Origin of the sequence: Streptomyces reniochalinae (genome assembly GCF_003323735.1) — a bacterium.
GTDB lineage: Bacteria > Actinomycetota > Actinomycetes > Streptomycetales > Streptomycetaceae > Streptomyces > Streptomyces reniochalinae.
Genome location: NZ_QOIM01000023.1, coordinates 114,881 through 172,551 on the forward strand (window position 1 = coordinate 114,881; position 57,671 = coordinate 172,551).

Annotated in this window: 46 protein-coding genes, 1 tRNA gene and 1 pseudogene (2 of these 48 running past the window's edge); 22 read left to right on the forward strand and 26 right to left on the reverse strand. The window is 72.6% G+C overall.

Annotated elements, in window-relative coordinates:
• The 3 genes from DQ392_RS04945 to DQ392_RS04955 all read right to left on the reverse strand — a co-directional run.
• On the reverse strand, positions 1–787 hold the 5' portion of the coding sequence (locus DQ392_RS04945; RefSeq protein ID WP_114014231.1) for a nucleoside triphosphate pyrophosphohydrolase. The gene continues 194 nt to the left of window position 1, outside the view; only the first 787 of its 981 coding nucleotides appear in the window; it begins with the start codon at positions 785–787; the stop codon falls past the left edge of the window.
• Between the two features lie 258 nt (positions 788–1,045).
• Positions 1,046–1,705, reverse strand: a complete 660-nt coding sequence (locus tag DQ392_RS04950) for a SurA N-terminal domain-containing protein (RefSeq protein WP_114014232.1) — start codon at positions 1,703–1,705, stop codon at positions 1,046–1,048.
• A 315-nt stretch (positions 1,706–2,020) separates the two neighbouring features.
• Complete coding sequence (locus DQ392_RS04955) at positions 2,021–2,791, reverse strand: HNH endonuclease family protein (protein WP_245981195.1); 771 nt, start codon at positions 2,789–2,791, stop codon at positions 2,021–2,023.
• A 280-nt stretch (positions 2,792–3,071) separates the two neighbouring features.
• Here DQ392_RS04955 and DQ392_RS04960 point away from each other — a divergent pair, with 280 nt between their 5' ends.
• The gene (locus DQ392_RS04960; protein WP_114014233.1) at positions 3,072–4,337 is read left to right on the forward strand and encodes an FUSC family protein; all 1,266 of its coding nucleotides are present in this window, start codon (positions 3,072–3,074) and stop codon (positions 4,335–4,337) included.
• Between the two features lie 318 nt (positions 4,338–4,655).
• Here DQ392_RS04960 and mfd read toward each other — a convergent pair whose 3' ends face one another.
• The 5 genes from mfd to DQ392_RS04985 form a co-directional block, all read right to left on the reverse strand.
• Positions 4,656–8,216 carry a transcription-repair coupling factor gene (gene mfd / locus DQ392_RS04965; protein WP_114014234.1) on the reverse strand — a complete coding sequence of 1,187 codons (3,561 nt, stop codon included), beginning with the start codon at positions 8,214–8,216 and terminating at the stop codon, positions 4,656–4,658.
• A gap of 354 nt (positions 8,217–8,570) precedes the next feature.
• Entirely contained in the window at positions 8,571–9,503 is a 933-nt protein-coding gene (locus tag DQ392_RS04970) for a coiled-coil domain-containing protein (RefSeq protein ID WP_114014235.1), read from the reverse strand.
• Between the two features lie 78 nt (positions 9,504–9,581).
• A complete protein-coding gene (locus tag DQ392_RS04975) occupies positions 9,582–10,592 on the reverse strand; it encodes an LCP family protein (RefSeq protein WP_114014236.1) in 1,011 nt (336 codons plus the stop codon).
• A gap of 99 nt (positions 10,593–10,691) precedes the next feature.
• Positions 10,692–13,427 (reverse strand): SUKH-4 family immunity protein, encoded by a 2,736-nt coding sequence (locus DQ392_RS04980; protein ID WP_114014237.1) that lies wholly within the window; start codon positions 13,425–13,427, stop codon positions 10,692–10,694.
• Between the two features lie 7 nt (positions 13,428–13,434).
• Positions 13,435–14,415: an SMI1/KNR4 family protein gene (locus DQ392_RS04985; protein WP_114014238.1), complete on the reverse strand. Its 981-nt coding sequence runs from the start codon at positions 14,413–14,415 to the stop codon at positions 13,435–13,437.
• Between the two features lie 283 nt (positions 14,416–14,698).
• Between DQ392_RS04985 and DQ392_RS04990 the strand changes: the two genes are divergently transcribed.
• Entirely contained in the window at positions 14,699–15,355 is a 657-nt protein-coding gene (locus DQ392_RS04990) for a YwqJ-related putative deaminase (RefSeq protein WP_114014239.1), read from the forward strand.
• Positions 15,352–15,834, forward strand: a pseudogene (locus DQ392_RS04995) (SUKH-3 domain-containing protein); the annotation flags it as partial. The gene DQ392_RS04990 and the pseudogene DQ392_RS04995, both read left to right, overlap by 4 nt.
• A 268-nt stretch (positions 15,835–16,102) precedes the next feature.
• Here the strand turns inward: DQ392_RS04995 and DQ392_RS05000 are convergent.
• Entirely contained in the window at positions 16,103–17,938 is a 1,836-nt protein-coding gene (locus DQ392_RS05000; RefSeq protein WP_114014240.1) for a sensor histidine kinase, read from the reverse strand.
• A gap of 180 nt (positions 17,939–18,118) precedes the next feature.
• Here DQ392_RS05000 and DQ392_RS05005 point away from each other — a divergent pair, with 180 nt between their 5' ends.
• The 6 genes from DQ392_RS05005 to pth all read left to right on the forward strand — a co-directional run bounded on the left by DQ392_RS05005 (position 18,119) and on the right by pth (position 23,656).
• On the forward strand, positions 18,119–18,991 hold the full coding sequence (locus DQ392_RS05005; RefSeq protein WP_114014241.1) for a hypothetical protein: 873 nt from the start codon (positions 18,119–18,121) through the stop codon (positions 18,989–18,991).
• Positions 18,992–18,998: 7 nt separating this feature from the next.
• A tRNA-Gln gene (locus DQ392_RS34295) sits at positions 18,999–19,071 on the forward strand.
• A 122-nt stretch (positions 19,072–19,193) separates the two neighbouring features.
• Complete coding sequence (gene glmU, locus DQ392_RS05010; protein WP_114014242.1) at positions 19,194–20,744, forward strand: bifunctional UDP-N-acetylglucosamine diphosphorylase/glucosamine-1-phosphate N-acetyltransferase GlmU; 1,551 nt, start codon at positions 19,194–19,196, stop codon at positions 20,742–20,744.
• A gap of 153 nt (positions 20,745–20,897) precedes the next feature.
• Complete coding sequence (locus DQ392_RS05015) at positions 20,898–21,875, forward strand: ribose-phosphate diphosphokinase (RefSeq protein WP_114014243.1); 978 nt, start codon at positions 20,898–20,900, stop codon at positions 21,873–21,875.
• 396 nt (positions 21,876–22,271) lie between these two features.
• The gene (locus DQ392_RS05020) at positions 22,272–22,883 is read left to right on the forward strand and encodes a 50S ribosomal protein L25/general stress protein Ctc (RefSeq protein WP_114014244.1); all 612 of its coding nucleotides are present in this window, start codon (positions 22,272–22,274) and stop codon (positions 22,881–22,883) included.
• A gap of 179 nt (positions 22,884–23,062) precedes the next feature.
• On the forward strand, positions 23,063–23,656 hold the full coding sequence (pth, locus tag DQ392_RS05025) for an aminoacyl-tRNA hydrolase (RefSeq protein WP_114014245.1): 594 nt from the start codon (positions 23,063–23,065) through the stop codon (positions 23,654–23,656).
• Between the two features lie 8 nt (positions 23,657–23,664).
• On the opposite strand, the gene DQ392_RS05030 is transcribed toward pth, so the two are convergent.
• Positions 23,665–23,928: a DUF421 domain-containing protein gene (locus DQ392_RS05030; RefSeq protein ID WP_114014246.1), complete on the reverse strand. Its 264-nt coding sequence runs from the start codon at positions 23,926–23,928 to the stop codon at positions 23,665–23,667.
• A 308-nt stretch (positions 23,929–24,236) separates the two neighbouring features.
• Here DQ392_RS05030 and DQ392_RS05035 point away from each other — a divergent pair, with 308 nt between their 5' ends.
• Positions 24,237–24,752: a hypothetical protein gene (locus tag DQ392_RS05035; protein ID WP_114014247.1), complete on the forward strand. Its 516-nt coding sequence runs from the start codon at positions 24,237–24,239 to the stop codon at positions 24,750–24,752.
• 70 nt (positions 24,753–24,822) lie between these two features.
• Here the strand turns inward: DQ392_RS05035 and ppc are convergent, their stop codons facing one another.
• Complete coding sequence (ppc, locus tag DQ392_RS05040) at positions 24,823–27,675, reverse strand: phosphoenolpyruvate carboxylase (protein WP_114014248.1); 2,853 nt, start codon at positions 27,673–27,675, stop codon at positions 24,823–24,825.
• 250 nt (positions 27,676–27,925) lie between these two features.
• Here ppc and DQ392_RS05045 point away from each other — a divergent pair, with 250 nt between their 5' ends.
• The 3 genes from DQ392_RS05045 (at position 27,926) to DQ392_RS05055 (ending at position 30,940) form a co-directional block, all read left to right on the forward strand.
• Entirely contained in the window at positions 27,926–29,044 is a 1,119-nt protein-coding gene (locus tag DQ392_RS05045; protein WP_114014249.1) for an acyl-CoA desaturase, read from the forward strand.
• Between the two features lie 213 nt (positions 29,045–29,257).
• A complete protein-coding gene (locus DQ392_RS05050; RefSeq protein WP_114014328.1) occupies positions 29,258–29,932 on the forward strand; it encodes a TetR/AcrR family transcriptional regulator in 675 nt (224 codons plus the stop codon).
• A gap of 405 nt (positions 29,933–30,337) precedes the next feature.
• The gene (locus DQ392_RS05055; protein ID WP_114014250.1) at positions 30,338–30,940 is read left to right on the forward strand and encodes a GNAT family N-acetyltransferase; all 603 of its coding nucleotides are present in this window, start codon (positions 30,338–30,340) and stop codon (positions 30,938–30,940) included.
• A gap of 252 nt (positions 30,941–31,192) precedes the next feature.
• Here DQ392_RS05055 and DQ392_RS05060 read toward each other — a convergent pair whose 3' ends face one another.
• The gene (locus tag DQ392_RS05060; protein ID WP_114014251.1) at positions 31,193–31,984 is read right to left on the reverse strand and encodes a trans-aconitate 2-methyltransferase; all 792 of its coding nucleotides are present in this window, start codon (positions 31,982–31,984) and stop codon (positions 31,193–31,195) included.
• A 71-nt stretch (positions 31,985–32,055) separates the two neighbouring features.
• Between DQ392_RS05060 and DQ392_RS05065 the strand changes: the two genes are divergently transcribed.
• Together DQ392_RS05065 and DQ392_RS05070 are read left to right on the forward strand one after the other, a co-directional pair.
• Positions 32,056–32,553: a MarR family winged helix-turn-helix transcriptional regulator gene (locus DQ392_RS05065; RefSeq protein ID WP_114014252.1), complete on the forward strand. Its 498-nt coding sequence runs from the start codon at positions 32,056–32,058 to the stop codon at positions 32,551–32,553.
• 130 nt (positions 32,554–32,683) lie between these two features.
• Entirely contained in the window at positions 32,684–33,445 is a 762-nt protein-coding gene (locus DQ392_RS05070) for an SDR family NAD(P)-dependent oxidoreductase (RefSeq protein WP_245981188.1), read from the forward strand.
• A gap of 77 nt (positions 33,446–33,522) precedes the next feature.
• Here DQ392_RS05070 and DQ392_RS05075 read toward each other — a convergent pair whose 3' ends face one another.
• The 5 genes from DQ392_RS05075 to galT form a co-directional block, all read right to left on the reverse strand.
• Positions 33,523–33,954, reverse strand: a complete 432-nt coding sequence (locus DQ392_RS05075; RefSeq protein WP_114014253.1) for a PPOX class F420-dependent oxidoreductase — start codon at positions 33,952–33,954, stop codon at positions 33,523–33,525.
• Positions 33,955–34,026: 72 nt separating this feature from the next.
• The gene (locus DQ392_RS05080) at positions 34,027–34,953 is read right to left on the reverse strand and encodes a response regulator transcription factor (RefSeq protein ID WP_114014254.1); all 927 of its coding nucleotides are present in this window, start codon (positions 34,951–34,953) and stop codon (positions 34,027–34,029) included.
• A gap of 288 nt (positions 34,954–35,241) precedes the next feature.
• Complete coding sequence (gene galK / locus DQ392_RS05085) at positions 35,242–36,447, reverse strand: galactokinase (RefSeq protein ID WP_114014255.1); 1,206 nt, start codon at positions 36,445–36,447, stop codon at positions 35,242–35,244.
• Positions 36,444–37,427 (reverse strand): UDP-glucose 4-epimerase GalE, encoded by a 984-nt coding sequence (galE, locus tag DQ392_RS05090; RefSeq protein WP_114014256.1) that lies wholly within the window; start codon positions 37,425–37,427, stop codon positions 36,444–36,446. Before galE ends, galK begins: the two co-directional genes overlap by 4 nt.
• Complete coding sequence (gene galT, locus DQ392_RS05095) at positions 37,424–38,629, reverse strand: galactose-1-phosphate uridylyltransferase (protein WP_114014257.1); 1,206 nt, start codon at positions 38,627–38,629, stop codon at positions 37,424–37,426. Before galT ends, galE begins: the two co-directional genes overlap by 4 nt.
• Positions 38,630–38,909: 280 nt before the next feature.
• Between galT and DQ392_RS05100 the strand changes: the two genes are divergently transcribed.
• Together DQ392_RS05100 and DQ392_RS05105 are read left to right on the forward strand one after the other, a co-directional pair.
• Positions 38,910–40,580: a sodium:solute symporter family protein gene (locus tag DQ392_RS05100; RefSeq protein WP_114014258.1), complete on the forward strand. Its 1,671-nt coding sequence runs from the start codon at positions 38,910–38,912 to the stop codon at positions 40,578–40,580.
• Positions 40,581–40,608: 28 nt separating this feature from the next.
• Entirely contained in the window at positions 40,609–40,983 is a 375-nt protein-coding gene (locus DQ392_RS05105; RefSeq protein ID WP_114014259.1) for a hypothetical protein, read from the forward strand.
• A 152-nt stretch (positions 40,984–41,135) separates the two neighbouring features.
• On the opposite strand, the gene DQ392_RS05110 is transcribed toward DQ392_RS05105, so the two are convergent.
• From DQ392_RS05110 to DQ392_RS05145, 8 genes are all read right to left on the reverse strand, one after another.
• Positions 41,136–41,813: a LuxR C-terminal-related transcriptional regulator gene (locus DQ392_RS05110; protein ID WP_114014260.1), complete on the reverse strand. Its 678-nt coding sequence runs from the start codon at positions 41,811–41,813 to the stop codon at positions 41,136–41,138.
• Between the two features lie 268 nt (positions 41,814–42,081).
• Entirely contained in the window at positions 42,082–43,938 is a 1,857-nt protein-coding gene (locus DQ392_RS05115; protein ID WP_114014261.1) for an outer membrane protein assembly factor BamB family protein, read from the reverse strand.
• Positions 43,939–44,503: 565 nt separating this feature from the next.
• A complete protein-coding gene (locus tag DQ392_RS05120) occupies positions 44,504–46,342 on the reverse strand; it encodes an ABC-F family ATP-binding cassette domain-containing protein (RefSeq protein WP_114014262.1) in 1,839 nt (612 codons plus the stop codon).
• A gap of 51 nt (positions 46,343–46,393) precedes the next feature.
• Positions 46,394–47,257 (reverse strand): DMT family transporter, encoded by an 864-nt coding sequence (locus DQ392_RS05125; protein ID WP_114014263.1) that lies wholly within the window; start codon positions 47,255–47,257, stop codon positions 46,394–46,396.
• Positions 47,254–47,742 carry a YbaK/EbsC family protein gene (locus DQ392_RS05130; protein WP_114014264.1) on the reverse strand — a complete coding sequence of 163 codons (489 nt, stop codon included), beginning with the start codon at positions 47,740–47,742 and terminating at the stop codon, positions 47,254–47,256. The genes DQ392_RS05125 and DQ392_RS05130 overlap by 4 nt, the downstream gene beginning before the upstream one ends.
• A gap of 140 nt (positions 47,743–47,882) precedes the next feature.
• Positions 47,883–49,529, reverse strand: coding sequence for a penicillin-binding transpeptidase domain-containing protein (locus DQ392_RS05135; RefSeq protein ID WP_181856281.1), 1,647 nt, complete (start codon positions 49,527–49,529; stop codon positions 47,883–47,885).
• Between the two features lie 312 nt (positions 49,530–49,841).
• Entirely contained in the window at positions 49,842–50,276 is a 435-nt protein-coding gene (locus DQ392_RS05140) for a TIGR03668 family PPOX class F420-dependent oxidoreductase (protein WP_114014265.1), read from the reverse strand.
• Positions 50,277–50,300: 24 nt separating this feature from the next.
• Entirely contained in the window at positions 50,301–52,097 is a 1,797-nt protein-coding gene (locus DQ392_RS05145) for a dolichyl-phosphate-mannose--protein mannosyltransferase (protein WP_114014266.1), read from the reverse strand.
• A 59-nt stretch (positions 52,098–52,156) separates the two neighbouring features.
• Between DQ392_RS05145 and rsmI the strand changes: the two genes are divergently transcribed.
• The 5 genes from rsmI (at position 52,157) to DQ392_RS05170 (ending at position 56,476) form a co-directional block, all read left to right on the forward strand.
• Entirely contained in the window at positions 52,157–53,005 is an 849-nt protein-coding gene (gene rsmI, locus DQ392_RS05150; RefSeq protein ID WP_114014267.1) for a 16S rRNA (cytidine(1402)-2'-O)-methyltransferase, read from the forward strand.
• 249 nt (positions 53,006–53,254) lie between these two features.
• Positions 53,255–53,554: a hypothetical protein gene (locus DQ392_RS05155; RefSeq protein ID WP_114014268.1), complete on the forward strand. Its 300-nt coding sequence runs from the start codon at positions 53,255–53,257 to the stop codon at positions 53,552–53,554.
• A gap of 26 nt (positions 53,555–53,580) precedes the next feature.
• The gene (locus tag DQ392_RS05160) at positions 53,581–54,459 is read left to right on the forward strand and encodes a TatD family hydrolase (protein ID WP_114014269.1); all 879 of its coding nucleotides are present in this window, start codon (positions 53,581–53,583) and stop codon (positions 54,457–54,459) included.
• 175 nt (positions 54,460–54,634) lie between these two features.
• Entirely contained in the window at positions 54,635–55,522 is an 888-nt protein-coding gene (gene rsmA, locus DQ392_RS05165) for a 16S rRNA (adenine(1518)-N(6)/adenine(1519)-N(6))-dimethyltransferase RsmA (RefSeq protein ID WP_114014331.1), read from the forward strand.
• 12 nt (positions 55,523–55,534) lie between these two features.
• Positions 55,535–56,476 (forward strand): 4-(cytidine 5'-diphospho)-2-C-methyl-D-erythritol kinase, encoded by a 942-nt coding sequence (locus tag DQ392_RS05170; protein ID WP_114014270.1) that lies wholly within the window; start codon positions 55,535–55,537, stop codon positions 56,474–56,476.
• Between the two features lie 58 nt (positions 56,477–56,534).
• Here the strand turns inward: DQ392_RS05170 and DQ392_RS05175 are convergent, their stop codons facing one another.
• Positions 56,535–57,671, reverse strand: partial view of a serine hydrolase domain-containing protein gene (locus DQ392_RS05175; RefSeq protein ID WP_245981198.1) — the 3' portion only. Its footprint extends 108 nt past the window's final position; the window shows 1,137 of its 1,245 coding nt (coding positions 109–1,245); its start codon lies beyond the right edge, outside the window; the stop codon is at positions 56,535–56,537.

Genomic DNA, 57,671 nt, shown 5'->3' on the forward strand with positions numbered 1-57,671 from the left:
CCAGGGAGAGCGCAGGCTGGCCCAGCGGCACACCCTCGGTCACCGAGACCCGCTCGTTCTTCTCCTGCGCCTTGCGCCGCTGCCAGTGCGCCTCGACCTCCTCCCCGGACTCGGCGACGTCGTCACCGAAGACGTGCGGGTGGCGGTGGATCAGCTTCGCCACCAGCGTCCCCGCCACGTCGTCGATACCGAACGCCTCGTCCGGGTGGTCCTGGGCGATGCGGGCGTGGAAGACGACCTGGAGCAGCACGTCGCCGAGTTCCTCGCGCAGTTCGCCGCGGTCGCCGCGCTCGATGGCGTCGATGAGTTCGTAGATCTCCTCGACGCCGTACTTGAGCAGGTCCTCGTGGGTGCGCAGCGCGCTCCAGGGACACTCGCGGCGGATACGGTCCATGACCTGGACGGCGTCCAGCAGCCGGGCTCCTGGCAGGTCGTAGGAGCCCGGCAGCAGTTCGAGAGCGGGCATCGTCTGACGGCCGGAGCCCGCCAGGCGCGCGAGGCCGTCGGTGAGCGCCGGCTCGCCCTCGGCGGTCGCCAGCACCACGAGCGAGTGGCCGCCACCGCGCCCGCACGCGTCCACCAGCTCCCGCGCGTCCGGCTCCACCCCGGCCGCCACCTTCACGCCCGCGTCGCGCACGTACGGCAGCTGCGGATGCGCGGGGTCGGCGCACAGCACACGGTCGGCCCCGCGGAGCGCCTCCCAGGCGGGCCAGGACAGCAGCCCGGGCGCCACCCGGTGCGTGGTCGTGAGCAGGACGATACGGCCGGTCTCGGGGATCTCGTTCACCCTACGAACCTAACCCGATCGGCCCCGGCCGGGCCCGGGAGCCCCGGAGCCCCCCGGCCCGGGGCCGCAGCCCCGGAGGCCCGGTGGTGCGCAGCTCCGGAGGCGCCGGAGGTGCGCAGCCCGGACGGGCGGGCGACAGCCCTCAAGACCGTGGGGCATCGGGCCACAGGCGCCATGCCACAAGCATCAGGCCACAGGCGTCAGACCGCAGGCATCACGGACCGCCCCGTCAGGGACCCGCGCCGGCGGACGCGCGCGTCAGGCTCCCTGGGCGCGGTCGGCCTCGCCGGACAGCTCGCGCAGCCACGGAGCCTTGTCCCCGCCCAGCGAGGAGGTGCGCGTGTTCCACTCCCCGTAGCGCGGGTTCACATTGATCTTCATGTCGTCCGCGACGCGCGACAGCTCCGCGTTGATCCGCTGCGGCCCTTGCGGAGACATCAGGTCGATGCCCTCGGCGGCGGCGATCTTCTCGATGCGCAGCTGCATCCGGATGAAGTCGTCGATGTCGTCAGGCGCGAGGTGGTGCTGGCGCAGCCACACCGCCTCCAGCTGCTTCTTGCCGCCGGCCTGCTTCTCCAGCTCCCCGCGGACCTGCTGCACCTCGCGGCGGCTGACACCGGCCCCCGCGTCCTTCGCCGCCTGCGCGACGACGCGCTCGCGGATCATCCCGTCGAGCGTGGCGCGCGTCAGCTTGCCGCTCTGCTTGATCATCTGTTCGCCCTGCGGTTCCGCGCGCTGCGCGTCCCGCACGGCGCCCACCCGCGACTGGAGCTGCGCCATGCTGATCCGGTCCCCCTTCACGAGGGCCGCCGCGCCCGGATGTGCGTCGTTGCCGCACGCGGTGAGCAGCGGGGTCGCGGCCAGGAGCGCCGCGACGGCGGAGAGGGTGAGCGCGGACCTGCGGCGTGGGCTTTCCATGGGGCCTCCCGGCGGCGGCGAGGGTCGGGCTCCGGCGCACGACCTGGCGATGATCGATGGTAGGGAGTCGAACGGCTCCATGACCACCGGTTCGACACCAAATCGACCAACGATTCGGGGGCAGTTGAGTCGCTGCCCCGTTCACCGGTTCGGGTCGCCGCACCGTTCCGGTGCCCCGGTGCGGGGGTCGGACGCGGGTCGCCGCACCGTTCGGGCACACGGTCTCGCACCCCTTTCGGCCTGCACTCCTGGGCCCGCGCTACGCGGGTGTTCTCCGCGCCTCGGCCCGGCGACCGCGCGAGCGTCGTCCGCTCCTCAGCCCCCGCACTGCGCGAGCATCGTGCGCTTGTCGGGGGAGGTGACGGCCAGCTCGTACTTGTGAGCGACCTGGGCGAAGCGGACCGCGTAGGCGCAGCGGATCGTGCGGGAGGGCGGCAGCCAGGAGGCGGGGCCCGAGTCCCGTTTGGCGGAGTTCGCGGGGCCGTCCACGGGCAGCAGGTTCAACGGGTCGTTGGCGATGCGCCGGCGCTTGTCCTCGGACCAGTGGGCGGCACCCATCTGCCAGTCGTAGGACAGCGGCATGACGTGGTCGATCTGCACGTCCGCGGCGTGCTGCTTCGTCCAGCTGACGCGCCGTCCCGTGTAGGGGTCCTCCAGCGTCATCGACTCCACGACGCAGTCGGATCCGGACCGGTGCCGCACCTTCGCGCCGTCGCGCCGCAGCACGTCGTTGCGGGTGTCGCAGCCGTTGCGGGCGAAGGGGACGCCGTCGGCGGTGTCCATCCAGGCGTAGCCGAACTCGTCCCGCCCGTACCCGGTCCTGGGCCCGCGTCCCTTGGTGCGCAGGTCCTCTATGAGGCCGCGGGCCTGCGCCCGGTCGGCGTCGGACGTGACGGGAGCCAGGCCCGGCCTGGTGCCGTCCGGGTTGTGGAGCGGGCTCACGGCCCGGCCACCGGTCCCCCCGCCACCGTCCGGCGAGGCGCTCGTGTCCCGCCCGTCCGGCACCCCCACCCCGTCGCACCCGGTGACGAGCGTGGCGGCCGCGAGCACGGCGGCGAGGGCGGCCCCCGCACGGCGCCCACGTATCCGAGGCGCCCTTCCAGGGGGCCCAGGTATCCGGGGGCGGGCGGGGCGAGGCGGGGCAACGTCGGCGATCACCGGCTGAGCATAGCCGCGGGACAACGGCGCCTCGCGGGGCGGCCACGGGGCCACCCCGCCGCGGTTCCGCCGCGCCGGCGGGCGGGACCGCAGCGCCCGCGAGCGGCACCCCTTCCTCCTCCCCCCCCGCCGGTCAGCGATCCGGCGGGCGTCACCCCGACGGCGCCCTGTCTGTGGCAACAGCGGGCAAAGCGGGGAGGGAGGAGGGGTGCGCGAAGTCACCGACCCTCTGCTGAAACTGGTGCGGCGCCCGCACCACGAACCCGTGGTCGCCCAGACGGCCCGCTCCACCATCGCCGCCGTGATCAGCTACGTCGTCGCCCTGCAGCTCAGCAGCGAGCCGGCGCCGCTGACGGCGCCGCTCACCGCGTTGCTGGTCACCCAGGTCACCCTCTTCACGACGTTGCGGACCGGCGTCCGCCGCGTCAACGCCGTGGTGGCGGGCGTGCTGCTCTCCAGCGGTTTCAGCGCTCTGGTCGGGCTGACCTGGTGGAGCCTGGGCCTGGTCATCCTCGCCGCGCTGATCGTCGGCCGGTTCGTCAAGGCCGGCGAGTTCGTGCCCGAGACCGCGATCAGCGCCATGCTCGTCCTGGGCGTGACACAGAGCCAGGTCGCCTCGATGGCCTGGGACCGGGTGCTGGAGACGCTGATCGGCGCCATCGTCGGACTGGCCTTCAACGTGCTGTTCGTGCCGCCCGTGTGGGTGCAGCCGGCCGGAGACGCCGTGCTCGACCTCGCGGGCCGCATGCGCAGCCTGCTGTCCGGACTCGGCGACGACGTCCGGGGCCACACCCCCGTCAGCCGGGCCGCCGAACGGCTGCACCAGGCGCGGCGGCTCGACCACGACATCGTCGAGGTCGACGTCGAACTGCGGCGCGCGGAAGACAGCCTCCGGCTGAACCCGCGCGTACGGGAGGGGCTGCTCTCCCGCGTCGTGATGCGCACAGGACTCGACACCCTGGAGATCTGCGCCGTCGTGCTGCGCACCACCTGCCGGACGGTCACCGACCTGGCCAAGAAGCGCACCAGCGAGCCGCTGTTCCGCGACGACATCGCCGAGGGCATGCACGGGCTGTTCGTCGAGATGGCCCGGGCGGTCGAGGCCTTCGCCGAGCTGATCACCACACCCGTCAGCTCCAACGCGGAGGAGGCCGAGGCACAGCTCGTGCGCTCCCTGGAAGCCAGCCGGACCCGCCGCGACACCGTCGCCTTCCAGCTCCTGGACAACGTCCGCTCCCATCCGCGCCAGTGGCAGCTGCACGGAGCGCTGCTCGCCGAGGCCGACCGCATCCTCGACGAGCTGGACGTCGAGAAGCGTTCCGAACGCCTGTGGGAGGAGCTCGACCGGCAGTCCCGCGAGAGACGCGAGAAGAACCGCTTCCTGAAGGGTCTGCGCCAGCTGCGGCGCCGCGAGCGCTCCCATCGCGAGGAGAAGGACGAGGAACGCGAGCTGGAGTGGGAGGAGGAGCGCTAGCGCGGCGCCGCGGGCAGCCGTGCGGGGCCGCCCGCGTTCCGGTACACGGTCAGTACCCGGCCCGTGGCGCCGGGGCCGGCTGGTGGCGGCACAGCGACTCGTCCCGGAGGAGCTGGGCGAGCGCCGGGTCGGCCATGCCGCGTTCACGGATCAGATCGCGGATGAGGACGGCGGGCTCCGGCAGCGCCTGCCCGTACTACCGGGTGTCGACCAGGGGGGTGGCGTACTGCTTGCGCAGGGCCCCCACCGCGGCCCGGGCAGCCCCCACCGCGGCCCGGGAACGGTGTCTCCGAGCGCTCTTTTCACACCAACCGGCGATCAGGCTCCCGGCACCGTCGTCAGGAACTCGCCCACCCAGGCCAGCAGTTCGCGGCCCGTCAGGGGCTTTCCGCCGATGCCGCCCGGCTTGGGGCGGGGCACCAGGACCTGGCGGGTGGCCGACTTGATCACCGAGCCCGGGTAGACCCGCTTGAGCCGCAGCTCCTGGGACTCGCGCAGCTCGACGGGGCTGAAGCGGATGTTGTTGCCCTGGAGGGTGATGTCGGTGACGCCGACCGTGCGGGCCAGCATCCGCAACCCCGCGACCAGCAGCAGGTTCTCCACCGGCTCCGGCAGCGGCCCGTACCGGTCGGCCAACTCCTCGCGCACGGAGGCGATGTCCTCCTGCGTGGTGGCCGAGGCGATCGACCGGTACGCCTGGAGGCGCAGCCGCTCACCCGGCGCGTAGTCGTGCGGAACGTGCGCGTCGACCGGAAGCTCGATCTTGACCTCCGGCGGGGTCTCCTCCACCGGGCCCGCCTCGCCGGACTCCAGCGCGGCCCGGTAGTCGGCCACCGCCTCGCCGACCATCCGCACGTACAGATCGAACCCGACGCCCGCGATGTGCCCGGACTGCTCGCCGCCGAGCAGATTGCCCGCGCCGCGGATCTCCAGGTCCTTCATCGCCACGTACATGCCGGCGCCCATCTCCGTGTGCTGGGCGATGGTGGCCAGCCGCTCGTGCGCCGTCTCCGTCAGCGGCTTCTCCGGCGGATAGAGGAAGTAGGCGTAGCCGCGGTCCCGGCCCCGGCCCACCCGGCCGCGCAGCTGGTGGAGCTGGCTGAGGCCGAAGTTGTCGCCACGCTCGACGATCAGGGTGTTCGCGTTGGAGATGTCGATGCCGTTCTCCACGATCGTCGTGGCCACCAGCACGTCCGACTTCTTCTCCCAGAAGTCGACCACCACCTGCTCCAGCGCCTGCTCCGACATCTGCCCGTGCGCGGTGGCGATCCGCGCCTCCGGCACGATCTGCCGCAGCCGCGCCGCCGCACGGTCGATGGACTCCACCCGGTTGTGGATGTAGAAGACCTGCCCCTCGCGCAGCAGCTCGCGCCGGATCGCCGCACCGATCTGCTTCTCCTCGAACGGGCCGACGAAGGTGAGCACCGGGTGCCGCTCCTCCGGCGGCGTGGTGATCGTCGACATCTCACGGATGCCGGTCACCGCCATCTCCAGCGTCCGCGGGATCGGCGTCGCCGACATCGTCAGCACGTCCACGTTGGCCCGCAGCTTCTTCAGCTGCTCCTTGTGCTCGACACCGAAACGCTGCTCCTCGTCGACGATGACCAGGCCCAGCTCCTTGAACTTCGTCTCCGACGAGAACAGCCGGTGCGTCCCGATGACGATGTCCACCGTGCCCTCGCGCAGCCCGTCCAGCGTCGAGCGCGCCTCGGTGTCCGTCTGGAACCGCGACAGTGCCCGCACGTTGACGGGGAACTGGCCGTACCGCTCGGAGAACGTGGAGAAGTGCTGCTGCACCAGCAGCGTCGTCGGCACCAGCACCGCCACCTGCTTGCCGTCCTGCACCGCCTTGAAGGCGGCCCGCACGGCGATCTCCGTCTTGCCGTAGCCGACGTCACCGCAGATCAGCCGGTCCATCGGGACCGACTTCTCCATGTCCTCCTTGACCTCGCCGATCGTGGTGAGCTGATCGGGCGTCTCCGCGTACGGGAACGCGTCCTCCAGCTCCCGCTGCCAGGGGGTGTCCGCGCCGAACGCGTGCCCCGGCGCGGCCATCCGGGCGCTGTAGAGCTTGATCAGGTCCGCGGCGATCTCCTTGACCGCCTTCTTCGCCCGCGCCTTCGTCTTCGTCCAGTCCGCGCCGCCCAGCCGGTGCAGCGTCGGCTGCTCGCCGCCGACGTACTTGGTGATCTGCTCCAGCTGGTCCGTCGGCACGAACAGCCGGTCACCGGGCTGCCCCCGCTTCGCCGGCGCGTACTCCACCAGCAGATACTCGCGGGTCGCGCCCTGCACCGTCCGCTGCACCATCTCGATGTAGCGGCCCACACCGTGCTGCTCGTGCACGATGAAATCGCCCGGCTGGAGCGTCAGCGGATCGATCTGCTTACGGCGCCGCGCCGGCATCCGCGTGCCGTCCTTGCCGGCCGCCTTCTGGCCCGACAGATCCGTCTCCGTCAGCACCGCCAGCTTCAGCCCCGGCGCGAGGAACCCGTTGTCCAGGGAGCCGCAGGCCACGTGCACCAGGTTCGGATCCAGCGCCAGATCGGATCCTGCCAGCCGCGCCGGCACCCCCTCACCGCCCAGCACCTCCACCGTGCGGGACGCCGGACCGTGCCCCTCGGTGACGTACACGCACCGCCACCCCTGGGACAGCCAGCCCTTGGTGTCGGCCAGCGCGCGCGCCGTGTCCCCCCGGTACGTCTCCGGCGCCCGCAGGCCCAGCGTGAGCGTGTCCCCGTCCTCCTCAGCGTCGGCATCGGCGGTGAACTGGCTGACCGACCACCACATCATGCCCAGCTCGCGCGCGTGCTCCCGCACCTCGGCGATACCGCGCAGCGAAGCGGCCCCCACATCGATCGGGGCCGCGCCGCCCGCGCCGTCACCGCTGCCGGCCACCGCCGCCCACGACGCCTGGAGAAACTCCTGGCTCGTCGCCACCAGGTCCGCGGCCCGCGTCCGCACCCGCTCCGGGTCGCACACCACCGTCATGCTGCCCGCGGGCAACACGTCCAGCAGCAGCTCCATGTCATCCACCAGAACCGGCGCGAGGGACTCCATGCCCTCCACCGCGATCCCCTCGGCGATCTTGCCGAGCAGCTCGTGCAGCTCCGGATGGAGCTCCATCAGCTCCGCCGCCCGCCGGCGCACCTCGGGCGTCAGCAGCAGCTCCCGGCACGGCGGCGCCCACAGCCCGTGCTCGGCGACCTCCAGGGAGCGCTGATCGGCGACCTTGAACCAGCGGATCTCCTCCACCTCGTCGCCCCAGAACTCCACCCGGACCGGGTGCTCCTCCGTGGGCGGGAAGACGTCCAGGATGCCGCCGCGCACGGCGAAGTCGCCGCGCTTTTCCACCAGCTCCACCCGCGCGTACGCCGCAGCGGACAGCGCGTCCACGATCTCTTCGAGATCGGTGGTCTGCCCCTGCTTGAGGGCGACGGGAACCAGGTCCCCCAACCCCTTGACCTGCGGCTGGAGCACCGAGCGGATGGGCGCGACGACGACGGAGACCGGCCCGGTGGCCGGCTCGTCCGGATCCGGGTGCGCCAGCCTGCGCAGCACCGCGAGCCTGCGGCCCACCGTGTCCGAGCGGGGGCTCAGCCGCTCGTGCGGCAGCGTCTCCCACGACGGGAACTCGACGACGCCCTCCTCGGGCAGCAGCGAGCGCAGCGCCCCGGCCAGATCCTCCGCCTCCCGGCCCGTGGCCGTCACCGCCAGCACCGGACGCTGCGCGGAGCGTGCCAGCGCGGCGACGGCGAACGGGCGGGCCGCGGCGGGGCCCACCATGTCGACATGGTGGCGGTTGCCGTCCGCCGCGGCCCTGACCGCCTCCTCCAGCGCGGGGTCCTCGGTGACGGCGTCGAGCAGACCGTGCAGGCTCATGGGTTTCGCTTTCGGCTTTCCGTCCGGTGGCGGGGAGGGCGTGCGGGGGCGTTGTGGGGCACGCCAAAGGGCCCGATACAAGCTGATCGGGCCCTTCCAGACTACGCCGCCCGGCCGACACCCCGGCCCCGCCGCGGTCCTGGCCGGGCCGGAGCGGGGTCCGGGCCCGCCGGTGGTACCGGCCGCGCCGGTGCGCTCCCGGCCTCCGCCGGCGCGCTCCCGGCTGCGCCGGGTGTGCGGCTGCCGGAGGGGTTCGCCGTCGTCGGGTACGGCTCGTTGCGCCCACCCCTCCCCCGCCGCAAGCCGGGCCCCCGCTGTGCCGAACGTCCGCCCCCGGCGAGCGGTCTCCCCGGGTCAGTCCTGGGGGGTGGGGGCCGACTGGGGTGGGACCGTGGCGGTGTCGGGGGCCGCCTCCGAGGCGCGGCCGGTCAGCGCGGCGAGCGACGAGCGGACGTGCGCCATGTGCTGCCTGAGCTCGTCGGCCCGCTCGGTGTGCTCCCTCAGCACCCGCTCGGTCTCCCGCGCGATGCCCTCTTCGCGCGCGCGGGCCTGCGCCAGCAGCTCCTCGCCCTGCGCGACGGCGTCCTCGTGCCGGTGCCGCGCCCACTCCTCGGCCTGGGCGTGCTGCCGCTTGGCATCGGCCAGTGCCCGCGCTCCGCGCTCTTCGAGGTCGGCGGCGTGCGCCGCGAACGCGGCCTCGTTCTGCGCGCTCGCGCGCTCGGCGGCATCCGACTCGGCCGCCTGCTCTTTCTCCTGTTCGGCCAGCAGCGCCGCGCACCTGCGGGACATCTCGCGGAGCGCTTCGGCGGCCTCACGGCCGGTCTTGTCCGCGTACTCCCGAGCGTGGGTGCGCAACTCGTCGGCGTGGTCCTGGGCGGCGTCGACGGTGCGGGCCGCGGCGGCCTCCGCGTCGGCGCGGCGCCGGGCGGCGGCTTCCTTGGCGCCTTCTCGGAGGGTGCGGGCCTCTTCCGCGGCCCGCTCGGTCAGCTCGTGGGCCGCGGCCTCGGCCGCCGCCCGCAGGTCCGCCGCCTCCGACTCCGCGGTGCCGAGGAGCCCCTGGGCGCGCGCGCCCAGCGCTTCGAAGGTCTGCGGGGGCAGGGCGGCGGCCACCTCGTGCAGCCGCTGCGCTTCCTCCGCGGCCTCCTCCGCGAGCCGGGTGAGCTGCGCGGTGCGGTCCCAGGCCGCCTCGCGTTCCGCGTTGAGACCGGTCACCCGGGCGTCGACCTGTTCGGGCCGGTATCCGCGGCCCCTGACGACAACGAAGCCGTGCGGCGACGACGCACTCATTTCGAGCCCCTTATCTCGGTTCCCGTCTCCTGACGCGGTCCCGGCGACCACGGCGAGACCGGCCTGTCCCAGGATGCGCTACTTCACCGTGGTTGCCGTAATCGGCACATCCTGGCGCAACTGATCAAAAAGTTCGCGTGACCCGGATGGGTGCCAGACGACGACGTTTCCGACGCCCGGCACGCTGAGCCCGGGGTTCGCCACCGGGACGGTCGTCGTACCGCCCTCGCCCGCCGTCAGCCCCCTGATCTCCCAGCCCATCCGTGTGAGTGATCCGACGGAGTCCATCCGGTCGACGGTCACCGCGTCCAGGGCCGAACCGAGGAAGGGGTAGAACCGGAAGGGGTCGGCCACCACGTCAGCGCCCGTGCCCTCCCGCACGAGGGCGCTCAGCAGTTTCCGCTGCCGTTTGACCCGCCCCAGGTCGCCCTCCGGGTCGCTGTAGCGCGCCCGGACGAACGCCAGGGCCTGCTTGCCGTCCAGCGTCTGGCACCCGGCGTCCAGGTCGGCGCCCGACTTCTTGTCCCGCAGGGGTTCGCCGAGGCAGACGCGTACACCGTCGAGTGCGTCGACCACGTGCGTGAAGCCGAGGAAGTCGATCTCCGCGTAGTGGTCGAGCCGCAGCTTGGTCGCCTCCTCGACGGTACGCGTCAGCAGCTCGGCGCCGCCCAGCGCGTACGCCGAGTTGATCTTGCCTTTTCCGTGGCCCGGGATCGGCACGTAGCTGTCGCGCGGAATGCTCACCAGATACGGTCCCGCCGCACCGTAGTGCAGCACCATCAGCGTGTCCGTGTTGCGCTGGCCCCCGCCGCCGACGTGCAGTTCCTCGCGTTCCTCGCGGGTCAGGTCCGCACGGGTGTCCGACCCGATGATCAGCCAGTTGGTGCCCTCGCCGTGCGCCGGGCGGTCCGGGTAGTCGGCGAGGGCCTCCGTCTGCTGCAACCGGCTTCCGGCCCACAGGTACGTCGCCGAGACGGCCGCCGCCGCGACGAGGACCACGGCGAGCAGCACCACGAGGACGACCCGCGGCCACCGGCGCCTGCGGCGCGGCCGACCGGCGCGATAGACGGTGCTGCTCTCCCCGTACATGGACCGAGCGTCCCTCGCGGCGGCCGGCGCCGCGCGCCACCGTGGTCCGTCCGGCGGAGGGGGCGCGCCGTCCCGGCACGCCCCCGGCTCACCCTCGGATCAGAACAGCCCGTCCCACATCTGTTCGAGCAGCACGGACCACCAGTTCTCCGGCGACCCCAGAGCGGGGGCGTCGAGCGCCGCGAGCTGGCCCTGGAAGTCGACCGTCCACCGACCGGCCTGCTCGGGCGTCAGCCCGAACCGCAGCCGCCACATCCGCCCCAGCATGGCCACGCAGCGCACGAACTCCGGCAACCCGGTGTTGACGAACTGCGGAAGTGCGGGCTGCCCACCGGGCCCCGCCTCCAACGGCACGGCGACTATGTTCGCCGTGCCGTACTGCACGCACAGCTGCCGCCCGAAGTCGCTGCCGACCACCAGGTAGGAGCCCGCGTCGGAAGCGGGCGCGAGGCCACGCTCCTGCGCGAGCTCGGCCAGCGTGGGGATGGGACGCCCCGGCTGGGCCTGCCCCCAGAAGAAGGGACCCAGATCGAGGGGGACGCCCGCCCACACGAGAGTCTGCGCGACGATGTCGGGCACGCCCTGGCGGGAGACGGCCCGCTGGTCGAAGCGGAAGACGCCCTGGGGCCCGAACGCCTGCATCAGCTCCTGCCCGATGGCGTCGGGCGGGATGGGCGGGGCGGGCGGGACCTGTCCGGGCGCCGGCAGCGGCACCGGGTTGGGCGCGGGCCGCGCGGGCCCGTCGGCGACCTGGTGCAGCTCGCCCTGGTGCTCGATCAGATGCCGCATCCCCTGCTGCCGGGAAGCGTGGTCGGTGCCGTACGACGCGGTGTGGCTGACCCGCACCTGGGGCCAGGTCTCGCGGATCATCCGGGCGCAGTAACCGCCGGGCAGGTCGCACGGCTCCAGCTCGGTGTGGAGCTCCACCACCTGCTGCGGAGGCACGTTCATGGCCCGCAGCTCGTGCAGCAGCTGCCACTCGGGGTGCGGGGTGCCGGGCGCTGAGCGGCGGATGAGCTGCTGCTCGGAACCGTCGGGCGCGCGGTAGCGCAGCGCCGCCATGTAGCCGGGGCCCACGGTGGGCTGCCCCGGCTGCGGCTGCGGTGCGGCACCCGCGCCGGGCGGGGGCGGCGTGCCTGCCCCGGGCACCATGCCGGGACCGGGGGCTCCGGGCGCAGGCGTGCCGGGGGCCGGGGCTCCGGGCGGAGGGCTGCCGGGGGCCGCGGGCGGGGCGCCGGGCGGCGGTGGTGTGGTGGGGCCTGTCACCCCGGGTCCGGCGAGCATCGTCGCGGCGTGGTGGACGTCCGAGCCGCCAGTGCCGTCGGTGCCGCCCGTGCCCGAGTTGCCGGTGTCGCCGGGAGGCGGTGTGCCGGGCGCGTCGACCTTCGGCCGACTGCCGCTCTGGCTGACCTGCTCGGCCAGGTCGTCGGCCGAGACCAGCTGGGTCGGCACGTACCCGCCGCCGGGTGCTCCCGGCGCTCCGGGTGCTCCCGGCGCCGAGGGCGGGGGCGGGGTGGAAGGTCCGCCCGGGGGCGGGGTCGACGGGCCGCCCGAGCGGGCGCCCGGGGTGCCGGGGGCACCGGGCGGCGGAGGGACGGACGGGCCGCTGCCGCGCGAGGACCGCGACGGGATCGAGCCGCGCGGGGCACGGCTGGTGGCGGCGTCGGCGATGTCACCGGCCCCCGGCCCGCCGGGAGCGGACGGAGCACCGGGAGCGGACGGAGCGCCCGGAGCCGACAGGGCGCCCGGAGCCGACGGGGCGCCCGGCATCGACAGTCCGCCCTGGGAGGGGTCGGCGAGCATGGTCGCGGCCTGGTGCACCCCGCCGCCGGCGCCATGCCCCCCGGGACCCGGGCCGCCCGGACCGTCGCCCGGACCCGCACCGGTTCCGTCTCCCTGACCGCTGCCGCCGCCCGTGCCGGTGTCGGCGGTTGCGGGCCCGCCGTCCTGGGCCGCTTGCCCGGGCGCCTGCGGGGGCTGAGGTGCGTGGGGCGGGTGAGGCGCCTGGCCCGCGTCGGGAGCCCCCGGCGGCTGCGGGGGCTGCCGCGGGTTCGGGGCGGAGCCGGTGCCGGGTGCCTCGGCGGGCTGACCGGCGCCCGGCACGTCGAGCGCGGGCGCGACGGCCGTCCTGGGCAGCGCGCTGCCCTCGGGAAGCAGTTCGGTCCTGGCCTCCGACCTGGAGCCCGGCGGCGGAGGCGGCGTATCGTCCTCGTCGCTGCCCATCAGCGGCGGCGCGAAGACCGTCGCGGGCGGCGCCTGCGCCTCACCGCTGCCGACTCCACCGGTGTCCGCCCCGTCCCACGGGCTGGCACCCGGCAGACCGCCACCACCGGCAGAACCCCCCTGCGATCCACCGGCGGCGGGAGCGGCCGGGGCGCCAGGAGCCGACGGAGCGCCAGAAGCGGGAGCGGGCGGGGCGCCGGGGACCGCGGACGGCCCGGAGGCGTCGGCACGCCGGTCCGGGATGCCCATCTTGTCGGCGGCCTCCTGCAACCACTCGGGCGGCGTCAACAAGAAGGACGTCGCCTCCAGGTCGAGCCGCTGCTGCGGGGCGGCGGCCGGAGCGGCCGTCTCCTCGGTGCCGTACGCCTCCTCGTACCGGCGGATGACCTCGCCCACCGGAAGAGCGGGCCACAGCGTGGTGTCGCCGCTGTCCCTGGCGATGACCAGCCGCAGGTTGCCGCCGTCCGAGACGGGCCCGCTCTCGCGGTCCTCGGCCCAGGCCACGAAGCCCAGGTCGAACTCGCGGACGCGCACCTCGCGGTGCTGGTATCCGGGTACGTCGCCGTTGACCCAGCGCTCGGCGCGCTCCTGGGCCTGCGCGAAGGTCACCATCGCGCTCTCACCTCTCCACAGGGACGGCGCGGGCGAAGCCGCCGTCCACCATCAGGTTCGCCACGGTCTCCAACTCCGGCGGGTTACCCGCGAGCCGCAACAGGAACGCATCGAAATCCGCACCGCACGGCCGCAACAGCCGCTCCACCCGCTCCTGCACCTGCATGCCGTAGGCGTCCCGCGCGTCGTCGTAAGCGCAAAACCACACCGAGCCCAGCGCCTCGCCCTTCACCTTCACAGCGATCAGGCCGCCCTGGACGAAGCCGACGCCCAAAAAGTCCTTGGTGAGGTGGTCGCGCAGGCACTTGTTCACGTAGACGAGGTCGTTGACGGCCGCGTCGTCGCGCACCGTGAAGAAAGGCTGGTCCACCAGCAGGCCCAGCTCCGCGTCGAGCGCCACGCCCTCAGGGGCGCAGCCGCCCGCGGCCTTGAGGAAACCGCGGTAGGCACCCGGCAGCCGGTAGCCGAGCCGCTCCTCGACGTCGGCGACCTGCCGTTCGGTCACCGCGGGCTCCGGCCCGTGCGGCACGGCGAAGTGCGCGGGGCGGGTCTCCTGGAGCGGACGCGTACCGGTCTTGCCGTGGTCGACGGACGCCGTCGCCAGACCGCCGTGGTGCCGCAGCAGCGCCTTCACCTCGACGGGCACCAGCTCCATGCGGCGGCTGTGCGCCACGTGGTGCCACGTCCAGCCGTGCGGAGTGGCGACGGGCGGCAGGTCCGTCCACAGCTCGTGCCCCTCGGCGTGCAGCGCGGCGTTGGCCGACACGTAGTCGGTCAGGCGCAGTTCGTCGCCACCGAAGCCGTCCGGGGGCTCGGCGATCTCAGCGGCCGCACGGGCGTACGCGGAGAAGTCGGGAAACCCGGCCGGGTCGACCCGCACCCCCTGGGGGTGGCGGGCCGCCCTGACCGGATCCGGGAAATTCACGACCTGCCCGGCGTACGCCCGGTTCGGTGGCGCGGCGGCTTGTCCGAGCCGACCTGTCGTCATGGCGTTGGCCCCCTGCTGGTGCTGGCTGGTTCCGAACAGCCTATGCGGTACGGCAACCGCCAGACACCGCCCCTGGCGGTCACCCCGCACGGCCGCCTCCAGCCGCCCGGTGCGGCCGCCTCCGGCGACCCCGTACGGAACCGCTCACCCAGAGGGCGTGAAAAGCGGCCCCCCTCCGGGCCGCACGACCGTGACGCCCACGGGGGAATGATCGACTCGTGCGCCGCACGGCATACTTGGGCGAGCCCCGGCACTTAAGGGGACACTCGGGGAGGAAGCTCCATTGCACACCGCACAACAGGCGCACACACCGCAGGCGCAGACCGCGCCCTCGGCGCACCCCGCCGAACAGGCGCAACCCGCCACCGGTTACGGGGCGGGCGACCCGCGCATCGGCTGGACCAACGCCGCCGACTCCCTCAGCGCCACCGCACCGGTCCTGAGGCACCGCCGGGACGGCATCCTGCCCGCGGTCGCCGCCGCCCTGTCCATCCGCGGCGAGACCCTCACCTGCACCGGCAGCAAGAGCGAGCGGCCACCCGCCCACCACCCCCTCGTGCAGGACTTCCTCGACACCCTCACCACCGAACGCCGCTCCCGCACGACAGGACGCTGCCCCGAAGCGGTCCTCCTCTCCCGCTACCTCACCGCCACCGAGACCAGCCGCGCCGCCAAACGCGGCGCCCGCAAACAAGGCAAGAACGCCAAGTCGGGCAGCACCAAGGCCACCAGGGCACCCCGCACCACGAAACCGCCCAAACCCCTGACCCTGAGCGAGGCCAAGCGCGCCCTCAAGCACGCCAAACTCACCGCACGCCGCATCCGCGAGGACGGCGACCCCCTGCACGGCAGCTACATCCCACCGTGCCGCTCCTGCACCCCCCTGCTGGCCCACTTCGGGGTACGGGCCGTCGACCCGGCACAGGAGCACGACCGGTGACCACCCGCTTCCCCGTCGCCGTCGACGACCCCCTGCGCAACGCCGGGTGGGAACCAGGACGGTGGGACATCCGACAGGCCGAACAGTGGGCCGACACCCTGCGCGCCCACGTCTCCCCCGGCGGCCACCGGCACGCCGTCTTCCCCGCCGCCGTCGAGGTGTGGGCCGAGTTCGGCAGCCTGCACATCGCCCCCACAGGGCCGGGACGGCACCTGGCACCCGCACACGTCCACATCGACCCGCTCACGGGACTGCACGCCGCCCGCACCTTCAACGACCTCGGCCGCGCCCTGGGAACCCAGATCTGCCCGATCGGCACCGAAGGCGAGTACGGCGGCAGCGACGCGCTGCTCGTCATCGACGCCCAGCGCCGCGTCTACAGCCTCGACCCGACAGGCGACTGGTACGTCGGCGCCGACTTCGACTCCGCGCTCTCCGCGCTGCTGATGGGCCTCGTCCCGGCCAAACTCAGCGCCGGCGCCCCGCCACCCGCCCGCACGGCCCCGGACGACACCGCCGCGCACGCGACCGGCACCGCCCCGCAAGCGACCGGCACCACCCCGCACGCGACCGACGGCGCACCCCACCCGACCGACACCACGGCCCACGCCCACGCCCCCGAACCCGGCTCCGGCTCCGGCTCCGGCTCCGGCTCCGGCGACGAAGCGGACACCGCGACGGACGACACCTGGGCCACGGGCGACGACACGCGCGCGCCCGGCAGCGCGCGGGACTTCCCCGAAGGGCTCACACCCGCGCGTACGGAATGATCGCCGACACCCGGAACCCGCCGGAGTCCGTCGGCCCCGACACGAAGCCACCGCCCAGCGCCGTGACCCGCTCCCGCATCCCCACCAGCCCGTTGCCCCCGCTGGGCAGCCCCGCGTCGGCGGCACCGTCCGCCGCGGGCTCGTTCTCCACCTGCAAGGCGACCTCCGCCTCCCGATGCGCCACCCGCACCCGGGTCGCGGCACCCGCGGCGTGCTTGTGGACGTTGGTCAGCGCCTCCTGCACCACCCGGTAGGCCGTCTGCTCCACCGTCGGCGGACAGGCACCGTCCGGGTCCCCCTCCACCCTCAGCTCCACCGCCATCCCGGCAGCGCGCGACTGGCCGACCAGCGCGTCCAACTGCGCGAGCGACGGCACCTGCGCGTACGGAGCCCTCTCCTGGCCCGCGCCACCCGCGCGGACAGTGCCCTCCTGACGCCCGGCAGCCGCGTTCCCGGCAGCCGCCGGCACAGACCCCGAGACGAACTCCGACGGGCGCGAGGGCGCCCGCCCGGCAACGCCCCCGCCGGACACACCATCCCTCGGCCCCTCCGACAGACCGCCCGAGGGGTCCGAGACGGGCGGCGCCCCGACCGACGGCACTGGAGAGGTCGCGCCCGCCGGCGCGGTTTCGTTCTCCCCCTTCGCCGTGTCGCCCGCCCCCGCGGGCACGCGCTTCCCGCCCCGCTCGGTGACCTCGCCACCCCCCGCATCACCGGCGGCCGCCGCCCGCCGCCCGGCGCGCTCCGCGACCGCCGCCCCGGCCCGCACACCCGGCCCGCGGCCCCCGGCCCGGCCGGCCCCCACCGGCTCCTCGGCCTGTCCCGCCTTCTGCGCCTGCCCTGTCTGCTCCGCTCCCGCCTTCTGCGCCTGCCCTGCCTGGTCCGCGCGCCGGGTCCGTTCGGCCCGACCGGCCCGGTCGCCCTGCTCGCCCCGACCCGCCCGGCCGGACTGCTGGCCGGTGTGGCGGGCGTGCTCGGCCTGCGCCGGCTTCTCCGCGTCGCCGGACCGCAGCACACCCAGCATGGTCCGCAACTCGTTGAGCGCCTGACGGCCCATGTCGCCCACCAGCGCGGCGTTCCTGGACGCCTTCTCCGGATCCTTCAGCGTCACCGCCTGCAACGCCGCCGCGTGCACCACCATCAGACTGACCCGGTGCGCGACCACGTCGTGCATCTCACGGGCGATCCGGGTGCGCTCCTCGTTGCGCGCCCACTCGGCGCGCTCCTCCGCGCGGTCGGCCAGCAGCGACAGCTCCCGCTCCAGACCGTCAGCCCGCTCACGCAGCGACTCCACGAGCCGCCGCCGCGCCCCCACGTACAGGCCCAGCAGCACGGGCGGGGCCGTCACACCCACCGACATCAGCACAGCGACCAGCGGAACGAACCACGCCGACGGGTTGAAGTCCGGGTCCTGCCCGACGCTCTGCTCCAGCCGGAACGTCGTCATCGCCAGCGTGCCCAGCGCGGTCATCGACGCCAGCAGCCCGGTGATCCGCCGCGGCACCTCGGTCGCGGCAAGGGTGTAGAGACCGACGACGCACAGGGTCGCGCCCATGTCAGCGGGTATGACGGCGATGGCGACCAGGACGACGGCTATGGGCCAGCGTCGCCGCAGCACGAGCGTCGCCCCCGCGACCACGCCCAGCACGACCGCCAGCCACCCCGGAACACCCGTCTCACGGGCGAAACTCTGCCCTTGCAGCGCGCACTCCGCGGCGGAGGCCGCCGCGAGGGTGACATCGAGCACCGCACTCCGTGGCCGCTCCCACCACCACGGCCCGCCCCGCGCACGGTCGTCCCCCGTCTCGGTCATACCGACCAGCCTACGACCGAAGACCACCCCATTTCCGGCCGAGCCCCGGAACACCCAGTTCCGTGCATCTGTCCGTGACCGGACGGTTTTGCAATCGAACACCGAGGGAATTCACTCGAACTAAGTAAGCGAACGCCTTTTCGCAGCACACGGCGCCCTTCACCCGCAAGACTCACCCGTGTGACACAGACGCACGACGCGTACGAACGCCTACGCGAACAAGCCGTCGCGCTGCGCCGCGAAGGGCTCAGCCGCCGCCACATCCGCGACCGCCTGAAAATCTCCAACAACGACCTCCTCAACCGCCTCGTCCAAGGCGAACCCCCACCCGCCTGGACCCGCCGCCCCAACGCCAAGGACGACCTGCGCGCACGCGCCCGCGAGCTGCGCCGCCAGGGCTGGACGTACGACCGGATCGAACTGGAACTGGGCGTCTCGCGCAGCTCGGTGTCCCTGTGGGTGCGGGATCTGCCCAAACCCGAGCCGCGCTACAGCCCGGAGGAGCAGCGGGCCTTGATGCAAGCCGGGCTCTCGGAGCATCACAGAGCCCTGGAGGAACAGCGGCGCAGGACGAAGGCCGCGGCCTACGCGGAGATCGGTGCGCTGTCGGACAGAGAGCTGTTCCTGGTCGGCATCGGTCTGTACTGGGCGGAGGGCGCCAAGAGCAAGTCGTATCGCCGCTCGGAAAGCGTCAGCTTCGTCAACAGCGATCCGGGCATGATCCGTGTCTTCCTCGCCTGGCTGGGCCTGCTCGGAGTGCCGAAGCACCGCCTTCGGTTCCACGTGACGATCCACGAGTCCGCCGATGTCGAGGGCGCGGAGCGCTACTGGGCCGACCTGGTCGGGGTCCCTGTGGGCTCCTTCCTCAAGACAGCGCTCAAGAGGCACAACCCCAGGACGGCCCGCAAGAACGTCGGGGAGGACTACCGCGGCTGCCTCGTGGTGCGCGTCCGACGCGGCGCTGAGCTCTATCAGCGGATCGAGGGATGGTGGGCGGGTGTCTGCGCGTCGCAAACCCCGCCGACGAACCCGGGCGGGTCAGGTACGCTCTGAGCACCAATCCCCCGTGGTGTAATCAGGCAGCACCCTGAGTTTTGGTCTCAGTAGTCAAGGTTCGAATCCTTGCGGGGGAGCTCAGAGCGCACAGACCCGGGTTCGCCCCCTCCCCCGGCCGCACAGCGGCCATCCCCTTCCTTCCGTTGACCCCCGGTATCCTGCGGGGCAGCACCCACCCCCGAAGTCGAAGGGCACCCCCGTGAGCGTCAATCGCCCGGCAGCCGTCGTCGTCCTCGCAGCGGGTGAGGGCACCCGCATGAAGTCGGCGACGCCGAAAGTCCTGCACGAGATCTGCGGCCGTTCCCTGCTCGGCCATGTGGTGAGCGCCGCGCGGGCGCTGGACCCGCGTGAGCTGGTCGTGGTCGTCGGGCATGCGCGCGAGAAGGTGACGGCGCACCTGGGCGAGCTGGACGCTCAGGTGCGGACGGCCGTGCAGTACGAGCAGAACGGCACCGGGCACGCGGTGCGGATGGCCTTGGCGGAGCTGGCGGACGGCGATCTGTCGGGCACCGTCCTGGTGACCTGTGGTGACACTCCGCTGTTGACGGGCGCGACACTCCAGCAGCTGGCGGACACGCACGCGGCGGACGGCAACGCGGTCACCGTGCTGACAGCCGAGGTCCCGGACGCGACGGGGTACGGGCGCATCGTGCGGGACGCGGGGGACGGCGCGGTCACCGCGATCGTGGAGCACAAGGACGCGACGCCGGCGCAGCGTGATGTCCGTGAGATCAATTCGGGTGTCTTCGCGTTCGACGGGCGGTTGCTGTCGGAGGCGCTGGGCAAGGTGCGGACGGACAACAGTCAGGGTGAGGAGTATCTGACGGATGTCCTCGGCATTCTGCGCGGCGAGGGGCACCGGGTGGGTGCGTCGGTGGCGGGTGACCACCGGGAGATCGCAGGGATCAACAACCGGGTGCAGTTGGCCGAGGCGCGGCGGATGCTGAACGGCCGGCTGGTGGAGGACGCCATGCTGGCGGGCGTCACGGTGGTGGATCCGGCCACGACGTGGCTGGACGTGGAGGTGACGTACGAGCCGGACGCGGTGGTGCATCCGGGGACGCAGTTGCTGGGTGCCACGCATGTGGCCGCGGACAGCGAGGTGGGGCCGAACAGCCGGTTGACCGATACCTGGGTGGGTGCGGGTGCGTCGGTGAGCAACACGGTCTGTGAGGGTGCCCGGATCGGCGAGGGCGCTTCGGTGGGCCCGTACACGTATCTGCGCCCTGGTACGCGGTTGGGCCGGAAGGTGAAGGCCGGCAGTTATGTGGAGATGAAGAACGCGGTGGTGGGTGACGGCACGAAGGTGCCGCATCTGTCGTATGTGGGTGACGCGGAGATCGGTGAGCACACCAACATCGGTGCGGCGAGTGTGTTCGTCAATTACGACGGTGAGAGCAAGCACAGGACGACTGTGGGTTCTCACTGCCGGCTGGGCGCCGACAACATGTATGTGGCACCTGTCACGGTCGGCGACGGTGCTTACAGTGCGGCCGGTTCCGTGATCACGAAGGATGTGCCGCCAGGGTCGCTGGCGGTGGCGCGCGGTCAGCAGCGCAACATCGAGGGCTGGGTGGCCCGTAAGCGCCCTGGTAGTGCGGCTGCGCTGGCTGCGGAGGCGGCGAGCGAGGAGGGCCGGGACGCGGCTTCGGGTGAGAATGGCGCGGGGGCGTCCGGGGTGGCGGAGTCGGCTGGTTCGGTCCGTTCGTCGGGGGGTGCTGCCGGGCAGGTTCCGGCAGAGGAGGGTTAAGACCGGGTATCCGGTTGTATGACGTGGGGCGTACGGTTATGGGGAGCCTGATTGGCCACGCGGCCGAAAACCGACGCCGCCGCCCCCGCCAAACCGACGCCGCCGCCCCCCACTGAGCCGTCGTGCGGCGCACCACACAGGGAGACAACAGCAGTGACCGGGATCAAGACGACCGGCGAGAAGAAACTCATGCTCTTCTCCGGCCGCGCCCACCCCGAACTCGCCGAGGAAGTCGCCAAGCAGCTCGGCATCGGCGTGGTCCCGACCAAGGCTTTCGACTTCGCGAACGGTGAGATCTACGTTCGCTTCCAGGAGTCCGCGCGCGGCGCCGACTGCTTCCTGATGCAGAGCCACACGGCCCCCATCAACAAGTGGATCGTCGAGCAGCTGATCATGATCGACGCGCTGAAGCGGGCTTCGGCGCGGAGCATCACGGTGATCGTCCCGTTCTACGGCTATGCCCGGCAGGACAAGAAGCACCGTGGTCGTGAGCCGATTTCCGCGCGGCTGATGGCGGATCTGTTCGGTACGGCGGGCGCGGACCGCATTCTGACCGTGGACCTGCACACGGATCAGATCCAGGGCTTCTTCGACGGCCCGGTCGACCACCTGTTCGCGCTGCCGTTGCTGGCGGACTACGTGGGGGCCAAGACCGACCGCAGCAAGCTGACCGTGGTCTCTCCGGACGCGGGCCGGGTCCGGGTCGCCGACCGCTGGGCCGACCGTCTCGGTGCTCCGCTGGCGATCGTCCACAAGCGCCGTGACCCGGATGTGGCCAACCAGGTCACCGTGCACGAGGTGGTCGGTGATGTGGAGGGCCGGGTCTGTGTCCTCGTCGACGACATGATCGACACGGGCGGCACGATCTGCGCGGCGGCGGACGCGCTGTTCGCCAACGGTGCGGAGGACGTCATCGTGACGGCGACGCACGGTGTGCTGTCGGGTCCGGCGGCCGACCGGCTGAAGAACTCGAAGGTCAGCGAGTTCGTGTTCACGAACACGCTGCCGACCCCGGGTGAGCTGGAGCTCGACAAGATCACGGTGCTGTCGATGGCTCCGACCATCGCGCGCGCGGTGCGCGAGGTGTTCGAGGACGGCTCGGTGACCAGCCTCTTCGACGAGCAGGCGTGAGCGGTCCCGCACCGGTCCCTGACCGGGCGGCGCGGCCGAGCGGGCCCGCCGGGTCCTCGCGCTGATCGATTTCCGCACAGCAGGCCGGTCCTTTTCCGACCGGCCTGCTGTGCGTTTCTCCGACCGGCATACCGGTCGTTCCCGGCCGGTCGTCTCCCGGACGACCTGCCGCCCGTCTCCCGGCGGGACCGCCGGTCTTTCTCCGGCCGGCCTGTGATCGATTTCCGACCGGCCTTCTCCGCCGAGTAGACTTCGCGAGTCGCTCGGCGAGGGAGGCCGGTCCGGTTGTTTTCCGGGGCCGGATTCTCCGTTATCGACGCGCGCTCTTCGTAGCAGGTCCGTCGGGACCGAGTGGCAACGCACTGTCCGTTTTTTGTTGCCTACGAGGAGCGCAGCATGGCTGATGTGAATCTCACCGCCACCATCCGCAATGAGTTCGGCAAGGGCGCCGCGCGCCGCCTGCGCCGCGAGGAGAAGATCCCCGCGGTCATCTACGGCCACGGTTCCGAGCCGGTGCACATCGCGCTGCCGAGCTACGACATGATGATGGCCCTCAAGACGCCGAACGTCCTGATCAACCTGGACCTCGACGGCAAGAAGCAGCTGGTCATCCCGAAGGCCGTGCAGCGCGAGGCGATCCGCCAGTTCCTCATCCACGTCGACCTGCTGGTCGTCAAAAAGGGTGAGAAGGTCCAGGTCGACGTCCCGATCCACATCGAGGGCGAGCTGGCGCCGGGCCAGAACCTGCTGGAGCACGTCTACAACTCGCTGCCGGTCGAGGCCGAGGCCACCCACATCCCGGAGACCATCACCGTCTCCGTCGACGGCCTGGACATCGGCGACTCCATCCTGGCCAAGGACATCAAGCTGCCGGGCAACACCGTGCTGGCCATCGAGGGTGACGAGACCGTCATCCAGGTCCTCGGCGCCCAGGCGGAGGAGCCGGCCGCCGAGGGTGCGGAGGGCGAGGAGGGCGCGGTGGAGTCGGCCGCGCCGGCCTCCGAGTAAGCGCCCTTACCTGTGCTGTGCGCGGGCGCCGGGCGGGCTGTGCCTCACGGCCCTCTCCGGCGCCCGCGCCGCACAGCGCACCGTGCGGGGCGCCCCGCGCCCCGCACCTCGTGCCCCGCGGGGCGCGTTGAGCGCCCGACCGACGCGCGCCTGACCGGATCGACCGAAGGACCACGCACATGGCGGCCACCACCGAACCCTGGCTCATCGCGGGCCTGGGCAATCCGGGTCCCGACTACGCCGGCAACCGCCACAATGTGGGCTTCATGGTCGCCGATCTGCTGGCCGGGCGTATGGGCGGCACGTTCAAGTCGGCCAAGGGTGCCCGCGCCCAGGTGCTGGAGGGGCGTATCGGTGTCCCGGGGGTCAGCAGTACGCGCGTGATCCTGGCCAAGCCCGTGTCGTACATGAACGTTTCGGGCGGCCCCACCAAGGCGTTGCTGGATTTCTACGGTGTGCCCGCCGGCCGCCTGGTCGCCGTCCACGACGAGCTGGACATCGACTACGGGGTTCTGCGGCTCAAGCTGGGTGGCGGTGACAACGGCCACAACGGCCTCAAGTCGCTCACGAAGCTGCTGGGCCGCGACTACTACCGCGTGCGTTTCGGTGTCGGCCGGCCTCCTGGCCGTATGCAGGTGGCCGACTACGTGTTGAAGAACTTCTCCTCCGCGGAGCGCAAGGAGCTCGACTACTTCGTCGACCGTGCGGCGGACGCGTGTGAGGCCCTGGTGCTGGAGGGTCTGGAGAGGGCCCAGAGCACGTACAACAGCTGACGCGGCCCTCAGCCCTTGTCGCTCTGCTCGCGGCCGTTCGCGCGCAGGAGTTCCTCGATGGCGGCGAGGCGCCTCTCGATGCGGTCGATGTCGGCCCGGGTGGACTGCACGGCCTGGGGGTCGGGGACGACGACGAAGTCGAAGGTGTTCATCGAGGCCAGTCCGCGTTTTCCGGAGATCCGGAAGAGCACGACGATGACGGCGTAGACCAGCGCGGTGCGCAGGATCTTCTCGACGACGGGGATCTCGATCGTCATCATGGCGTGCCACATGCGGGCGGCCTCCCTCTCGGCGCTCGCTCCCACAGTGGTGCCGTCGGGCCCCGGAACGCTTCTCAACGCGCGGAGGTGCGCAAGAAGGGGGCGGTGGCGGCGGGCCTGTGCGTGTGTTCCGCGAGTGCGCGCGGCGGGACCACGTCGTGCGCAGGGGCGTCCACGCCGTGCGTCGCGGGACTCTTGTCGTGCGCCGCGAGGAGCCCCGTCCGATTACCGGAAGGCCGACTTCCGATAGTGGCGCAAGCGCGCACAAGACGGTCGGTCGAGGTTGACCGGTAACCGTCAAGTACCCAAGGATCTCCGCCATGTCTTCACGAGTCGCCCAGACGAAGATCAAGCGGAGCCGCGTGCGGCGGCTCGGTGAGAGCGCGTTCGGGATGCTGTTGCTGGCGCGGGCCGCACTCATGGCGCTGATCGCGCTGGTGCTGGTGGTGGCGGGGGTGTGGACCTCGTGGGACACCGCTTCGGTCGCCATGACGGGGGACGAGCGCGGCACCGTCACCGTCACCACGTGCGGTGACGAGAGATGCACAGGAACGTTCTCCCCCGCGGGCACGGGCGAGGCGTCGAAGGTGACGGTCTCCCAGTTCGTCTCGGGCGGCAGGGGCGAGACGCTGGAGGTGGCGCGCAAGCCGGGGAGTGACCACGTCGTGCGGACAGGGCCCGCCGGTGTGCTGTACGCCTGGGTGCCGCTGGGCGGCTCGCTGCTGCTGGCGTCGCTCGTGATCGCGGGCGGTCTGCGGATGCGGAAGACGGCGCTGGCCACCGGGGTGTGCGGGGCGCTGGTCATGGGCGGGGCCTGGGCCCTGCTCACCTTCTGAGTCACCCACAAGAAGAAGACGAAGAAGGAGCAGCAGCGCCCAGGCCCCGTCGGCCCGTCCTCCCGGGGGGTCAGCCGGTGTTGCGCAGGCCCGCCGCCACGCCGTTGACGGTCAGCAGCAGGGCTCGGCCCAGGGTCTCGTCCGGCTCCTTGCCCGCGGCGGCCGCCTGCCGCTGGCGGTCCAGCAGGGAGACCTGGAGGTAGGAGATCGGGTCGAGGTAGGCGTCGCGGATCTTGAGCGTCTGCTTCAGGACCGGGTTGGACTCCAGCAGTTCGCTCTCGCCTGTTATACGCAGGACCTCGTCGACGGTGAGGGCGTGTTCGGCCTCGATGGTGGCGAAGACGTGCCGCAGCTCGTCGGGGACGAGGGTCTCCACGTAGTGGCGGGCGATCCGCAGGTCCGTCTTGGCGAGCGTCATCTCGACGTTGGCCAGGAAGTTGCGGAAGAAGTGCCAGTAGGTGTGGGCCTCTTCGAGCACGCTGTCGAGTCCGGCTTCGCGGGCGGCCTTGAGGCCGGTGCCGACGCCGAACCAGCCGGGGACGATCTGCCGCGACTGGGTCCAGCCGAACACCCAGGGGATCGCGCGCAGCCCGTCGAGCCCGGCGCCGGTGTCGGGGCGGCGGGAGGGGCGGGAGCCGAGGTGGAGTTCGGCGAGCTGGTCCACGGGGGTGGAGGCGAAGAAGTAGGCGGGCAGGTCGGGGTCCTCGACCAGTTCGCGGTACGCGTGGTGGGCGGCGTCGGAGACGGTGTCCATGGCCGCGTCCCAGCGGGCGAGCGCCTCGTCGGACTGGCGGGGCGCGGTGTGCAGCGCCGAGGCCTGGAGGGTGGCGGAGACGGTCAGCTCCAGGTTCTCCCGGGCGAGGGAGGGCACCAGGTACTTGTCGGAGATGACCTCGCCCTGCTCGGTGACCTTGATCTCGCCTTCCAGGGTGCCCCAGGGCTGGGCGAGGATCGCGTCGTGGGTGGGGCCGCCGCCGCGGCCCACGGTGCCGCCGCGGCCGTGGAAGAGGCGCAGCCGCACGCCGTGCCGGTGGGCGACGTCGCGCAGCCGGCGCTGGGCGCGGTGGATCTCCCACTGGCTGGTGGTGATGCCGCCGAACTTGGAGGAGTCGCTGTAGCCGAGCATGACCTCCTGGAGGTCGCCGCGGAGGGAGACCAGCTTGCGGTAGGAGGGGTCGGAGAGCATCGCGTCGAGGAGCTCGTCGGCGATCTTGAGCTCGTCGGTGGTCTCCAGCAGCGGGACGATGCCGATCTTGGCCCAGCCGCCGTGCAGGTCGATCAGTCCGGCCTCGCGGGCCAGGACGGCGGCGGCGAACACGTCGTCGGCGCCCTGGCACATGGACAGGATGTAGGACTCGATGACCTCGGGTCCGAAGGTGTCCAGGGCCTTGGCGACGGTTTCGAAGACGCCGAGGGTCTTGGCGCCGGCCGCGTCCAGCGGGGCGGGGCTCGGGGAGAGCGGGCGGCGGGAGCGCAGCTCCTTGGCGAGCAGGCGCTGGCGGTAGTCGCGCGGCATGTCCGCGTACCGCCACGACTCCTCGCCGAGCCGGTCGAAGAGCTGGCCGAGGGCGTGGTGGTGGGCCTCGGCGTGCTCGCGGACGTCCATGGTGGCGAGTTGCAGTCCGAAGGCGGCCACGGTGCGCAGGGCGCGCTCCAGGCGGCCGTCGGCGACCAGGCCGCCGCGGTGTTCGCGCAGCGACTCCTGGAGGAGCTCCAGATCGTCGAGGAGTTCGCCGGTGCCCAGGTAGTCCCAGCCGGGCGCGTGGGGCAGCTTCTCGGCCAGCCGCGTGCGGGTGTTGAGGAGCTTCTGCCGGATGCAGGTGGCCTTGAGCCGGTAGGGCTCCTCGGCGTTGAGCCGCTTGTAGCGGGGGCTGATCTCCGGCAGCCGCGCCAGGTCGGCGTCCAGGGAGTCCAGCAGGGGCTGGGTGGCGCCGCAGTTGCGGATGGAGTTGGACAGGGCTCCGCGCAGCTCGTCCACGTGGCTCAGCGCGTCGGTGATGCCGTGTTCGTGCTGGAGGATCAGCACGTCCCAGGTGACCTGGGGGGTGACGTTGGGGTTGCCGTCGCGGTCGCCGCCGATCCAGGTGCCGAACGTCAGCGGGCGGGTGCCGGACGGCAGCGGGGCGCCCGCCCGCTCCAGCTCGGCGGCCAGGTCCTCCAGTACGTCGCCGACGGCGCCGCGGTGCAGCTCGTCCAGGTAGTAGATGGCGTTGCGGGCCTCGTCGGCCGGTTCGGGGCGGGCGACGCGCAGCTCGTCGGTCTGCCAGATGAGGTCGACGTTCTCGGCCAGCCGCAGGTCGCTGCGGCGCCGCTCGGCCCCGCCGATGGCGTTCTCGGACTCCTCCATCAGCTCCGCGATCTTGCGCAGCTTGGTGAGGACGGAGCGGCGGGCCGCCTCGGTGGGGTGCGCGGTGAAGACGGGGCGTACCGACAGGTTGCGCGCGGTGTCCGCCAGGTGCGCGGGGTCGGCGTCCTTGAGCATGTCGGCGGTACGGGCCAGCATGCCGCCGTCACCGGCGCGGCGGGCCCGCAGCTCGCGGCCGCGGTGCACCTGCTCGGTGACGTTGGCCAGGTGGAAGTAGGTGGAGAAGGCGCGGACCAGCTTGGTGGCGGTCTCGACGTCGGTCTCGCCCAGGAGCGCGGCGGCTGCTTCGCCGTCGCTGCGGGTGAGGGCGCGGACGCGCTCGACCAGGTCGAGGAGTTCCGCGCCTTCCTGGCGGACGAGCGTCTCGCCCAGTAGGTCGCCCAGCCTGCGGATGTCCGCGCGCAGGGCGGAGGTGGCCTCGACGGCGTCGGCGCCCTCGCCGTGGCCACCGCCGAGGGTGTCCACACCGAAGGTGTCGTCGAGCGGGGCGGGGTCACTCGATCCGGGCGCGTTCCGCGAGGGGGTCGAGGCGGGTGGATTGGTGTCGGCGCTGCTCACAGGTGCTGCTCCCTTGGGGGTTCGTATCCCTTGCGGGGTGGCTTCGGGCAGGTGGCGGACCGCGCTGTCCGACGGCACAAGGATAGGTCGGCCCCAGCGTGGTACAGCACCTGTGTCCGAGGCGTGGGCATCGCGCGGCGTGATCGTGCCCCGGTGCGCACCCCTCTTGTCCCGTGTCCTACGGCTGCCATACTTACGACGCCGTAGGTTACGGAACCGTAGCCAAGCCGAGGTCCAATGAGGGACATCTATGACGACTAGTCCGGACGTGCTCGACAGTTCGCCGGAGGCCGCCCCCGCCGCCGGCACGGCCGCGGGAGCCGAGGCCGGCGCCTCGCCCGCCCCGGCTCCCTCCGCGACGTTGGGCGGTGAGCAGCGCCGCTCGGTGGAGCAGATGGCGCTGCTCGCCTTCATCACCGTTCCGTTCGTCGCGCTGGTGGCAGCCGTGCCGCTGGCCTGGGGATGGGGGGTGAGCTGGCTGGATCTGGGGCTGCTGGTCGCGATGTACTTCATCGGCTGCCACGGCATCACGATCGGCTTCCACCGGTACTTCACCCACGGCTCGTTCAAGGCCAAGCGGCCGCTGCGCATCGCGCTGGCCATCATGGGCTCCATGGCCGTCGAGGGCCCGCTGGTGCGCTGGGTCGCCGACCACCGCAAGCACCACAAGTTCTCCGACGCCGAGGGTGACCCGCACTCCCCCTGGCGCTACGGGGAGACGATCCCCGCGCTGATGAAGGGCCTGTGGTGGGCCCACATGGCGTGGATGTTCGACGAGGAGCAGACGCCGCAGCACAAGTACGCGCCCGACCTGATCAAGGACCCGGCGCTGCGCCGCGTCTCGCGCCAGTTCGTGCTGTGGACGGCGGTCTCGCTGCTCGTCCCGCCGCTGGTGGGCGGCCTGGCCACCTGGTCGTGGCAGGGCGCGCTGACGGCCTTCTTCTGGGGCTCGCTGGTGCGGGTGGCGCTGCTCCACCACGTCACCTGGTCGATCAACTCCATCTGCCACGCGGTGGGCAAGCGCCCCTTCAAGTCGCGGGACCGCTCGGGCAACGTGTGGTGGCTGGCGGTCCTCTCGTGCGGCGAGTCCTGGCACAACCTGCACCACGCCGACCCCACCTGCGCCCGGCACGGCGTGGAGCGCGGGCAGATCGACTCCAGCGCCCGTCTCATCCGCTGGTTCGAGAAGGCGGGCTGGGCGTACGACGTGCGCTGGCCCAAGCGGGAGCGGCTGGAGACCAAGCGCTACAAGGACGGGTCGCCCCGCCGCAGGACGGGCGCGGGCGAGGCGGGCTCCGCCGACTTCCCCGCGGGCGAGGCGGCCTCCGCCGACTCCCGGCGTGAGGAGCGAGTGGCCGGGGCGGCATGATGCTGTGGTGCTGACCCAGGGGCCCCGCCCCTGGGTCCCCGGGCGGCCAGCCCCGGGACCCCCCACGCAGCCACACGACAGGGAAGGCCCCACCCCGTGCCGACCGACGAGACGCCGCAGCCGTTCGGCGACGCGCCGCAGCCGTACACCGGTGCGCCACCGGCACCTGACGGTGCGAGGCCGCCGGCGCACCCCGCTGCGCCGTTGCCGAGCATCCCCGACGGCGCGGGCAAGGGGGGCAGGGCGGCCAGGGGTGCCAAGCCCCCCAAGCGCGCCCGCCGCCGGATGACGGGCAAGGAGCGCCGCGAACAGCTCCTGGACATCGGCCGCACCCTCTTCGCCGAGCGCGGCTTCGAGGGCACCTCGGTCGAGGAGATCGCCCACAAGGCCGGGGTGTCCAAGCCCGTCGTCTACGAGCACTTCGGCGGCAAGGAAGGTCTCTACGCCGTCGTCGTGGACCGCGAGATGCGGCGGCTGCTGGACATGGTGACCGGAGCGCTCACCGGCGGGCACCCCCGTGAGCTGCTCGAACAGGCCGCTTTCGCGCTGCTCGACTACATCGACCACTACACCGACGGGTTCCGCATCCTGGTGCGCGACTCCCCGCTGCCGCAGTCCACCGGCACCTTCGCCTCCCTCATCTCCGACATCGCCACCCAGGTCGAGGACATTCTGGGCCGCGAGTTCAAGTCCCGCGGCTTCGACGCGAAACTCTCCCCGCTGTACGCGCAGGCTCTCGTCGGCATGGTCGCCCTCACGGGGCAGTGGTGGCTCAACGTCCGCAAGCCGAAGAAATCCGAGGTCGCCGCCCACCTGGTCAACCTCGCCTGGCACGGGCTGGACGGCCTGGAGCAGAAACCGCGGCTGATAGGGCACCGCAGGTCGTAGCCGGTCGCCCCGCCGCGCGGGGGCGAGAGACCGGGGGCTTCCGGGTAGGTCCTGTCCGGCGGATCATGTGACTGCCTACGGAATCCTCCTACCGCCGGCGGTCCGCCGTCCGCGGAGACGCCACGTCGAGCACGCCATCCGCGAGCAGCCCCGTAGGCGAGCGTGGCGCCCGGACGGCGATCCTCGTTCCAGGGGGATCAGCGCGGCCGTCGGTCGGGGCGGGGCGGCCAGGGCGGATGTCGGCCGCGGCACCGGGTGCGGCCGAGCATCTCCGGGCCGGGAAAAATCGGCCGCCATCGGTGGAAACCTGTGCGAGGATCCCCGCGCGGCGCGTGCACGGTGGTGCGCGCGGTTTTTTTCGCGGTTTCCGCGGTTTCGGGCGCAGAGATGTGTGGAGGTCGGGTCGTGTTCGCGATACCCCTGGGAGACGACGCGGCCGAACTGCGCCCGCTCGAACCCTGGCAGGCCGGGGAGTTCCTGGCCCACATGGAGCGGGGCAGGGAGTTCATCGGACAGCACATCGGCTTTCCCGACCTGGCCACCGACCTGGAGTCGAGCCGCGCCTGCCTGCGGTCGTACGCGGACAAGGCCGCAGCCGACACCGGGCGGATCCACGGCATCTGGACGGACGTGCCGAGGGGATCGCCCGGCAGCGGCGGCAAGCTGGTCGGCGGGGTGCTCTTCCGCACGATGGACGCCGCGCAGGGGGTCGCCGAGGCGGGCTGCTGGCTGGAGCCAGCCGCCGTGGGCAAGGGGCTGATCACCAGGGCGTGCCGGACCGTCATCGACTGGGTGATCGAGGAGCGGGGCTTCCACCGGGTGGAGTGGCTCGTCTCCGCGGCGAACGAGCCCAGCGTCGCGGTGGCCCGCCGCCTGGGCATGACGCGGGACGGCGTGCTGCGCGAGAGCTATCTGTACCGGGGGAAGCGGGCCGACATGGAGATCTGGTCGGTACTGGCCCCGGAGTGGCGGGCGGCCAAGCGGGCGGCGGCCGGCCCCACCGCCTGACCCGGCCGGGCACCCGGTCGGGCCCACCGCCCGACACCGCCGGGCGCCCGGCGCCCGGACCGCCGCCGACACGGCCCGGCCCCCGCCATCGCCGGACCGCCCGGCCGCCGGGGCGCCCCACAGCGCCGGGTGCGCCTTTCGGGCCGGGCGGAAGCCGTCCTCCACGCCCGGATGCGGCTCAGCGTCTCCCGCCGTGGAACCAGACCTTCCCGCCAGCCGCTGGAGTGGCGGCGCCCCCCTGCGCCGCGCCGCTCACCGTTTGACCGCCACCACGAAGATCCGGCGGAACGGCACCGCGGTGGCGCCGTCGGCGCTGGGTGGGTACGCCTCGCGGAGGGCTTCGCCGTAGGCGGCGAGGAACGCGTCGCGGGCGTCCTGGTCGTCGCCGAGGCGGGCGAGGGCGGGGCGGAGGGTGGTGCCCTTGGTCCAGTCGAGGACGGGGTCGGATCCGGTGAGCCGGTGGAGGTAGGTGGTCTCCCAGGCGTCGATGTCGCAGCCGAGGGGGGCGAGGACGTCCGCGTAGCCCGCAGGGTCGAGGGCGTCGGGGCGGGGCACGTCGCCGAGGCGGTCACGCCAGCGGGGTGAGGCGCACAGCTCGGCGAGGAGCGTGTGGCTGGGGGCGCGGAAGTTGCCGGGCATCTGGCAGGCGAGGACGCCGCCGGGCGGGAGCGCGGCGATCCAGTCGGGGAAGGCGTGCTGGTGCCCCGGCACCCACTGGAGTGCCGCGTTGGAGAAGAGCAGGCCGAAGTGTTCGTCGGGGGCGGGGCGCCAGTCGGCGAGGTCGGCGTGGGTGAAGTCGAGGTGCCCGGGGCGGGTGTGGGCCGCGGCCTCCTTGAGCATGTCCTGGGAGCTGTCGTATCCGGTGATGTGCGCCTCGGGCCAGCGCGCGGCGAGGATTTCGCTGGGTCCGCCGGGGCCGCAGCCGAGGTCGGCGATGCGGACCGCGGGGTGTCCCGGCAGGTCGTCGGGCACGCGGGCGAGGAGGTCGCGGAGGGGGCGTAGACGGTATCCGGCATGACGGAGATACTGCTTCGGGTCCCACATGGCAGCAGCGTGCACCGGACTTCTCTTGACGTCAAGAGACTTCACGTCGACAGAACCTCTACACTGATCCCATGGAGGACGAGGTCGACCGTTTGGTGGCAGCATGGCGCCGGGAGCGCCCTGACCTCGACGTCGAACCGCTGGAGGTACTCAGCCGGGTCAGCAGGCTCGCCCGGCACCTGGACCGTGCCCGCCGGATCGCGTTCGCCGAGCACAACCTGGAGCCGTGGGAGTTCGACGTGCTGACCGCGCTGCGCCGCGCGGGCACCCCCTACCAGCTCTCGCCCGGCCAGTTGCTGACGCAGACGCTCGTCACCTCCGGGACGATGACCAACCGCATCGACCGCCTCGCCAAGAAGGGCCTGGTCGAACGGCTGCCCGACCCCAGCGACCGGCGCGGCGTACTGGTCCGGCTGACCACCGAGGGCCAGGACCGCGCCGACAGCGCCCTGTCCGGGCTGCTCGACCAGGAGCGCGCCCTCCTCGCCGAGCTCTCCACCCCGCAACGCGACGAACTGGCCTCTCTGCTGCGCCGGCTGACAGCTCCGTTCGACAACATCCCCATCTGACGGCCCGCCCGCGCCCGCACGGCCCGCAGCCGGCCCCCACCTCCCGCGCGGAAACCCGCCCGCCACCCGCACGGGCGCCACCCGCGCCGTGCCCTACCGGACCGGGCGCCGTGCCCCTACGATCACGCGCATGGCCATGGGCGCGCGGTTCGCATCACGTACGGTCGTCATCTCCGGTGGAGGCTCCGGGATCGGGGCCGCGACGGCGCACCGGCTGGCGGACGAGGGGGCGGCCGTCGTCCTCCTCGACCGGGAGGAGCCGGGGGCGCACCGCACGGCCCGCGAGATCACGGCGTCGGGCGGGCGCGCCGCTTTCGTCCTGGGGGATGTCACGGACGAACCCGCGTGGGCGCGCGCGGTGGCGACCGCACACGAGGGTTTCGGGCCGGTGGACGGGCTGGTGTGCAACGCGGCGATGGCGCGGAACGGCGCCGCCGACGAGATCTCCGTCGCCGACTGGGAGAGCCAGCTCCAGACCAACCTGACGGGCGCCTTCTTGGGGGTGCGCGCCTGCGTGGCGGACCTGCGCCGGCGCAGCGGCGCGGTCGTGCTGACGTCCTCGGTGCACGCCCTGGTCGGCCTGCACGGGCGTCCCGCCTACGCGGCGAGCAAGGCGGGTCTGACCGGGCTCGGCCGCCAGCTGGCGGTGGACTTCGGCCCGCAGGTGCGGGTCAACTGCGTGCTGCCGGGGCCGGTCATGACACCGGCCTGGGACGGGGTCGAGGAGGAGGACCGGCGACAGGCGGCGCACGAGACGGTCGTCGGCCGCCACGGCCGCCCCGACGAGGTCGCCGCCGCCATCGCCTTCCTGCTGTCCGAGGACGCGTCGTTCGTGACGGGCGCCGGGCTGGTCGTGGACGGCGGCTGGAGCGTCTTCAAGCACTCGGTGTGAGCCCGTGAGGCCCTGGGGCCGCCCTCTCGAAGCACCCGGTGCCGGGCCGCCCGCCCCGTATCGGGCCGGCGGCCCGCTCAGCCGGCGATGTCCGCGTAGGCGATGGCCCGCGCCACGTGTGAGCGCACCAGGTACTCGCCGGGGACGGCGTTGCGCTCGCCGAACGCGGCGGCCTGCTCGCGCCCCATGTAGCGGCCGCTGATCCTGGTGGCCCAGTCGCGCAGGACGTCGAGGTCCTCGATGAACTCCTCGGCGACGCATTCGAGCATCACGAAGCTGAACGGGGGCTGCTGGTCGTCGACGCACAGGGCGAAGCGGGGGTCGCGGTGCAGGGAGGTGTACTTGAGGGAGTCGCCGCCGGTGGTGAACAGCAGGCGCCCCTCGTCGTCCAGCAGGAACCACACGGGCGTCACGTGGGGGCGGCCGTCCTTGCGGGCGGTGGCCAGCTTGCCTGTGCGGGTCCCGGTGAGGACGAAGTCGCGCCACTGGGCCTCGGTCATCTGCTGCATCGTCGCTGCTCCCGCACTCGTCCCGGCAGAGACGGCACAGCATAGGCACCAGTGAGGGCACTTGGTGGGACCTCAGCGGGCCACCGCGGGCTCCAGCTCGGCCGGGCCCACGCCGGCGCGCCGGGCGAGCGCGACCGCGGCCAGGGTGGAGTGGACGCCCAGCTTTCCCAGGACGTTCTGCATGTGGGTGCGCACCGTGTGCGGCGAGAGGTAGAGCCGCTCGGCGACGGCCTTGCGGCCCAGTCCGGCGACCATGCAGCGCAGCACTTCCCGCTCGCGCGGGGTGAGGGATTCGACGAGGCGTTCGCTCTCGGTGCGGTGCTTGCGGGTGGCGGTCAGTTCCCTGAGTACGCCGGTGAGGAGGGCGGGCGGCAGATGCGTCTCGTCCTTGAGGACCCCTCGGATGACCTGGAGCAGCCGGGAGAGGGAGCAGTCCTTGGCGACCCAGCCGCCTGCCCCTGCCTGGAGTGCCGCCGCGGCGTGCCGGGGGTCGTCACGCTCGGCGAGGACGACGGTGCGCACGGCCGGGTACTCCGTCCGTACGCGCGCCACCAGGGGTAAGCCGCCCGAAGGCGCGGACACGGTGGTGGAGGTGGACGCGACGGCCGTCACGTCGGCGGGCTGCTCCTCCAGCGGCCCGGCGGCGCCCACATGCCGTGCCGGGAGAGGGGCGGCCGGGAGCGTCGCCGTGGCGGCGGCTGCCGGGACGGCGGCCGGGACCTGGCCGGGTGCCTGGGGTGCGGCGGGCCTGTCGCCGTTCGTGCGGAGGGGCACGGGCGGCGGGGGCGAGGTGCCGTTCATCGGTGTGCCCAGGTCGGCGTCGACCAGCAGCACGTCGAACCTGCGGCCCTCCGCCGCGCCCCGCTCCAGATGGCGCAGCGCTGCCGTTCCGCTGCCCGCCGCGCCCACTTCGACGTCCTGTTCGGCCGCGAGCGCGGCGGCCAGAGACTCGGCGAAGATCCGGTGGTCGTCGACGACCAGCACGCGAATACGTTGCATGGCACCCCCTGGCAGTGCGGGTACGGCGCCCATGGGCGGGAAGCGCGTAGCGACACGGCCGCCGCCGTGTTCGTCTGTCTACCCCGCCCCTGGGCGTCGTACCCGGCTGTCTCGCCCCCTGATCAGCGCCGGCCCCCACCGGCGCTGTGCATACGTTTCAGAGTACGGCTGGGCTGTGGCAAGGGAAGGCGAATCACAAAACTTGTGGGCATCTTGTGAGCCGAGGGGGCGCTCACCGCAGCACGCCGGGAGCGCGCGCAGCGCGCGCCGGGGCGCTCACGGGGGCACTCACAACCGCCGCACCCCCGCGCTCGGTACGGCCTCGAACAGGTGCGGCGCCAGGTGGCCGGCCGACGCGAACGCGGAGGTGACGGCCGCACCGACCTTCTCGGTGTCCGACTCCTCCACGAGTACGAGCGCCGAGCCGCCGAAGCCGCCGCCGGTCATCCGGGCGCCGAGCGCCCCGGTGGACAGCGCCGTGTCCACGACCAGGTCCAGCTCCCGGCAGGAGACCCGGAAGTCGTCCCTGAGGGAGGCGTGTCCGGCGCTCAGCACGGGGCCGACCTCGCGCGTGCGGCCCGCGTCGAGCAGCGCGATGGTCTCCTCGACCCGCCGGTTCTCGGTCACGACGTGGCGCACGCAGCCGCGCACCTCGGGATCGTCGAGGCTCTCGTCCAAGCGGGCCAGCGCCGCGTCCAGCTCTTCGTGGGAGACGTCGCGCAGCGCGGGCACGCCGAGCGCCGCGGCTCCCGCCTCGCAGGCCCGGCGGCGTCCCGCGTAGGCGCCGTCGGCCAGGGTGTGCTTGACGCGGGTGTCGACGACGAGCATCCGCAGCCCCTCGGCCGCCAGGTCGAAGGGGACCTGGCGCTGCGCGAGATCACGGGTGTCCAGGTGCAGCACGTGCCCCTCGGTGCAGCAGGCGGAGGCCATCTGGTCCATGATCCCGCAGGGCATGCCGACGAAGTCGTTCTCGGCCTGCTGGCACAGGCGGGCCAAAAGCTCCCGCGAGAGGCCCAGGCCGTACAGCTCGGACAGTGCCGCCCCGGTGGCGACCTCCAGCGCGGCCGACGAGGACAGCCCGGCGCCCGTGGGTACGGTGCTGGCCAGGTGGATGTCCGCGCCGCCGACGGGCAGAGGGGCCTCGCGCAGCGCCCAGGCGACGCCCGAGGGGTACGCCGCCCAGCCGCCGTCCCGGCCCGGGGTGAGCGCGTCGAGCGGCACCTGGTAGGCGGCGCCGGGCACGTCGCCCGAGTGCAGCCGCACGATGCCGTCGTCGCGGCGGGCCGCGGCGAGGTGCACGGTGTGCGGCAGCGCCAGCGGCATCACGAACCCGTCGTTGTAGTCGGTGTGTTCGCCGATCAGGTTGACCCGCCCCGGGGCCGCCCAGACACCGTCCGGCGTGCGGCCGTAGACGGCCTTGAAGCCTTCCCGTACGTCCTCCCGTGCGCCTTCCGCGGCGTCCTGGCGCGTCTGATCGCTCACGTTCGGGCTCATCCCCGGGCCTCCGCCGCGGTGTGCTGGGCGAACCGCCAGGCGTCCTGCACGATCTCGGCCAGTCCGCTGCGCTCGGGCTGCCAGCCCAGCGCGGTGCGGGCGCGCTCGGCGGAGGCGACGAGCACGGCCGGGTCACCGTCCCGGCGCGGTGCGACCGTCTCGGGCACGTCGTGCCCGGTGACCTCGCGGACCGTCTCGACGACCTCGCGGACGGAGAAGCCGTTGCCGTTGCCCAGGTTGCAGATCAGGTGTTCACCCCCGGTGGCCTGCTCCAGTGCCAGCAGATGGGCCCTGGCCAGGTCGGCGACGTGGATGTAGTCGCGCACGCAGGTGCCGTCCGCCGTGGGGTAGTCGTCGCCGTAGACGGAGATCGACGTACGCCTGCCCTGGGCGACCTGGAGCACCAGCGGGATCAGGTGGGACTCGGGGTCGTGGCGCTCGCCGTATGCGGTGCCGTCGGAGGCGAAGTAGGCGCCGGCGACGTTGAAGTAGCGCAGGGAGGCCGCCGCCAGCCCGTGCGCCCGGCACTCGCCGCCGATCATGTGGTCGACGGCGAGCTTGGAGGCGCCGTAGGGGCTGGTGGGCGCGGCCGGGTCGGTCTCGGTGATGGGGGTGCGCTCGGGTTCGCCGTAGACGGCGGCGGTGGAGGAGAAGACGAGTGTGCGCACCCCCGACTCGCGCATGGCGGCCAGCAGGTCGAGGGTGCCGCCGACGTTGTTGCGCCAGTACTTCTCCGGTTGCTCGACGGACTCGCCCACCTTGGAGTGCGCCGCGAAGTGCAGCACGCCGTCGTAGGAGGGGTCGAGCACGCGGGCGGCGTCCTGGATGCGGCCGCTGACGAACGTGGCCCCCTCCGGCACCCCCTGGGGGAAACCGGTGTCCAGGTCGTCGAGCACGGTGACGGTGTGTCCCGCCTCCAGCAGGTGTGCCGCCACCACGCTGCCGACGTAGCCGGCTCCGCCGGTCACCAAGTACTTCATCGAGAAGCCACCTCCCGCAGTCGTTTCGCCGCTGCTTCCGGCGGCACGTCGTTGATGAACACGTTCATGCCGGACTCGGAACCCGCGAGGAACTTCAGTTTGCCGGGAGCCCGTCGGATGGTGAAAAGCTCCAGGTGGAGGGCGAACTCCTCGCGCGCCGCACGCCGCGGCGCGCCGTCGGAGTCGCCGTCGGAACCGGGGCCGGCGGAGTCCGAACCGGGGTCGGCTGTGTCGGAACCGGGGACGGCCGTGTCGCCGCCACCGCCGTCGAAGGGTGCCTGGTGCCAGGCGGCGATGTAGGGGGTGCGCGGTTCGCTCTCGCCGAAGAGGCGGTCGAAGCGGCGCAGCAGCTCCAGGTAGATACCGGGGAACTCCGCTCGCGCCTCCTCGGACAGCGCGAGCAGGTCGGGCACCCGCTCCCTGGGATACAGGTGCACCTCGTAGGGCCAGTGCGCCGCGTAGGGCACGAACGCGACCCAGTGCTCGCCGTCGATGACGACGCGCTCCCCCGAGGCGAGCTCGGCACCGAGCAGGTCGTCGAAGAGGTTGCCGCCCGGGTGCCGCGCGCCGTACGCGGCGACGGAGTGCAGCATGCGCGCGGTGCGCGGGGTGGTGAAGGGATAGGCGTAGATCTGTCCGTGCGGGTGGGAGAGGGTCACCCCGATCTCCTCGCCGCGGTTCTCGAAGCAGTAGACCTGCTCGACGCCGGGCGTGCTGGACAGTTCGGCGGTGCGGTCGGTCCACACGTCGAGGACGAGCCTGGCCTGCTCCTCGTCGAGGTCGGCGAAGGAGGCGTTGTGGTCGGAGGTGAAGCTGACGACCTCGCAGCGTCCGGCGCCGGGCGCGTGGCGGAAGAGGGCGCCGGCGTCCTCGTGCTCCACGGCACCCGGCGCGCCGTGGAAGGAGGGGAAGCGGTTCTCGAAGACGGCGACGTCGTAACTCGGCTCGGGGATCTCGCTCATCCGCCCCTCACGGGAGGGGCACAGCGGGCACTCGTCGGCCGGCGGGTGGTAGGTGCGCGCGTTGCGGTGTGCCGTGACGCCGACCCATTCGTCCAGCAGCGGGTCGTGCCGGATCTCGGAGTGCGCCTCCATGGGCGGCATGGGGCGCTGGTCGGCTGCGGTACGGGCGGCGGCGTCGTCGTGCAGGTCGTAATAGACGATCTCGCGGCCGTCGGCAAGGCGGCCTGAGGTCTTCTTCACCGGGTGGCTCCTCGTTCCTTGACCTCAAACATAATCGCACACAAGGAATCACGAGCCAACAGAATGTTCAACGCCGACCCTGTCGCGCCCCACGCCACCCACCCCGTCGCACTCTCCGGCACCTCGCAGGGACCAACCAGGACACAAGGGGACTTTTCCCTGTTGTTGGACCCTAACAATCATCACAATCAAACAAACCTCTGCAACACGTCCCTTCAAAAGTCGAAACATTATGGGTACGTTCGCGATCGTTCCGATCGCGCGATGAAGCGAGTGACTGATGTTGCACCTGGCCGAAGGGCTACGGCTCCCCACCAACGGACTCGATTACACACTTCTTGGCATCTACTTCGTCGTCGTGCTCGGGATCGGCTTCGCCGCCCGGCGCAGCGTGAAGACGAGCCTCGACTTCTTCCTCTCCGGCCGGTCGCTCCCCGCGTGGATCACCGGCCTGGCCTTCGTGGCCGCCAACCTCGGCGCCACCGAGATCCTCGGCATGGCCGCCAACGGCGCCCAGTACGGCGTCTACACCGTGCACTGGTACTGGGTGGGCGCCATCCCCGCCATGGTCTTCCTCGGCCTGGTGATGATGCCCTTCTACTACGGCTCGAAGGTGCGCTCCGTACCCGAGTTCCTGCTGCACAGGTTCGGGCCCTCGTCCCACCTGCTCAGCTCGATCATCTTCGCCGTCTCCTCGGTGCTGATCGCCGGCGTCAACCTCTACGCGCTGGCGCTCGTCCTCAAGGCGCTGCTGGGCTGGGAACTGTGGGTCTCGATCGTGATCGCGGGATTCTTCGTCCTCGCGTACATCACGCTCGGCGGACTCTCCTCGGCCATCTACACCGAGGTCCTGCAGTTCTTCGTCATCCTCGCCGCGCTGATCCCGCTCACCGTCGTGGGCCTCAAGCGGGTCGGCGGCTGGGGCGGCATCAGCGACACCCTCTCCGGCGAGAAGGGCGACGCGTTCATGACCGCCTGGGACGGCACGGGCATCGGCTCGGGCAACCCGCTGGGCGCCAACTGGCTGACCATCGTGCTCGGCCTCGGCTTCGTGATGAGCTTCGGCTACTGGACGACGAACTTCGCCGAGGTGCAGCGCGCCCTGTCGGCCAAGAACCTCTCCGCGGCCAAGCGCACCCCGCTGATCGCCGCGTTCCCCAAGATCTTCATCCCGGCCGTCGTCGTCATCCCCGGCCTGATCGCGCTCGTCATGGAGCCCACCCTCGGCAAGACCAAGGACGGACTCCAGTACAACGACGCCATCCCCGTGCTGATGCGCGACCTGCTGCCCAACGGCGTGCTCGGCATCGCGGTGACCGGTCTGCTGGCGGCGTTCATGGCCGGCATGGCGGCGAACATCTCGTCGTTCAACACCGTCTTCACCAACGACATCTACGCGGCCTACCTGAAGAAGGACCGGCCGGACGAGCACTACGTGCAGACCGCCCGCTGGGTGACGGTCGTCGGTGTGCTGATCGGCATGGGGACCGCGTTCATCGCCTCCTCGTTCAGCAACATCATGAACTACCTTCAGACGCTGTTCTCCTTCTTCAACGTGCCGCTCTTCGTCGTCTTCATCATCGGCATGTTCTGGAAGAAGACCACGCCCGCCGCCGGGTTCTGGGGGTTGCTGAGCGGCACCGTCGCGGCGATGGTGAACTACTTCTGGTTCTACAAGCAGGGCGTCATCGACATCCCCACCGACCAGGGCGCCAACTTCGTCTCCTCGATCGTCGCCTTCGTCGTCGGCTCCGTGGTGATGGTGGCCGTCACCCTGTTCACCAAGCCGAAGCCGGCCGAGGAACTCGCGGGGCTCGTCTACGGCACCAGCTCCCCCGGCGCCCCCGAACTGCCGGAGAAGGGCGACGATGTCTGGTACCGCAAGCCCGCGCTGCTGGGCTGGGGCGCCATGATCCTCGCCGCCCTCTGCTACATCCCCTTCTCCTTCTGAGCCGCGACGCGAAGGACACTGAAGCGCAATGAGCGACATGAGCAACAAGTCCGCCGCCCAGCAGGCGGCAAGGGACGTCGAGGAGCTGGAACAGCGCTCCCAGACGGCCGCCCGCCTCTTCGACGTGCGGCGCATCATCGGCGGCCTCTTCGTGGTCTACGGCGTGATCGTCACCCTCGCGGGCGTCTTCGCCTCCGACGAGGACCTGAAAAAGGCCCAGGACATCAACATCAACCTGTGGACCGGCATCGGCATGCTGGTCCTCGGCCTGGCCTTCCTCCTGTGGCTGCGCCTGTCACCGACCATCCCGCCGCCGGACGCGGAGAAGGGGGCAGGCGAAGGCGCGGAGGGCGACGAGGGCACGGCGGGTACGGAGCGCGGCGAGGGCGGCTCCACCAAGTAGGAACTCCTCTTCGAGGCCGGCGCGGGCCCGCATCGCCCACCACGGGCGCCGGGTCCGCGCCGCCTGCCACAGGGCGCCAGGTCCGCGCCGCCTGTCACAGGGCGCCGGGTCCGCGCCGCCGGGCGCGGGCCACGGCCCGGGCCGCACGCGTCTCAGGCGCCCGCGCTGCCGCCCGCCCGCTCCAGCAAGCCCGTACGGGCGGCGAGCGCGGCGGCCTCCAGCCGGGAGCCGACGCCCAGCTTCATCAGCACACGCTGCACGTGCGTACGCGCCGTCGACGGGGCGATCCCCATGCCGGCCGCGATCAGCCGGGTGTCCTCGCCCTCCGCGACCCGCACCAGGACCTCGACCTCCCGCGGCGTGAGCATCTGCAACAGCCGCGCCCCCTCGTCGTCGGGCTCGGCGGCGGGGTTGAGGAGCTCGGCGAACGACTGCGCCAGCAACTGCGGTGCGACGGCCGCCTCGCCGGCGCGGGCCTTGACCATGGCCCGCTCGACGCCCTCGATCCGCTCGTCGTGCCGCACATAGCCCGAAGCGCCCGCCGCGAAGGCAGCGGCGATGCCGCGCGGGCTCGGCACCGGGCCCAGCACGACGACCGCTATCTGCGGTTTCTCCCGCTTGACGCGCACGACGGGATCGAAGGCGCCCGGTTCGGCGGGCGTCGCCGTGCCCAGCAGGCACACTTCGGGCGCCCGGCTGATCACCAACTCGGCGGCGCCCGCGCTGGGCGCGGCCGCCGCGAGCACCCGGTGCCCGCGCAGCTTCAGCGCCGAGGCGAGGGCCTCCGCGAGCAGGCGATGATCGTCGACCACCATGAGCCGTACGCTCATAAAAGTTCGCTCCCCCACACACTGCTGCCACTGCCGAAGGCCCCGCGCCCCCTCCGCAGCCCCTCCTCCTGTCTCCGGGAAGCTACACGCTCACTCGCGGTTCCGCTCCCCTTACGAAGCGAAATCCCCAAGGGAGAGCTTGGCCGCCCCGCCACCGCCGCAGGCCCCGGCGCGCGCCCCGGGGCCGGTGGGGGCCGCCCCCGCGCACACGCGCCGGCCCGCCACGGAAGCACCGTGGCGGGCCGGAATGCGGAGCACGAGGGGAGCGTCAGCCGCCGGTGGGCCCGTAGCCGACCGCCATGCGCGGCGTCTCCTCGTCGGACGAGCGGCGCTCCGAGATCAGGTCGTCCTGGATGAAGAACCTGTTGTTCTCGAAGATGAGCGGCGCGTCGACCGAGTAGGCGTCGACCGAGAAGGCCTGCTCGCCCTGGCCGATGTCGGAGGCTGGCATCTTCAAAAGCCGCGTCTGCTTGCCCTTCTTCGGCTCGATGGTGACGATCTCACCGCCGTGCCCGTAGCTGGGCGTCTTGTAGCCGAGGACGTTGGAGCCCTGCATCTTGAACGGGATGATCGTGCGGTCCTCGCCCGCGCTCGACTTCCACTTGGCCTTGCCCGTGTCGAAGTCGAAGGCCATGACCTCGTTGGTCTCGGACAGGTCGGAGGAGCCGTCGTGCTCGGTGGTGGACAGGTAGACGGTGTCGGGTCCGACCGCCATGGCGTAGCAGCCGTTGACCTCCAGCTCGCAGGGCTTGTTGTAACGCTCGCCCAGCGAGATCTTCGCCTTGAGCTTCTTGTCCTCGCCGACGGTGAGCACGTCACTGGTCAGCTCGTCGCCGGCGCCGGCGACGAGCACCAGCGGGTCGGTCGAGGCCACCCGCACGTCCTTGACGCCCTTGGGCGGCTCGTACTTCCACTTGGCCTTGCCGGTGTCCGGGTCGAGCTTTTGGACGGAGACCTGCGGCTTGTCGTAGTCGTGGCCGCACTCGACGACGGCGACCAGCGACTTGCCGCCCTGGTAGCCCTTGTCGCGGCAGTTGCTCGGCTTGGCCTCCCACACCTTCTTCTTGTCGGAGATCTTGTAGCCGACCGAGCCGCCGATCCAGGCGGAGGCGACGGTGTCACCGCTGATGGCGACGTTGTCGACCGACCGGGTGTCGGCGTTGGGCATCGTCTTGTCCCAGGCGATCTTCTTCGCGTCCAGGTCGACGATGACCATGCGGCTGCAGTCGGCCGCCGGGGAGATCGTCGCCTGCACGACGACGGCGACCTTGTGGTCCTTGGTCATCTCGTTGGAGGCCGCGCAGACGTTGCCCTTGAGCGAGATCTTCGTCTGCTTCTTCGTCTCCAGGTCCTGGACGATCATCTCGTGGACCGAGGACTTGGCGAAGACCTTGTCGGTGGCCCACGCGCCGGCGACGGTGGTGACGTCGTTGACCTCGGGCGCCTTCATGTCGACGATCTGCTGGGCCTGGGTGTTCTTCGGCGGGGAGTTGGGGTTCTTCTCCGCGGCCGGGCCGGGGTCGTCCTTGCCGCCCCCGCCACCGCCACCGCCGCCGTCGTCCTTGGTCAGGAAGAAGACGCCACCGCCGGCTATGAGCACCACGGCGACGACGGCCGCCACGATCATGAGGACCTTGGAGTTGTTCCCGCCGCCACCGCCGCCCGGCATACCGCCGGGGGTGTTGGCGTACGGGTAACCACCGGGCGGCTGCTGACCGTAGCCGCCGGGCATCTGCTGCTGGCCGTACCCGCCGGGCGGCGGCCCTGGCGGGGCCGGGGGCCCCGGCGGGGTGGGCGGGCCCGACGGCGGGGGCACGGCACCGAACGCCGCCTGGGTCGGCGCCGCGTGGCCCTGGCCCTGGGGGTAGCCGTAACCGGGAGGCGCCGCGGGCGTGGGCGGCTCCTTGGAGAGCGAACCGGGCGCCTGCGGCGGCTGCGGAGGCTGCTGCGGCGCACCGTACGGCTGCTGGCCGGGCTGCTGGGGATAGCCGTACGGCTGCTGCCCGTGGCCCGGCTGCTGCGGGTAGCCGTACGACGGCTGCCCCTGCGCGTCCTGTGGCGGTTCCTGCGGTGCGCCGAAGCCTCCTGATGGCGGCTGACTAGGCGGAGGAGGCGGCTGCGACATGAACTGTTCCCTCGTGACGGGCAGACCGACGCCGGACCCTCAAACCCCCGTAGGGCGGAGCGAATCGGACATGTGGCCTGCCAATGGCAGACTTCGGAGCGGAAGTTCTTTCTACCATCGGACACGATCCGGCCACGGGGTCGGTTCCGGCACCCGTTCACCGTGACACCGACTCGCAACAACCTCGGGACCGAGTCGGAACCCGCACTGTCCTCTTCGCCCGCATAAGAGCGCTGCACGGCGGTACGCCCCGAAGGGGCGCGGGGAACTGCGCGAGACGCCACCACCCACCCGCGGACCGCACGCGAGGGGCAGTGGCACCCCCAGCCGGAACAAGCAGCCGCAGGGAAACCCTAGGGAGTGTCTTCAAAGTAGCGGCGTCCGCCCGGAGGGCGGGCCTGGCGGTGTCTGGTGCGTGCGCTCGCAAGGCGGAGGAGGGAGTCCCTGCGTGGGGGCACCTCCCGGGGCGAGCGAAGCCGAGCCCTGGGGGAAGCGGCGACCGACGACAACGCCGCGAGCGTGCGTGCCAGACACCGCCAGGCAGGCGGGACTTTGAAGACACGACCTAGGCCCCCTCCGACTCCGCCAGCTCCAGCCAGCGCATCTCCAGTTCCTCCCCCTTGTCCCTGACCTCGCGCAGCTGAGCGTCGAGCTGCGCCACCCGCTCGAAGTCGGTGGCGTGCTCGGCCATCTCACCGTGCAGCTCCGCCTCGCGCTGCTCGGTCTTCTCCAGCTGGCGCTCGATGCGCTGCATCTCCTTCTGCGCGGCGCGGGAGAGCGCGGCCGGCTTCCCCGCGGGCTTCGCCGCCGGCGCCGCGGGGGCCCCGCCGGCGCCACCGGCCGGTGGCGCCACCCGCGCCTCCATGCGCGCGCGGCGCTCCAGGTACTCGTCGATGCCGCGCGGCAGCATCCGCAGCGTCCCGTCACCGAGCAGCGCGTGGACGCGGTCGGTGGTGCGCTCGATGAAGTACCGGTCGTGCGAGATGACCACCAGCGAGCCGGGCCAGCCGTCCAGCAGGTCTTCCAGCTGGGTGAGGGTCTCGATGTCCAGGTCGTTGGTCGGCTCGTCCAGGAACAGGACGTTCGGCTCGTCCATCAGCAGCCGCAGGATCTGCAACCGCCGCCGCTCACCGCCCGACAGGTCGCCCACCGGCGTCCACTGCTTCTCCTTGGCGAAGCCGAAGCGCTCGCACAGCTGCGAGGCCGTCATCTCGCGGCCCTTGCCCAGGTCCACCCGGGAGCGGATCGCCTCCACGGCCTCCAGGACGCGCAGGGTCGGGTCCAGCTCGGCCACCTCCTGGGAGAGGTACGCCAGCTTCACCGTCCTGCCGACCTTGATCCGCCCCTCGGTCACCAGCGGCGACTGGTGTTCACCCTGAGTACGGGCCGTGTCGGCGAGGGCGCGCAGCAGGGACGTCTTGCCCGACCCGTTGACACCGACCAGACCGATGCGGTCACCGGGGCCCAGCTGCCAGGTCAGGTGCTTGAGCAGCACCTTCGGCCCGGCCTGCACCGTCACGTCCTCGATGTCGAAGACGGTCTTGCCGAGACGCGAGCCGGCGAACCGCATCAGCTCCTGGTTGTCGCGCGGCGGCGGCTCGCCCTCGATCAGCGCGTTCGCCGCCTCGATGCGGAAGCGGGGTTTGCTGGTGCGCGCGGGGGCGCCGCGCCGCAGCCAGGCCAGCTCCTTGCGGACCAGGTTCTGCCGCTTGGTCTCCTCCTGCTGCGCGATGCGCTCACGCTCCGCGCGGGCGAAGACGTAGTCGGAGTAGCCGCCCTCGTACTCGTGCACGGCGCCCCGCTGCACGTCCCACATGCGGGTGGCGACCTGGTCGAGGAACCACCGGTCGTGGGTGACGCACACCAGCGCCGAGCGCCGTGCCCGCAGGTGCCCGGCCAGCCAGGAGATCCCCTCGACGTCGAGGTGGTTGGTCGGCTCGTCCAGCACGATCAGGTCCTGCTCGGCGATCAGCAGCTGGGCGAGCGCGATGCGGCGGCGCTCGCCGCCGGACAGCGGGCCGATCACCGTGTCGAGGCCCTGCGGGAAGCCCGGCAGGTCGAGGCCGCCGAAGAGGCCGGTGAGCACGTCGCGGATCTTCGCGTCGCCCGCCCACTCGTGGTCGGCCATGTCGCCCACCACCTCGTGGCGGACCGTCGCCCGCGGGTCGAGCGAGTCGTGCTGCGTCAGCACGCCCAGGCGGAGCCCTCCCGTGTGGGTGACCCGGCCCCCGTCCGGCTCCTCCTGGCGGGCCAGCACCGTGACGAGCGTCGTCTTGCCGTCACCGTTGCGGCCGACGACGCCGATCTTGTCGGTCTCGTTGACGCCCAGCGAGACGGCGTCGAGAAGGGTGCGGGTGCCGTGCGCCTTGGTGACGGCTTCGAGGTTGACGAGATTGACAGCCATCTCACTCCTGTTGGGGACCAGCCCTCAAGGGTAGTACGTGCCGCGCGGCACCTATGTGCCGTGCAGCATCAGGGCTATCCCGCTGACCATGAGCACGCTCGCGGCCGTCCGCGGCCACCCGAAGCGCTCCTTGAAGAACAGGGCCCCGATGGCCGCCCCGGCGATGATCGAGGACTCCCGCAGCGCCGCCACAGGAGCGAGCGGCGCCCGCGTCTGCGCCCAGAGCACCAGCCCGTACGCCAGCACGGACAGCGCGCCGCCCAGCAGGCCGCGCAGCGCGACCGGCCTCAGCTGCGCCACCAGCCCGGAGCGCCGGGTGGCCAGCGCCCACAGCGGAATGGCGATCCCTTCGAGGAGCATCAGCCACGCGATGTAGCCGAGCGCGGACCCGGAGGCCCGCACGCCGACCCCGTCCACGACGGTGTACGAGGCGATGGCGAGGCCCGTACAGACGGCCGCCGTCAGCGCCGGCCACTGCGGGGCACCACCCGCCCTGTCCTTCTTGCCGCGGAGCCCCCACAGCGCGACCCCGACCAGCCCGGCGGACGCCAGCAGCACACCGGCGAGCTGCCAGGTGCCCGGCATCTCGCGCAGGAACACGGCCGCGAGCACGGTCACCACCAGCGGCGCCGTCCCGCGCGCGATGGGGTACATCTGCCCGAACTCCCCCATCTGGAAGGAGCGCATCAGCAGGAGCTGGTAGACGACGTGCAAGACGGCCGACGCGAGCAGCGCGGGCCACGCCCCAGCGGCGGGCAGGGGCGCGAAGAGGGCGAGGACGGCGCCGCAGAGCGCACCGCCTGCGCCGACCAGCGTGAAGGCCACAAGCTGGTCCCTGATCCCGTGCGCGAGCGCGTTCCAGCTGGCGTGGGTGAGCGCCGCGGCCAGCACCGCGGCGACGACTATCGGGGTCACGCGGCGCCTTCACGCACGTCGGCGAGCGTGCCGCCCGCCTGCTCGATCAGCGTCGTGGGGGCGAGCTCGAAGACGCTGTGCGGGGTTCCGGCCGCCGCCCACACGGCGGTGTGCCGCAGCAGGCCGCGGTCGGCCAGGACGCGCATCTCGGTGACGTGCCCGAAGGGCGGCACCCCGCCGATCGCGTAACCGGTGGCCGTGCGCACGGTGTCCGCGTCGGCCCGCCCCACGGCGGCGCCGCCGAGTGCGTCGCGGACCAGGCCGACGTCGACGCGGGAGGCGCCGTCCATCAGGACGAGGACGGGCGCCCCGTCAGCCGTGAAGACGAGGGACTTCACGATCTGGCTGAGCTCGCAGCCGATGGCGGCCGCGGCGTCGGCCGCCGTGCGGGTGCCGTCGGGGAACGTGCGGACCTCGACGTGGCCGAGGCCGCGGGCGGTCAGTGCTTGCGCGAAGCGCGGGTGAACGGTGGCGGACTGCGTCATGTACGCGACGCTACCGGTAGCGGCACGCGCCCCGGCCACGCCCCTTCCCCCGCGCGGGGACCCCGGACTGCGACGGGACCCCGGACTGTGCCGGGGCCCCGACCGCGCTCACCGGGTGCGCCGGTGCGGCCCGCCGGACGTCAGCCGCCGGCGGCCTGGAGCACCTTCTTCACGACGGGGCCCGCGTTCTCCCCGCCGTGCCCCGAGGCGGGCACGACCGCGGCGGAGGCCACGTCACCCGAGTAGGCCGTGAACCAGGCGTTGGGCTTCTTCTGCCCGTCGACCTCGGCAGAGCCGGTCTTGGCCCCGATGTCGCCGCTGAGCCCCGACATCGCCTCGGCCGCCGTGCCGCTCTGCGCGGTGAGCTTCATCAGGGACTTGAGGTCCTCGTGGACGCCCGGCTTCATGGTGCGCGACGCCTTGGCAAGGGTGCGGTTGTCGACGGACGCGGGCACGATGACCGGCTGCCGGAACGTGCCGCTCTGCGCTGTGGCCGCGACGGAGGCCATGTTGAGCGGGTTCATCCGGACACCGCCCTGGCCGATGAGGGAGGACGCCATCTGGGCCTCGGACTGCACGGGGACGCTGCCGTCGAAGGTGCCGGTGCCGGTCTGCCAGTTGAGACCGATGCCGAAGACGTCCCTGGCCTCCTTGGTGAGGTCGTCGTCCTTGAGCTCGGGCGCCTGCGAGATGAAGGCCGTGTTGCAGGAGCGGGCGAAGCTCTGCGCGAAGGTGCCGCCCTTGATCTCGAACTTGTCGTCGTTGTGGAACTTCCAGCCGCCGTACTCGAAGTACTTGGGGCAGGGGTGTGCCTTGCCGGGGGAGGCGAGCCCCTTGTCGAGCAGCATGGCGCTGCTGATGACCTTCATGGTGGAGCCGGGCGCCAGGGAGCCGCTCAAGGCGATGTTGAAGGCCTTCGCCGGCGCGTTGGCGGCGGCCAGGATCTCGCCCGTGCTGGGCTTGATGGCGACGACGGCCGCCTTCGACTCGCCGTCGACGGCCTTCTCCGCCGCGCTCTGGACGCCCGCGTCCAGCGTCGTCTTGAGCCGGCCGGGGCTGGGCTTGCTGAGCTGGCGCAGGACGTGCTTCGTCTTGCCCTTCGCGTCGACGACGCGCACCTGTAGGCCCGGGGAGCCGTCGGTCTTGTCGCCGTAGCGCTTGCCGATGTCGGTGATGACGCGGGCGAGCGTGGGGTGCGCGGAGGGCTCCAGCGGCTTGCCGTTGCGGTCGACGGCCTCGACGGGCGGCGTGCCCTTCTCGTCCGTCCGGATCGTCTGGTCCTTGCCCAGCTTGGGGTGGAGCACGGACGGCTTCCAGTCGACGACGGGCTGCCCCGTGGAGGTGTCGCGGACGACCTGAAGCGCCGAGTCGTAGGACCAGGAGCCGGTCTTGGTTCCGTAGGAGATGTGCGCGGTGGCGCTGAAGGGCACCTTCTCGCCCTCGGCGGCCTTCGGGGTCAGGGCGAGCTTGGAGACGTGGGCCTTGCTGCGGAAGGCGGCCAGTGCCTTGCCTGCCTCGCCGGAGTCGTCGGTGAGGGCTGCGGCCTTCTTGGGGTCGCCCTGCGCCCAGGCGCCGAGGAATTCCTTGGCGGCGCTGCGCACTTCCTCGGCGCTGAGGGGGCCCTTCTTGACCTCGCGCGCCTTGCCGTCGCCCGCGGCGGAGACGGTGCCCTTGCCGTCCTCACCGTCGCCGTCGCTGCCGACCAGGGCGTAGACGCCGACGCCGGTGAGTCCGACGACGGCGGCTGCGACCCCGCCGATCACGGCCATCTTCTGTGTGTCGCGCATCCGAGTTCTGCCCCTCCACCCCGCCTTGGCCCGTGCGGCCGAAGTCCTGACGCGAGGCACCCTAGAGCACGCTCATGACAGCTCGTGCCCTGGTATGCCCGTTTGGCCCCGTCGTCCGGAGATGTGCGGTGCGCGATTCACCGGTTCCGGGGTTTCCGGTCCGGGAGTGGAACCGCCGTACGGCGGCCGCCTGTTCCCGTGCCCCATGGGACAGACGAGCGGCGCGTGGCGATCGGTTCCGTTACACGACACCGTGTCCGAATCGCGATCTCCGGTGGCCGTTTCCGTGCTCCGCCGGACCGCCGGCGCCCTCTATCGGTCCGGGGGCCGCCCTTCACCGTACGCCCAGCCCGTCAGCCGCGTCAGCGTGAGAGCGATGAGTGGCCCCTCGGGCCGACGCCGCGCGTACTGCGGGTACTTGGCCACGAGCAGGTCGGTCAGGGCCGCGCCCTCGTCGCCGTCCACGAGGCGGGCCCGGCCGTCGGCGCGGACCCACCACAGCCGCGTCCAGTCCTCGTCGTACTCGTCCACCAGCGCGCACACCGCGGGGTTGCCCTCGATGTTGCGCAGCCGGCGCAGGTCGCGGTGGCGCTTGGGCTTGTGGTCCACGGCCGTCACCAGCGTGTCCCCGTCGACGGCGAAGGTGGCGGGCACCAGATGCGGCACCCCCGAGGGGCCGGCGGTCGCCAGCCGCAGCACCCGCGCCCCGCTCAGCCTGCGCCGCGCCTCCGCCTCACCGAGCCGCATCCCGCCTCCCGGTGTGCCGCCTCGTCAGATCCACGTGTCCAGCCACATCCGGTGCCGCCACTCCTCCAACGGGATCGTCTGGCCTGTGTAGATGGGCCAGAAGTAGACGAAGTTCCAGACGATGAGCAGGCCGATGACGCCGACGGCGACGATGCCGATGGTGCGCCGTCTCTCGTCCGTGCCCGGCGGTCCGGCCAGCGCCCCGGCCGCCATGGCCAGGCCGAGGCACAGGAACGGCAGGAAGACCACCGCGTAGAAGAGGAAGATGGTCCGCTCCTGGTAGGCGAACCACGGCAGGTAGCCGGCGGCGACTCCGCACAGCAGGGCGCCCGCGCGCCAGTCGCGGCGGAAGAACCACCGGTAGAGGACGTAGACGAGCGCCGCGCAGGCGGCCCACCACAGCATCGGGGTGCCCAGCGCGAGGACTTCGCGGGCGCAGCCCTCGGTCTTGTCGGTGCAGCCGTCCGTGCCCGCCTTGGGCGACTCGTAGAAGTAGGAGACGGGGCGGCCCAGCACCAGCCAGCTGAACGGGTTGGACTGGTAGGTGTGGTGCGAGGTGAGGTTGACGTGGAAGGAGTAGACCTCGCTCTCGTAGTGCCACAGGCTGCGCAGCGGTCCGGGCAGCCACCCCCACGGGCCGGCGGCGCCCTGCTTGTCCGCCCAGTCGCGGAAGTAGCCGCCCGAGGTGGCGAACCAGCCCGTCCAGGAGACGGCGTAGGTGACCAGCGCCAGCACGGGCAGCGAGACGAAGGCGGGCAGCGCGTCTTTGCGGAGCATCGCCAGGAAGGGCCGGGAGGCGCCGGCGGTGCGGCGCGCGCCCATGTCCCACAGCACGGTCAGGACGCCGAACGCGGCCAGGACGTACAGGCCGTTCCACTTGGTGGCGAAGGCCAGCCCGAGGCAGAGTCCGGCCAGCAGCCGCCAGGGGCGTCTGCCCAGTCCTGTGCGGTCGCCCACGTGGGCGTCGGGCAGCGGCGCTCCCTGGCCTGGCCCCTCGTCGGTGCTGCCGCGCGGCAGCCTGGCGGCGAGCAGCGCGCGGGACTTGTCGCGGTCGACGAGCAGGCAGCCGAAGGCGGCCAGCACCCAGAACATCACCACGAGGTCCAGCAGCGCGGTGCGGCTCATCACGAAGTGCAGCCCGTCGACGGCCATCAGGGCACCGGCCAGGCAGCCCAGCGCCGTGGAGCGGAAGAGGCGGCGCCCGATGCGGCACAGCATGAACACCGAGAGGGTGCCGAGCACCGCCGTCATGAACCGCCAGCCGTACGGGTCGAGCCCGAAGAGGGCCTCGCCCAGCCCGATGATCCACTTCCCGACGGGCGGGTGGACGACGTAGGAGCCTTCCGGGGAGAGGGGGATCTCCTGCGGGTGGTGCAGGATGCGGTCGTTGGCGTTGTCCGGCCAGGTCCCCTCGTATCCGAGGTGGATGAGCGACCAGGCGTCCTTGGCGTAGTAGGTCTCGTCGAATATGACGGCGTGCGGGGAACCGAGGTCCCAGAAGCGCAGCGCCCCCGCGACCAGGGCGACCAGCAGCGGCCCTCCCCAGGCCGCCCAGCGGGCCAGCCGCACGGCCGCCTCGGGGCCCAGCCCGAAGACGGCGCCCAGGCGCGGGTCGGGTGCGGGGAAGCGCGGGGTCAGCCGGTCGGCGATGTCGGGCCGCGGCCTGGCGGTGTAGCCGAACCTGCGCAGTCGCGCCTGCCACCTGGGCAGCGTGCCCGCCGCGCGCTCGCCGCCGGGCCCCGCCCCGCTGTCCGGGGCGCCGGGCCCCGCCTGTTCGCGGTCGGCGTCACCCACGGTGTCACTGGTCGTCACGCGGGCCATCGTAGGGATCGCGGGGGCGCTGTGCTCGGCCGCGTCGCCGCCGCTGCGAGGATGGGCGGGTGACTGGAACGCTCGTGCTCGCCGGCACCCCCATCGGCGACCCCTTGGACGCCCCGCCACGGCTCGCCGCCGAGCTGGCCGCCGCCGACATCGTCGCCGCGGAGGACACCCGGCGGCTGCGCAGGCTCACCCAGGCGCTGGAGGTGACGCTGGGCGGGCGGATCGTCTCCTATTTCGAGGGCAACGAGTCGGCGCGTACGCCCGAGCTGGCCGAGGCGCTGGCGGGCGGGGCGCGGGTGGTGCTGGTGACGGACGCGGGCATGCCGTCCGTCTCCGATCCCGGCTACCGGCTGGTGGCGGCGGCGGTGGAGCGCGGGGTGCGGGTGACGGCCGTGCCGGGGCCGTCCGCGGTGCTCACGGCGCTGGCGGTCTCGGGGCTGCCCGTGGACCGCTTCTGTTTCGAGGGGTTCTTGCCCCGCAAGCAGGGGGAGCGGCTCGCCCGGCTGCGGGAGGCGGCCGACGAGCGGCGCACGCTGGTCTACTTCGAGTCGCCGCACCGGGTTGCGGCATCGCTGAGCGCGATGGCACAGGTGTTCGGTGAGGAGCGTGAGGCGGCGGTCTGCCGGGAGCTGACCAAGACCTACGAGCAGGTGCGGCGCGGCCCGCTTTGGGAGCTGACGCGCTGGGCGGCCGAGGGCGTCCGCGGAGAGATCACCCTCGTCGTGCGGGGCGCCGAGGCGGCAGCGGCGGGCGAACCGGACGCCGCGGAGCTGGCGCGCCGGGTCGCCGTACGCGAGGAGGCGGGCGAGCGGCGCAAGGAGGCCATCGCCGAGGTGGCCCGCGAGGCGGGCGTACCCAAGCGGCAGGTGTTCGACGCGGTGGTCGCGCACAAGAAGACCCCCAGGTGACGACCAGGACGGAGCCCCGGCAGCCGGTGGCCGGCGGGTAAAACACCTGCGCGTTCAGGCAAACGTTCAGGCAAAGGGGAGACCCATGGGGGCCCCGCACCTTGACGCTCGCCTCAAATCTCTCCAAACAGACGAAAAGCTCCGCCGGCTTTCCTTCCGGTGTGCTCGTAGGAGGAGTGCACTGGGGTGTGGGCGTACCACTCACCCTCCCCCGCCTACGGCCGGGAGGTGCCCCGGGAAGGAGCTGCCATGAAGCGCGAGAGCGGCATCGACAAGGACATCGCCACCACCCGCCGCGACACGGTGCGCGAGGCGTACTCGTTCGCCTGCATGCGATGCGGGCACGGCTGGGAGCAGGACTACGAGATCCAGCACCTCGAATACGCCGACGGCAGGCCACTGATCGTGTACTACGCGGACGGTGAACGCGTCCCCTCGCCGCTCACCCGGCCCACGTGCCGCTTCTGCGACGGGCACGTGGTGCGCATCATGCGCTCCGGGCGCGTCTCGACCGCGGACGCGGCGCTCCCCGGCCACTGGGAGCGGTGACATACCGGCGCCTTATCATCGCCGGTATGTCCCCCTCCGCGACCTCGAACACCACTGCGAACAGCGCCGCGAAGGCCCGGGCGGCACAGGCACCCCCGCCGCCGCCCGAGCCCCTCGCCCACCCCGTCGCGGACTCCCACACGCACCTGGACATGCAGGAGCCGGCCGTCGCCGACGCACTCGCCGCGGCGGCGGCCGTCGGTGTGACGACGGTCATCCAGGTCGGCTGCGACCTGGAGCGCTCCCGGTGGGCCGCCGAGACGGCCGCCGCCTGGGAACCCGTCTGGGCCGCCGTCGCCCTCCACCCCAACGAGGCGCCCCGGCTCGCCGCCGAGGGCGGGGACGCGCTGCTGGACGAGGCGCTGGCCGGCATCGAGGAACTCGCCGCGCTCCCCCAGGTGCTGGCGATCGGCGAGAGTGGCCTGGACTACTTCCGCACCGGCGAGGACGGCGTCGCCGCCCAGCACCGCTCGTTCCGCGCCCACATCGAGCTGGCGAAGCGCACGGACAAGGCTCTGGTCATCCACGACCGTGACGCCCACGCGGACGTGCTGCGCATCCTTCAGGAGGAGGGCGCGCCCGAGCGGACCGTCTTCCACTGCTACTCGGGGGACGCCGAGATGGCGCGCGTGTGCGCGGACAGGGGCTACTTCATGTCGTTCGCCGGGAACGTCACCTTCAAGAACGCGCAGCCGCTGCGCGACGCGCTCGCCGCGGCACCGCCCGAGTTGCTGCTGGTGGAGACGGACGCCCCGTTCCTCACGCCCGCCCCCTACCGCGGCCGCCCCAACGCGCCGTACCTCGTTCCTGTCACCCTGCGGGCGATGGCCCGGGCCAAGGGCATGCCCGAGGAGACCCTGGCCCGCCACGTGGCCGCGAACACGGCACGGGCCTTCGGGTACTGAGCGCACCGGTGCCCGGCCCGGCTCTTAGACTGTCGCAGTGAGCGCAGCCCCTTCCGATCCGCCGTCGGCCCCGTCCGAGAGCCAGGCCGAGCCCCCCTCCGACGCGTCGGCCGCCCCGCGGGGCGCCGGCCGGACCGGCTCCTTCGACGGTCCCGCCGACAGCTCGGGCAACGGCGTGCTGCTCGGGCCCGCCGACGTGCGGGAGCTCGCCGGAGCGCTGGGCGTGCGGCCCACCAAACAGCGCGGCCAGAACTTCGTCATCGACCCGAACACGGTGCGGCGCATCGTGCGCACCGCCCAGGTGGGCGCCGACGACGTGGTCCTCGAGGTCGGCCCCGGGCTCGGGTCCCTGACGCTGGCGCTGCTGCGGACAGCGGCACACGTGACCGCCGTCGAGATCGACGACACGCTGGCCGCCGCCCTGCCCGCCACCGTCGAGGCCCGGCTGCCCGAGCGCGCCGCACACTTCTGCCTCGTCCACCAGGACGCCCTGCGGGTCTCCCGGCTGCCGGGACCCGCGCCGACCGCCCTGGTGGCCAACCTGCCCTACAACGTGGCCGTCCCCGTGCTGCTCCACCTGCTGGCCACCTTCCCCGGCATCGAGCGGACGCTGGTGATGGTGCAGTCCGAGGTCGCCGACCGGCTGGCCGCGGCCCCCGGCTCGAAGGTGTACGGAGTGCCGTCGGTGAAGGCCGCCTGGTACTGCGACGTGAAACGGGCAGGCGCCATCGGACGGAACGTCTTCTGGCCCGCGCCCAACGTCGACTCCGGTCTCGTCTCGCTCGTGCGCCGTCCGCACCCGCCGCACACCACGGCACGGCGCGAGGAGGTGTTCGCTGTGGTCGACGCGGCCTTCGCCCAGCGCCGCAAGACCCTCCGGGCCGCGCTCGCCGGCTGGGCGGGCTCCGGCGCCGCCGCCGAGGAGGCGCTGCGGGCCGCCGGCGTGTCCCCCAAGGCGCGCGGCGAGGCGCTGACCGTCGCGGAGTTCGCCGCCATCGCGGAGCACCGCCCCGACGCCGGCCCCGCCGAGCGCCCCCTGTCCCGGCCTTCCGACAGCAACTGAGGAGCACCGCCCGTGTCCCAGCCAGCCGCAGCACCCGCCCGGACGGTCACCGTGCGCGTCCCGGCCAAGGTCAACGTCCAGTTGTCGGTCGGCGGGCTGCGGGCCGACGGCTTCCATCCGCTCGCCAACGTCTTCCTCGCCGTCGGCCTCTACGACTCGGTCAGCGCCACCCCGGCCCAGACGCCCCGGCTGACCGTCTCGGGGCCCGACGCCGCACTCGTCCCGCAGGACCGCAGCAATCTGGCGGCGCGCGCCGCCCGGCTGCTGGCCCAGCGGCACGGCATCGAGGCGGCCGTACACCTCCACCTCGCCAAGGACATCCCCGTCGCCGGCGGCATGGCGGGCGGCAGCGCCGACGCGGCGGGCGCCCTGCTGGCCTGCGACCGGCTGTGGGGCCTTGACACCCCCCGCGAGGAACTGCTCGCCCTGTGCGCCGAACTCGGCTCCGACGTGCCGTTCAGCTTCGCGGGCGGTGCCGCGCTCGGCCAGGGACGCGGCGAGGTGCTGACGCCGCTCCAGGTGGGCGGGGTCTTCCACTGGGTGTTCGCCGTCGCGGACGGCGGACTGTCCACGCCGGACGTCTACCGCGAGTGCGACCGGCTGCGCGAGGCGGAGGGCACCGGATCCGCCGACACCGACATCCCCGAACCCGTCGCGTCCGAGGCCCTGCTGGCGGCACTGCGCGGTGGCGACCCGCAGGCGCTGGCCGCCACCGTGCACAACGACCTCCAGGCCGCCGCCCTGTCCCTGCGACCCGCGCTGGCCGAGACCCTCACGGCAGGACTGGAGGCGGGCGCACTGGCCGGGCTGGTCTCCGGCTCGGGCCCGACCTGCGCCTTCCTGCTGCCCGACGCGGACTCCGCCGCCCGCACCGCCCACGCCCTCACCACCTCGGGCACCTGCCGCGCGGCCCGGCCCACCGCGGGGCCCGCACCGGGCGCGACGGTGGTGTGAGCACCCGCCCGGCCTGACGGCGTCACCGTCCGCTGACGCCGTCGGGACCGCGCTGCCGTCAGGCCGGGGCCACCGTCCGCAGCGCCCGCACCAGTGCCTGGGCGCGGGGATCGCTGGTGACCGAGCGGTGCAGAGTCCCCGTGACGTAGCCGAAGGAGAGGGCCGACTCCGGGTCGGCGAAGCCCAGCGAGCCGCCGCGGCCCGGATGCCCGAAGGAGCCGGGGCCGAGCATCGGGCAGGCCGAACCGTGCAGCATGTAGCCCAGCCCGAAACGGGTGTTGACGATCAGCACCCGGTCGGGACCCTCCGCCTCCTGCGACCGTGCCTGGGTGAGCGTCGCGGGCGTGAACAGCCGGCGGGCACCCGCCCGCGCCCGCCCACCGGAGCCGCCGTCCGCCCGGGAGGCGACGGAACCGTCGGAACCGGCCCGCACAGGGCCCATCAGCGCCGCGTAGAACGCGGAGAGGGAGCGGGCCGTGGCGATGCCGTTCGCGGCGGGGAGTTCGGCCGCACGGTAGGCGCGCGCGTTCTCGTCAGGGCGGGGCTCGACGGCGTCGAAGGCGCGGCGGGTGAGCGAGCCCGGATCGGCGTAGGCGTCGGTCACCGCACGTTTGGGCCGCGTCCGCAGCGCCCCCGGTGCGGGCTCCGGCGCCCTCAGCTCGGCGACCCTGGCCACCCGCCCCGAGGCGGCCACCTCCTCGGGCAGCCCGATCCACAGGTCGAGCCCGGCGGGTCCCGCGATCTCGTCGGCGAACCAGCGGCCCAAACTGCGGCCGCCGCTGGCACGGCGCACCAGTTCCGCGAGCAGCCAGCCGAAGGTGTGCGCGTGGTAGCCGTGCCCCTCCTCAGGGCGCCACTCGGGCGCCTGTCCGGCCAGCGCCCGCGGCCCGGCCGACGGGTCCAGCAGCTGCTCGGGGGTCAGCGGGGCCTCCACAGCGGGCAGACCCGCACGGTGGGCGAGCAGATGGCGGACGAGGACACGTTCCTTCCCGGCGGCTTTGAACTCCGGCCAGTACGCGCCGACGGGGGCGTCCAGATCGAGCTGGCCGCGCTGGTGCAGCAGGTGCGGGACCGCCGCGGCGAGCCCCTTGGTGGCCGAGCGGACGACGACGGCGGTCTCCTCGGCCCAGGGCGCGGCGCCGGGGTCCGCCGGGTCGGTGGTGCCGCCCCACAGGTCGACGACCTTGCGGCCCTC

Bases quoted from the DNA above. Each gene is read 5' to 3' on its own strand.
- DQ392_RS04950 (WP_114014232.1), bottom strand. From the start codon at position 1,705: ATGGAAAGCCCACGCCGCAGGTCCGCGCTCACCCTCTCCGCCGTCGCG.
- mfd (WP_114014234.1), bottom strand. From the start codon at position 8,216: ATGAGCCTGCACGGTCTGCTCGACGCCGTCACCGAGGACCCCGCGCTG.
- DQ392_RS04970 (WP_114014235.1), bottom strand. From the start codon at position 9,503: ATGAGTGCGTCGTCGCCGCACGGCTTCGTTGTCGTCAGGGGCCGCGGA.
- DQ392_RS04975 (WP_114014236.1), bottom strand. From the start codon at position 10,592: ATGTACGGGGAGAGCAGCACCGTCTATCGCGCCGGTCGGCCGCGCCGC.
- DQ392_RS04980 (WP_114014237.1), bottom strand. From the start codon at position 13,427: ATGGTGACCTTCGCGCAGGCCCAGGAGCGCGCCGAGCGCTGGGTCAAC.
- DQ392_RS04985 (WP_114014238.1), bottom strand. From the start codon at position 14,415: ATGACGACAGGTCGGCTCGGACAAGCCGCCGCGCCACCGAACCGGGCG.
- DQ392_RS05000 (WP_114014240.1), bottom strand. From the start codon at position 17,938: ATGACCGAGACGGGGGACGACCGTGCGCGGGGCGGGCCGTGGTGGTGG.
- DQ392_RS05020 (WP_114014244.1), top strand. From the start codon at position 22,272: ATGGCTGATGTGAATCTCACCGCCACCATCCGCAATGAGTTCGGCAAG.
- pth (WP_114014245.1), top strand. From the start codon at position 23,063: ATGGCGGCCACCACCGAACCCTGGCTCATCGCGGGCCTGGGCAATCCG.
- DQ392_RS05030 (WP_114014246.1), bottom strand. From the start codon at position 23,928: ATGTGGCACGCCATGATGACGATCGAGATCCCCGTCGTCGAGAAGATC.
- DQ392_RS05035 (WP_114014247.1), top strand. From the start codon at position 24,237: ATGTCTTCACGAGTCGCCCAGACGAAGATCAAGCGGAGCCGCGTGCGG.
- DQ392_RS05045 (WP_114014249.1), top strand. From the start codon at position 27,926: ATGACGACTAGTCCGGACGTGCTCGACAGTTCGCCGGAGGCCGCCCCC.
- DQ392_RS05060 (WP_114014251.1), bottom strand. From the start codon at position 31,984: ATGTGGGACCCGAAGCAGTATCTCCGTCATGCCGGATACCGTCTACGC.
- DQ392_RS05065 (WP_114014252.1), top strand. From the start codon at position 32,056: ATGGAGGACGAGGTCGACCGTTTGGTGGCAGCATGGCGCCGGGAGCGC.
- DQ392_RS05070 (WP_245981188.1), top strand. From the start codon at position 32,684: ATGGCCATGGGCGCGCGGTTCGCATCACGTACGGTCGTCATCTCCGGT.
- DQ392_RS05075 (WP_114014253.1), bottom strand. From the start codon at position 33,954: ATGCAGCAGATGACCGAGGCCCAGTGGCGCGACTTCGTCCTCACCGGG.
- DQ392_RS05080 (WP_114014254.1), bottom strand. From the start codon at position 34,953: ATGCAACGTATTCGCGTGCTGGTCGTCGACGACCACCGGATCTTCGCC.
- galK (WP_114014255.1), bottom strand. From the start codon at position 36,447: ATGAGCCCGAACGTGAGCGATCAGACGCGCCAGGACGCCGCGGAAGGC.
- galE (WP_114014256.1), bottom strand. From the start codon at position 37,427: ATGAAGTACTTGGTGACCGGCGGAGCCGGCTACGTCGGCAGCGTGGTG.
- DQ392_RS05100 (WP_114014258.1), top strand. From the start codon at position 38,910: ATGTTGCACCTGGCCGAAGGGCTACGGCTCCCCACCAACGGACTCGAT.
- DQ392_RS05105 (WP_114014259.1), top strand. From the start codon at position 40,609: ATGAGCGACATGAGCAACAAGTCCGCCGCCCAGCAGGCGGCAAGGGAC.
- DQ392_RS05110 (WP_114014260.1), bottom strand. From the start codon at position 41,813: ATGAGCGTACGGCTCATGGTGGTCGACGATCATCGCCTGCTCGCGGAG.
- DQ392_RS05115 (WP_114014261.1), bottom strand. From the start codon at position 43,938: ATGTCGCAGCCGCCTCCTCCGCCTAGTCAGCCGCCATCAGGAGGCTTC.
- DQ392_RS05120 (WP_114014262.1), bottom strand. From the start codon at position 46,342: ATGGCTGTCAATCTCGTCAACCTCGAAGCCGTCACCAAGGCGCACGGC.
- DQ392_RS05130 (WP_114014264.1), bottom strand. From the start codon at position 47,742: ATGACGCAGTCCGCCACCGTTCACCCGCGCTTCGCGCAAGCACTGACC.
- DQ392_RS05135 (WP_181856281.1), bottom strand. From the start codon at position 49,529: ATGCGCGACACACAGAAGATGGCCGTGATCGGCGGGGTCGCAGCCGCC.
- DQ392_RS05140 (WP_114014265.1), bottom strand. From the start codon at position 50,276: ATGCGGCTCGGTGAGGCGGAGGCGCGGCGCAGGCTGAGCGGGGCGCGG.
- DQ392_RS05145 (WP_114014266.1), bottom strand. From the start codon at position 52,097: ATGGCCCGCGTGACGACCAGTGACACCGTGGGTGACGCCGACCGCGAA.
- DQ392_RS05155 (WP_114014268.1), top strand. From the start codon at position 53,255: ATGAAGCGCGAGAGCGGCATCGACAAGGACATCGCCACCACCCGCCGC.
- DQ392_RS05160 (WP_114014269.1), top strand. From the start codon at position 53,581: ATGTCCCCCTCCGCGACCTCGAACACCACTGCGAACAGCGCCGCGAAG.